Annotated in this window: 50 protein-coding genes, 1 tRNA gene and 1 pseudogene; 32 read left to right on the forward strand and 20 right to left on the reverse strand. The window is 58.3% G+C overall.

Features of this window, described 5'->3' with window-relative positions:
- A partial coding sequence (locus tag F8N85_RS19235; protein ID WP_224795713.1) for a hypothetical protein occupies nt 1-1,730 on the forward strand: 1,730 nt, incomplete at its 5' end.
- Nucleotides 1,731-1,779: 49 nt separating this feature from the next.
- Nucleotides 1,780-7,182: a hypothetical protein gene (locus tag F8N85_RS19240; protein WP_150805121.1), complete on the forward strand. Its 5,403-nt coding sequence runs from the start codon at nt 1,780-1,782 to the stop codon at nt 7,180-7,182.
- Nucleotides 7,183-7,243: 61 nt separating this feature from the next.
- Here F8N85_RS19240 and F8N85_RS19245 read toward each other — a convergent pair whose 3' ends face one another.
- The 6 genes from F8N85_RS19245 to F8N85_RS19270 all read right to left on the reverse strand — a co-directional run bounded on the left by F8N85_RS19245 (nt 7,244) and on the right by F8N85_RS19270 (nt 14,136).
- Complete coding sequence (locus tag F8N85_RS19245) at nt 7,244-8,575, reverse strand: DUF58 domain-containing protein (RefSeq protein WP_150805122.1); 1,332 nt, start codon at nt 8,573-8,575, stop codon at nt 7,244-7,246.
- Between the two features lie 160 nt (nt 8,576-8,735).
- Entirely contained in the window at nt 8,736-9,752 is a 1,017-nt protein-coding gene (locus F8N85_RS19250; protein ID WP_150805123.1) for an AAA family ATPase, read from the reverse strand.
- Nucleotides 9,749-10,912: a DUF4350 domain-containing protein gene (locus F8N85_RS19255; protein ID WP_150805124.1), complete on the reverse strand. Its 1,164-nt coding sequence runs from the start codon at nt 10,910-10,912 to the stop codon at nt 9,749-9,751. The genes F8N85_RS19250 and F8N85_RS19255 overlap by 4 nt, the downstream gene beginning before the upstream one ends.
- Nucleotides 10,909-12,447: a DUF4129 domain-containing protein gene (locus F8N85_RS19260; RefSeq protein WP_150805125.1), complete on the reverse strand. Its 1,539-nt coding sequence runs from the start codon at nt 12,445-12,447 to the stop codon at nt 10,909-10,911. Before F8N85_RS19260 ends, F8N85_RS19255 begins: the two co-directional genes overlap by 4 nt.
- The gene (locus F8N85_RS19265) at nt 12,434-13,414 is read right to left on the reverse strand and encodes a stage II sporulation protein M (protein WP_150805126.1); all 981 of its coding nucleotides are present in this window, start codon (nt 13,412-13,414) and stop codon (nt 12,434-12,436) included. Before F8N85_RS19265 ends, F8N85_RS19260 begins: the two co-directional genes overlap by 14 nt.
- Complete coding sequence (locus F8N85_RS19270) at nt 13,411-14,136, reverse strand: RDD family protein (protein WP_150805127.1); 726 nt, start codon at nt 14,134-14,136, stop codon at nt 13,411-13,413. Before F8N85_RS19270 ends, F8N85_RS19265 begins: the two co-directional genes overlap by 4 nt.
- A gap of 182 nt (nt 14,137-14,318) precedes the next feature.
- Here F8N85_RS19270 and sbcB point away from each other — a divergent pair, with 182 nt between their 5' ends.
- Complete coding sequence (gene sbcB, locus F8N85_RS19275; RefSeq protein WP_150805128.1) at nt 14,319-15,746, forward strand: exodeoxyribonuclease I; 1,428 nt, start codon at nt 14,319-14,321, stop codon at nt 15,744-15,746.
- A gap of 86 nt (nt 15,747-15,832) precedes the next feature.
- Here the strand turns inward: sbcB and mvaT are convergent, their stop codons facing one another.
- The gene (mvaT, locus tag F8N85_RS19280; protein ID WP_150805129.1) at nt 15,833-16,210 is read right to left on the reverse strand and encodes a histone-like nucleoid-structuring protein MvaT; all 378 of its coding nucleotides are present in this window, start codon (nt 16,208-16,210) and stop codon (nt 15,833-15,835) included.
- 350 nt (nt 16,211-16,560) lie between these two features.
- On the opposite strand from mvaT, the gene purU reads away from it, so the two are divergent.
- On the forward strand, nt 16,561-17,409 hold the full coding sequence (gene purU / locus F8N85_RS19290; protein ID WP_150805131.1) for a formyltetrahydrofolate deformylase: 849 nt from the start codon (nt 16,561-16,563) through the stop codon (nt 17,407-17,409).
- 220 nt (nt 17,410-17,629) lie between these two features.
- On the opposite strand, the gene F8N85_RS19295 is transcribed toward purU, so the two are convergent.
- From F8N85_RS19295 to F8N85_RS35820, 5 genes and pseudogenes are all read right to left on the reverse strand, one after another.
- Entirely contained in the window at nt 17,630-18,625 is a 996-nt protein-coding gene (locus tag F8N85_RS19295; RefSeq protein WP_150805132.1) for a lysylphosphatidylglycerol synthase transmembrane domain-containing protein, read from the reverse strand.
- Nucleotides 18,622-19,398 carry a DUF2334 domain-containing protein gene (locus tag F8N85_RS19300; protein ID WP_150805133.1) on the reverse strand — a complete coding sequence of 259 codons (777 nt, stop codon included), beginning with the start codon at nt 19,396-19,398 and terminating at the stop codon, nt 18,622-18,624. The genes F8N85_RS19295 and F8N85_RS19300 overlap by 4 nt, the downstream gene beginning before the upstream one ends.
- Nucleotides 19,391-20,512, reverse strand: a complete 1,122-nt coding sequence (locus F8N85_RS19305) for a glycosyltransferase family 4 protein (RefSeq protein ID WP_150805134.1) — start codon at nt 20,510-20,512, stop codon at nt 19,391-19,393. The genes F8N85_RS19300 and F8N85_RS19305 overlap by 8 nt, the downstream gene beginning before the upstream one ends.
- Before the next feature lie 223 nt (nt 20,513-20,735).
- On the reverse strand, nt 20,736-21,500 hold the full coding sequence (locus tag F8N85_RS35815; RefSeq protein WP_412072505.1) for a methyl-accepting chemotaxis protein: 765 nt from the start codon (nt 21,498-21,500) through the stop codon (nt 20,736-20,738).
- Between the two features lie 93 nt (nt 21,501-21,593).
- Nucleotides 21,594-22,625: pseudogene (locus tag F8N85_RS35820) on the reverse strand (cache domain-containing protein); the annotation flags it as partial.
- 193 nt (nt 22,626-22,818) lie between these two features.
- Here F8N85_RS35820 and F8N85_RS19315 point away from each other — a divergent pair.
- Nucleotides 22,819-24,306: a helicase HerA-like domain-containing protein gene (locus F8N85_RS19315; RefSeq protein WP_150805226.1), complete on the forward strand. Its 1,488-nt coding sequence runs from the start codon at nt 22,819-22,821 to the stop codon at nt 24,304-24,306.
- A gap of 33 nt (nt 24,307-24,339) precedes the next feature.
- Here the strand turns inward: F8N85_RS19315 and F8N85_RS19320 are convergent, their stop codons facing one another.
- Nucleotides 24,340-24,798 carry a DUF721 domain-containing protein gene (locus F8N85_RS19320; RefSeq protein ID WP_150805136.1) on the reverse strand — a complete coding sequence of 153 codons (459 nt, stop codon included), beginning with the start codon at nt 24,796-24,798 and terminating at the stop codon, nt 24,340-24,342.
- Nucleotides 24,799-25,107: 309 nt separating this feature from the next.
- Here F8N85_RS19320 and secA point away from each other — a divergent pair, with 309 nt between their 5' ends.
- From secA to F8N85_RS19340, 4 genes are all read left to right on the forward strand, one after another.
- Complete coding sequence (gene secA / locus F8N85_RS19325; protein ID WP_150805137.1) at nt 25,108-27,843, forward strand: preprotein translocase subunit SecA; 2,736 nt, start codon at nt 25,108-25,110, stop codon at nt 27,841-27,843.
- Between the two features lie 117 nt (nt 27,844-27,960).
- The gene (gene argJ / locus F8N85_RS19330; protein ID WP_150805138.1) at nt 27,961-29,178 is read left to right on the forward strand and encodes a bifunctional glutamate N-acetyltransferase/amino-acid acetyltransferase ArgJ; all 1,218 of its coding nucleotides are present in this window, start codon (nt 27,961-27,963) and stop codon (nt 29,176-29,178) included.
- A gap of 175 nt (nt 29,179-29,353) precedes the next feature.
- The gene (locus F8N85_RS19335) at nt 29,354-29,986 is read left to right on the forward strand and encodes a glutathione S-transferase family protein (RefSeq protein ID WP_150805139.1); all 633 of its coding nucleotides are present in this window, start codon (nt 29,354-29,356) and stop codon (nt 29,984-29,986) included.
- A complete protein-coding gene (locus tag F8N85_RS19340; protein ID WP_150805140.1) occupies nt 29,983-30,927 on the forward strand; it encodes a Nudix family hydrolase in 945 nt (314 codons plus the stop codon). Before F8N85_RS19335 ends, F8N85_RS19340 begins: the two co-directional genes overlap by 4 nt.
- A 146-nt stretch (nt 30,928-31,073) precedes the next feature.
- Here F8N85_RS19340 and F8N85_RS19345 read toward each other — a convergent pair whose 3' ends face one another.
- Genes F8N85_RS19345 through F8N85_RS19355 form a run of 3 tightly spaced genes read right to left on the reverse strand, consistent with a single transcriptional unit; the run spans nt 31,074 to nt 34,657 of the window.
- Complete coding sequence (locus F8N85_RS19345) at nt 31,074-31,655, reverse strand: cob(I)yrinic acid a,c-diamide adenosyltransferase (protein ID WP_150805141.1); 582 nt, start codon at nt 31,653-31,655, stop codon at nt 31,074-31,076.
- Between the two features lie 2 nt (nt 31,656-31,657).
- Nucleotides 31,658-33,694: a sensor histidine kinase gene (locus F8N85_RS19350; RefSeq protein ID WP_150805142.1), complete on the reverse strand. Its 2,037-nt coding sequence runs from the start codon at nt 33,692-33,694 to the stop codon at nt 31,658-31,660.
- Between the two features lie 45 nt (nt 33,695-33,739).
- Nucleotides 33,740-34,657: a putative 2-dehydropantoate 2-reductase gene (locus F8N85_RS19355; RefSeq protein ID WP_150805143.1), complete on the reverse strand. Its 918-nt coding sequence runs from the start codon at nt 34,655-34,657 to the stop codon at nt 33,740-33,742.
- A 146-nt stretch (nt 34,658-34,803) separates the two neighbouring features.
- Between F8N85_RS19355 and F8N85_RS19360 the strand changes: the two genes are divergently transcribed.
- Nucleotides 34,804-35,289 carry a YajQ family cyclic di-GMP-binding protein gene (locus F8N85_RS19360; RefSeq protein WP_150805144.1) on the forward strand — a complete coding sequence of 162 codons (486 nt, stop codon included), beginning with the start codon at nt 34,804-34,806 and terminating at the stop codon, nt 35,287-35,289.
- 151 nt (nt 35,290-35,440) lie between these two features.
- Nucleotides 35,441-36,280: a mechanosensitive ion channel family protein gene (locus F8N85_RS19365; RefSeq protein WP_150805145.1), complete on the forward strand. Its 840-nt coding sequence runs from the start codon at nt 35,441-35,443 to the stop codon at nt 36,278-36,280.
- A gap of 291 nt (nt 36,281-36,571) precedes the next feature.
- Here the strand turns inward: F8N85_RS19365 and F8N85_RS19370 are convergent, their stop codons facing one another.
- Nucleotides 36,572-37,870, reverse strand: a complete 1,299-nt coding sequence (locus F8N85_RS19370; protein ID WP_150805146.1) for an OprD family porin — start codon at nt 37,868-37,870, stop codon at nt 36,572-36,574.
- A 931-nt stretch (nt 37,871-38,801) separates the two neighbouring features.
- Between F8N85_RS19370 and F8N85_RS19375 the strand changes: the two genes are divergently transcribed.
- Both F8N85_RS19375 and F8N85_RS19380 read left to right on the forward strand, forming a co-directional pair.
- Complete coding sequence (locus F8N85_RS19375; RefSeq protein WP_150805147.1) at nt 38,802-39,227, forward strand: HIT domain-containing protein; 426 nt, start codon at nt 38,802-38,804, stop codon at nt 39,225-39,227.
- A gap of 3 nt (nt 39,228-39,230) precedes the next feature.
- Complete coding sequence (locus tag F8N85_RS19380; protein WP_150805148.1) at nt 39,231-39,437, forward strand: SlyX family protein; 207 nt, start codon at nt 39,231-39,233, stop codon at nt 39,435-39,437.
- A 79-nt stretch (nt 39,438-39,516) separates the two neighbouring features.
- Here the strand turns inward: F8N85_RS19380 and F8N85_RS35605 are convergent, their stop codons facing one another.
- Nucleotides 39,517-40,119, reverse strand: coding sequence for a cold-shock protein (locus F8N85_RS35605; RefSeq protein WP_150805149.1), 603 nt, complete (start codon nt 40,117-40,119; stop codon nt 39,517-39,519).
- Nucleotides 40,120-40,566: 447 nt separating this feature from the next.
- Between F8N85_RS35605 and F8N85_RS19390 the strand changes: the two genes are divergently transcribed.
- From F8N85_RS19390 to nadA, 19 genes are all read left to right on the forward strand, one after another.
- Entirely contained in the window at nt 40,567-41,040 is a 474-nt protein-coding gene (locus F8N85_RS19390; protein ID WP_150805150.1) for a Dps family protein, read from the forward strand.
- A gap of 369 nt (nt 41,041-41,409) precedes the next feature.
- The gene (locus F8N85_RS19395; protein ID WP_150805151.1) at nt 41,410-41,763 is read left to right on the forward strand and encodes a ribbon-helix-helix domain-containing protein; all 354 of its coding nucleotides are present in this window, start codon (nt 41,410-41,412) and stop codon (nt 41,761-41,763) included.
- A 153-nt stretch (nt 41,764-41,916) separates the two neighbouring features.
- The gene (locus F8N85_RS19400) at nt 41,917-42,138 is read left to right on the forward strand and encodes an FmdB family zinc ribbon protein (RefSeq protein ID WP_010208103.1); all 222 of its coding nucleotides are present in this window, start codon (nt 41,917-41,919) and stop codon (nt 42,136-42,138) included.
- A gap of 105 nt (nt 42,139-42,243) precedes the next feature.
- On the forward strand, nt 42,244-44,019 hold the full coding sequence (gene aspS, locus F8N85_RS19405) for an aspartate--tRNA ligase (RefSeq protein ID WP_150805152.1): 1,776 nt from the start codon (nt 42,244-42,246) through the stop codon (nt 44,017-44,019).
- Between the two features lie 177 nt (nt 44,020-44,196).
- On the forward strand, nt 44,197-44,943 hold the full coding sequence (locus tag F8N85_RS19410; protein ID WP_150805153.1) for a YebC/PmpR family DNA-binding transcriptional regulator: 747 nt from the start codon (nt 44,197-44,199) through the stop codon (nt 44,941-44,943).
- Nucleotides 44,944-45,108: 165 nt separating this feature from the next.
- Nucleotides 45,109-45,633, forward strand: a complete 525-nt coding sequence (gene ruvC, locus F8N85_RS19415) for a crossover junction endodeoxyribonuclease RuvC (protein ID WP_150805154.1) — start codon at nt 45,109-45,111, stop codon at nt 45,631-45,633.
- A 115-nt stretch (nt 45,634-45,748) separates the two neighbouring features.
- Nucleotides 45,749-46,360 carry a Holliday junction branch migration protein RuvA gene (gene ruvA / locus F8N85_RS19420; RefSeq protein ID WP_150805155.1) on the forward strand — a complete coding sequence of 204 codons (612 nt, stop codon included), beginning with the start codon at nt 45,749-45,751 and terminating at the stop codon, nt 46,358-46,360.
- Nucleotides 46,361-47,419: a Holliday junction branch migration DNA helicase RuvB gene (ruvB, locus tag F8N85_RS19425; protein ID WP_150805156.1), complete on the forward strand. Its 1,059-nt coding sequence runs from the start codon at nt 46,361-46,363 to the stop codon at nt 47,417-47,419.
- Nucleotides 47,420-47,577: 158 nt separating this feature from the next.
- The gene (gene ybgC, locus F8N85_RS19430) at nt 47,578-48,045 is read left to right on the forward strand and encodes a tol-pal system-associated acyl-CoA thioesterase (protein WP_150643020.1); all 468 of its coding nucleotides are present in this window, start codon (nt 47,578-47,580) and stop codon (nt 48,043-48,045) included.
- Nucleotides 48,035-48,730: a protein TolQ gene (tolQ, locus tag F8N85_RS19435; protein WP_150805157.1), complete on the forward strand. Its 696-nt coding sequence runs from the start codon at nt 48,035-48,037 to the stop codon at nt 48,728-48,730. The genes ybgC and tolQ overlap by 11 nt, the downstream gene beginning before the upstream one ends.
- Nucleotides 48,731-48,753: 23 nt before the next feature.
- Nucleotides 48,754-49,206 carry a protein TolR gene (tolR, locus tag F8N85_RS19440; protein ID WP_191636216.1) on the forward strand — a complete coding sequence of 151 codons (453 nt, stop codon included), beginning with the start codon at nt 48,754-48,756 and terminating at the stop codon, nt 49,204-49,206.
- Entirely contained in the window at nt 49,206-50,285 is a 1,080-nt protein-coding gene (gene tolA, locus F8N85_RS19445) for a cell envelope integrity protein TolA (RefSeq protein WP_150805159.1), read from the forward strand. The genes tolR and tolA overlap by 1 nt, the downstream gene beginning before the upstream one ends.
- Nucleotides 50,282-51,583, forward strand: a complete 1,302-nt coding sequence (tolB, locus tag F8N85_RS19450) for a Tol-Pal system beta propeller repeat protein TolB (RefSeq protein ID WP_150805160.1) — start codon at nt 50,282-50,284, stop codon at nt 51,581-51,583. The genes tolA and tolB overlap by 4 nt, the downstream gene beginning before the upstream one ends.
- A gap of 52 nt (nt 51,584-51,635) precedes the next feature.
- Nucleotides 51,636-52,133, forward strand: coding sequence for a peptidoglycan-associated lipoprotein Pal (pal, locus tag F8N85_RS19455; RefSeq protein ID WP_150805161.1), 498 nt, complete (start codon nt 51,636-51,638; stop codon nt 52,131-52,133).
- Between the two features lie 6 nt (nt 52,134-52,139).
- A complete protein-coding gene (gene ybgF / locus F8N85_RS19460) occupies nt 52,140-52,958 on the forward strand; it encodes a tol-pal system protein YbgF (RefSeq protein ID WP_150805162.1) in 819 nt (272 codons plus the stop codon).
- Between the two features lie 165 nt (nt 52,959-53,123).
- Nucleotides 53,124-53,771, forward strand: coding sequence for a 7-carboxy-7-deazaguanine synthase QueE (queE, locus tag F8N85_RS19465; protein ID WP_150805163.1), 648 nt, complete (start codon nt 53,124-53,126; stop codon nt 53,769-53,771).
- Between the two features lies 1 nt (nt 53,772).
- Nucleotides 53,773-54,465 carry a 7-cyano-7-deazaguanine synthase QueC gene (gene queC / locus F8N85_RS19470; protein WP_150805164.1) on the forward strand — a complete coding sequence of 231 codons (693 nt, stop codon included), beginning with the start codon at nt 53,773-53,775 and terminating at the stop codon, nt 54,463-54,465.
- 63 nt (nt 54,466-54,528) lie between these two features.
- A tRNA-Lys gene (locus F8N85_RS19475) sits at nt 54,529-54,604 on the forward strand.
- A 277-nt stretch (nt 54,605-54,881) separates the two neighbouring features.
- Nucleotides 54,882-55,940 (forward strand): quinolinate synthase NadA, encoded by a 1,059-nt coding sequence (gene nadA, locus F8N85_RS19480; protein WP_150805165.1) that lies wholly within the window; start codon nt 54,882-54,884, stop codon nt 55,938-55,940.
- A gap of 824 nt (nt 55,941-56,764) precedes the next feature.
- Here nadA and F8N85_RS19485 read toward each other — a convergent pair.
- Together F8N85_RS19485 and F8N85_RS19490 are read right to left on the reverse strand one after the other, a co-directional pair.
- Nucleotides 56,765-57,253, reverse strand: a complete 489-nt coding sequence (locus F8N85_RS19485; RefSeq protein WP_150805166.1) for an RDD family protein — start codon at nt 57,251-57,253, stop codon at nt 56,765-56,767.
- Between the two features lie 96 nt (nt 57,254-57,349).
- The gene (locus tag F8N85_RS19490; RefSeq protein ID WP_003175786.1) at nt 57,350-57,562 is read right to left on the reverse strand and encodes a cold-shock protein; all 213 of its coding nucleotides are present in this window, start codon (nt 57,560-57,562) and stop codon (nt 57,350-57,352) included.
- Nucleotides 57,563-57,671: the final 109 nt, after the last annotated feature.

Here is a 57,671-nt window from a genome sequence, read left to right on the forward strand (position 1 = left end):
GCACTACCGTTTCTCCCGGTTTTCTTGTTGACGCAATAGTGACGGTGCCGACCGCCTCTAAATGGCGGGCACAGTTTTTTTATGGCCCCACTTTAATCCGAGAGTACCGCGGGACTCCAGTCGCTGGAATGGCGATTGCGTTTAATGTGCCCAGGGATTTGATCCGGCCAGGAGCAGATTTCTACTTCAGGCTCGACTATGCCAAGCGCGTGGCATTTTGGGATACTTGGAGTGATTGGGCGTATTCAGGTGATTTGAAGATGGCCGGCGGTGTTAAGCCAGTCCCACCAGTTGTTAGCGCGCCGCAAGACGGGAGCAAGCATCCCATAGGGAATGTGGAAATTAGGGGGACCTGTTCGCTAGGAGCGACGGCTGTTGATGTATTGAACTGGGACAATAGTAAGTTGGCCGATGCCACGGTGAACGGGACCATCTGGACTTACAATCGTGTCTGGGACGCTGGCACCAAGCACGTCAAGGCCAGGCAATGGGTGAATGGTACGCCTTCGGACCCAGGCAATCAGCACGAATTCGTAGTAGGAGCGTTCGCCAAGCCGCCCAAACCATTGATTCTTTCGCCGGAGCAGGGAGACAAGTACCCAGTAGGTCCATTGATGGTTATCGGTTCCTGTTTGTCGGGAGCAACGGTTGAGGTGCTGAATTGGGACAATAGTAAGCTGGGCGATGCTACCGTGACCGGCACCATTTGGACTTACAGTCGTGTCTGGGACGCTGGCACCAAGCACGTCAAGGCCAGGCAATGGGTGAATGGTACGCCTTCGGACCCAGGCAATCAGCACGAATTCGTAGTAGGAGCGTTCGCCAAGCCGCCCAAACCATTGATTCTTTCGCCGGAGCAGGGAGACAAGTACCCAGTAGGTCCATTGATGGTTATCGGTTCCTGTTTGTCGGGAGCAACGGTTGAGGTGCTGAATTGGGACAATAGTAAGCTGGGCGATGCTACCGTGACCGGCACCATTTGGACTTACAGTCGTGTCTGGGACGCTGGCACCAAGCACGTCAAGGCCAGGCAATGGGTGAATGGTACGCCTTCGGACCCAGGCAATCAGCACGAATTCGTAGTAGGAGCGTTCGCCAAGCCGCCCAAACCATTGATTCTTTCGCCGGAGCAGGGAGACAAGTACCCAGTAGGTCCATTGATGGTTATCGGTTCCTGTTTGTCGGGAGCAACGGTTGAGGTGCTGAATTGGGACAATAGTAAGCTGGGCGATGCTACCGTGACCGGCACCATTTGGACTTACAGTCGTGTCTGGGACGCTGGCACCAAGCACGTCAAGGCCAGGCAATGGGTGAATGGTACGCCTTCGGACCCAGGCAATCAGCACGAATTCGTAGTAGGAGCGTTCGCCAAGCCGCCCAAACCATTGATTCTTTCGCCGGAGCAGGGAGACAAGTACCCAGTAGGTCCATTGATGGTTATCGGTTCCTGTTTGTCGGGAGCAACGGTTGAGGTGCTGAATTGGGACAATAGTAAGCTGGGCGATGCTACCGTGACCGGCACCATTTGGACTTACAGTCGTGTCTGGGACGCTGGCACCAAGCACGTCAAGGCCAGGCAATGGGTGAATGGTACGCCTTCGGACCCAGGCAATCAGCACGAATTCGTAGTAGGAGCGTTCGAAAAGTTGGATAAAGTCGCAGTGATAGTGAATGCCGTTCGTCGAGACTGTCAGTTTTTACAGGTGGTTTTGCTTCTGGGTTGCCAGTAGAAATTGCCTACTGAAACTGCAGTAGGGTTAGGAAAGGAGCGTTGAAATCATGGCTGACGACGAAGTAATTACGAATGTGGATGAAGATCCCCCGCAACTCTTGTGGATTGCGCCCCTTATCTTTAGTCCGGGAGCTGGCACTACCGTTTCTCCCGGTTTTCTTGTTGACGCAATAGTGACGGTGCCGACCGCCTCTAAATGGCGGGCACAGTTTTTTTATGGCCCCACTTTAATCCGAGAGTACCGCGGGACTCCAGTCGCTGGAATGGCGATTGCGTTTAATGTGCCCAGGGATTTGATCCGGCCAGGAGCAGATTTCTACTTCAGGCTCGACTATGCCAAGCGCGTGGCATTTTGGGATACTTGGAGTGATTGGGCGTATTCAGGTGATTTGAAGATGGCCGGCGGTGTTAAGCCAGTCCCACCAGTTGTTAGCGCGCCGCAAGACGGGAGCAAGCATCCCATAGGGAATGTGGAAATTAGGGGGACCTGTTCGCTAGGAGCGACGGCTGTTGATGTATTGAACTGGGACAATAGTAAGTTGGCCGATGCCACGGTGAACGGGACCATCTGGACTTACAATCGTGTCTGGGACGCTGGCACCAAGCACGTCAAGGCCAGGCAAACGGTGAGAGGTGTGGCTTCTGACCCAAGCGCCCAGTGCGAGTTTTTCATTGTTGAGATGACCCAACCGCCTGTGCCGGAAATCAATGAACCGCAACAGGGTAGTATTCACCCCGTAGGTAATGTGAGGATCAGAGGGACCTGTTTGAAGGGCGCGATTGTAGATGTGCTGAACTGGGACGATAGCGTGCTTGCCGTTGCTACGGTGAACGGGACCATCTGGACCCTTGATTACATTTGGCAGACCGGCTTTAAGCACGTCAAGGCCAGGCAAACCTTGAACCATTGGCGTTCCGACCCAAGTCCCGAACGCGAGTTCATCGTGGGGATACCAGGCAAACCGCCCGCGCCGGAGATTACCGAGCCAGCACCAGGAAGCAAGCATCCCGTAGGAAATGTGAAGATTAAAGGCACGTGTCTGGCGAGATCGACTGTAGAAGTGCTGAGCTGGGATGGTACTAAGTTGGCCGACGCTGTGGTGGGTGGCACTACCTGGGAGCTTGATTACACTTGGGATACCGGCGTTAAGCACGTCAAGGCTCGACAAACCGAATACGGCAAGGTTTCCGATCCAAGCAGAGAAGTCGAGTTCACCGTAGGGACTCCCGCCAACCCGCCAGCGCCCAAAATTACCGAGCCGCAACCAGGCAGCACGCACCCCACTGGTAGATTGACGATTGAGGGGACGTGTTTGGCAAGGGCGACTGTTGAGGTGCTCTACCCCAACGATAGTAAGTTGGGCGATGCCGTGATCCACGGCACCAACTGGTTTTTTGATTCCACTTGGGACGCTGGCGTTAAGGGTATCAAGGCAAGGCAAACTGAGTACGGCAGGGTGTCCGAGCCCAGTATTACGTGTTCGTTCAAAGTGAAACCGTCCAAACCGACGATTCTAAAGCCCGATACCGCAGAGACGGGTCTACGGCCGGAATTTTCCGGTGGCTGCATGGCGGGCGCAGCAGTCGAATTGCGGTATGTCGGCGGCGCCTCCCTGGGGGCGGTCACGGTGACTGGAACGACTTGGCGTTTCACGCCAACAGCCGACTTGTCACTGGGCGGGAAATCGGTCGAAGTGGTGCAAACGGTAAACGGGGTGCCGTCCTTACCCAGCGTTGCGCGGCCGTTCACGGTGGTGCTTCCGAGTCCGACTATCTCTAGCCCGACGGATAACCAGGTGATAGACATCGGTTCGGTTTTCACGGGATCTAATGGGTACTTCGGGCCCGGGGCGAAGGTGAGCCTGCAAAAGTCGGGGGTCGGCACTGAATGGGCTACAGCTACAGCGAATGCCGATGGGGGCTGGACCTCAACGGCGCTGACCTTGGGGCCCGGCGCTTACCAAGTGGCTGCACGGAATGTGGTGAGTGGCCAGAATTCTGCTTATTCTCTGCACCAAGGTTTCAAAATACGACCGTCCAAACCGACGATTCTAAAGCCCGATACCGCAGAGACGGGTCTACGGCCGGAATTTTCCGGTGGCTGCATGACGGGCGCAGCAGTCGAATTGCGGTATGTCGGCGGCGCCTCCCTGGGGGCGGTCACGGTGACTGGAACGACTTGGCGTTTCACGCCAACAGCCGACTTGTCACTGGGCGGGAAATCGGTCGAAGTGGTGCAAACGGTAAACGGGGTGCCGTCCTTACCCAGCGTTGCGCGGCCGTTCACGGTGGTGCTTCCGAGTCCGACTATCTCTAGCCCGACGGATAACGAGGTGATAGACATCGGTTCGGTTTTCACGGGATCTAATGGGTACTTCGGGCCCGGGGCGAAGGTGAGCCTGCAAAAGTCGGGGGCCGGCACTGAATGGGCTACAGCTACAGCGAATGCCAATGGGGGCTGGACCTCAACGGCGCTGACCTTGGGGCCCGGCGCTTACCAAGTGGCTGCACGGAATGTGGTGAGTGGCCAGAATTCTGCTTATTCTCTGCACCAAGGTTTCAAAATACGACCGCCGAAACTGGTGATCACCCAACCCGGCTCGCCGATAGAATCGGGGCAGACAATTAGCGGTACCGGGTTTTATGCGGGGGCGACGTTGATCCTGCGCAGGGACGGCACGGTGGTGCCAGGCACTTTCACGAACAGTGGGGCTAACTGGACATTTACGGCCACTGGTATGTGGCCGGGCGACTGGACGATCACGACCGAACAAACCTACAACGGCGTGACCTCAGACCGAAGCGATCCGCGCACATTCAAAGTACGGCCCTACAAGCTGGTGATCACTGCGCCTGCGCCGGGTTCGACGACAGCGCAGAATCAGACGATCAGCGGTAATCGTTCTATGCACTACGACACGACGCTGAAGATGCTGGATGGTGCAGGTAAGGAGGTCCCTGGTAGTTTCTCGACGCCTGAGATTTATAGCTGGGTATTTACACCCACCCCGATCCTGGTGCCGGGAGAACGGACGTTCAAGGTGGTGCAGACCGCGGGTGGTGAGGCTTCCTTACCCAGTGAACCGCTCACGTTTAAAGTAAAACCGCCGAAACTGGTGATCATCCTACCGACCAGTCCAACCGAACCGAAACAGCCGCTGACCATTACTGGGGTTGCTTCGGGTGCGGTCACGTTGAAGATGTTCACGGGGGCGGGCGCCGAGGTACTTGGCAGTTTTACCGGCAGCGGGGCCACCCGCACATTCACCCCGACCCAGAACTGGGTACCTGGAGATAATACGGTCAAGGTGGTGCAGACCGTAAATAGTGTGCCTTCCGATGCCAGCGATCTACTCACCTTCAAAGCGAAGCCCAGCGTCCCGAATATCACTTATCCCGAATATGAAGGAAAAACATCAGGACAACTCCCAAGGCTTGAAGGCGGGGGCTATTCCGGTTCCAGGCTTGAGGTGCGATATCTGGACGATACTCCGGTGGCCGAGGATGTCCCGGTGGATGACGGTAGCTGGTCTCACCCAGCCAACCATCCATGGGACCTGGGACGGCACACGCTGAAGGTGAGGCAAACGTTCAACGGGCAAGCTTCGGATTGGTCAAAGCCGCACGCCTTTGACGTTAACCCGGATAGACCCTCGTTCACGGAGCCAGAGAAGGGCACTGAAACTTCATCGCTTCCGATTATCAGCGGCAAGAGTTTGCCCTATGCGGATGTCACCGTACGGCTCAAGGGCGGTAGGGTGTTATTCACCAAAACAGCGGATGCGGATGGAGAGTGGTCAGACAAAGTAGCCCAGCCCCTGGACTCCGGGTCGCAGTTAATTGAGGCACAACAGGCGTTCAACGGACATGTTTCCGACTGGAGTGAAGTCCATACATTTGACGTAAAAAAAGAGGCTGTACACCAGCCACCAGGCATCATCGCTCCTCGGGAGGGTGGCAGCATGGGGGCTAACAGCATACTCTTTCGCGGGACCGGTCTTAACGACTTACAGGTCAAGTTGAAGGTCACTAAAGGAGTCGTAGATACGGGTGCGGACGAAGTTTCAGTGAAAAATCGTCAGTGGAGTTCTCATAAAAGAATCAAGTTGGAAGCGGGCTCCTATACATGGCAAGTTCAACACCACTCCGACAGTGGCGAGTCTGACTGGACGCGCCCTCGTATCATTGACATTACCGCTGCTGCATTCGAGTTTGCCGAAGCCGGCCCGGTGATTGGCCGGCCGGTGGTGGACTCCGGCGAGAGCGTACTGTTGCGAGTTCAGGCCGTGTCCACCGAAACCGGGGACGGGATTGAGGGGCTTCACGTTGACTGGAGTGTGGATGGGCAAGCAGTCATGGCGACTACTGTCACCGGTCCGGGCGGTTGGACCAGCTTCAGGTACATACCGGAGACCGCGGGTGAGCACCTGGTCATTGCCGGTTTAACAGAAGAGAACGAAGGCGTCGTAGTCGAGGAACCGTTTGAGGTGACCGCATTGCAGCGCAATGCCTGGGCGCGGGAGTTCGAGCTTTGGCTGGATGGAGATTTGGTTGATCTGGCGAAGATGGAGCTTTTGCTTCTGGAGGGACCACCGCATTTGTTGAAGTTGATTCCTAAAAAGGGAAGTCCGTTGATCGGGCTTACTCATGTCAGCCTGGAAGACCTGCATGGGGTGGCTGAGCTGGGACTTGAGGTCGATCCGCCGTTAGGGACGAATATACCGTTGAAGGAGAACGAGTTGACGACGGTATGGACGATCAAGGCCAGTACCAAGGGTGGGTTTTTCGGGTTGAAACTTAGCAGCCCTAAACTGCCGGACTGGCAGTTACCGGGGCGGGTGCTTGCCAAAAATCTTGCCGAGGAAGTGGACGTCCGATTCGATACCTTCCCGATGGTCTTCGGGGGCGGTACTGCGTATCCCTGTCATGGAACGACGCATACCGTCACCGTGCGACCAAAACCTCACAGTCTTTTGCTTGGCATGGACGTGAAGCTGGAATGGAGCGGTGAAGCCGCAGCAGACCTCGGCGTAGTTGTGACACCAGAACCGGAGGACATTCAACAGCTGGTACCGGGCGGGGTGACGTGGACGCTGAATTGCGTCAATAGCATTAAAAACGGGAGCTTTTCATTGCGGTTGAATGTCCCGGAGTGGGGCTTCAGGTCTTTGGAGTTGCCAATGTCTTTGGGGCATAACAAGGTAAAAATAACTGAAAGGTTTGGACCTGAGAAGATGGGGGGCTCAGCGTCTTATTGGAGGAAAGGAGTGCGTGTGGCTTCCACGTTCACCGGGCAGGTAGCGCATAATGTTCCGGTGACTGTAAAAGTTTCCGGGAGAGATCCATTCGTAAGCTCTACTGGGTGGGATGGTTGGATATTCGTCAATTATTACGATGGTCAAACTGCGTCTTTCAAGATTCACAACCTGTATGACGGAAGTTATCTCTGATAATCGGTATTGTTCTTAACGTAGTCAGCGCCCTTTCTCATTCGAGAAAGGGCGTTTTTCGCTAAATTACCCCCGCTTTTTTCCAGTCTAGATACCGCGTCACCAGTTCAGCCCCCAGTTCACTGGGCCGCGCATCCAGCACCGGAACGCTGTGAGCGGTCAACCGCTCATGAAGCTCGGCGCGGGCATTCAAGTAATCGACCGTGCCGCAGTAGGCCAGCGCTTCGGACAAGGTTTGAACCGGCGCTTGTCGCACACTGTCGAGTACTTCCTCGCGCAGGCTGGCGACCAGTACCCGGTGCTGGCGGCCGATGCGTTTGACGGCGGTCAGCAATTCTTCGTCATCTTCATCCCGCAGGTTGGTCACCAGTACCACCAACGCCCGGCGTTTCTGACGGGCCAGCAGCTGGTTGGCGACGGCCTGGTAGTCGGCGGGGCGTTGGCTGCTGTCGAGGTCGTAGACGGTATTGAGCAGCACGTTGAGTTGGCCCTGGCCTTTGACCGGGGCGAGGTAACGCGATTGTTCGCCGGCAAAAGTGCTCAGGCCTACGGCGTCGCCTTGGCGCAGGGCGACGTAGCTGAGCAGCAGGCAGGCATTGAGGGCATGGTCGAAATGCGCCAGCTCGCCGTCCTGGCTGCGCATGCGCCGGCCGCAGTCGAGCAGGAAGATGATTTGCTGGTCGCGTTCGTCTTGGTACTCGCGGGCAATCGGGGTGCGCTGGCGGGCGGTGGCTTTCCAGTCGATCTGGCGCAGGCTGTCGCCTTCGCGAAATTCGCGCAGTTGGTGGAATTCCAGGCCCAGGCCACGACGTTGACGCTGGCGGACGCCGAGCTGGCTGAGCCAGTTGTCCACGGCCAGTAACTGCGCGCCATACAAACGGGCGAAGTCCGGGTAGACCCGGGTGCTGTCGATCGCGGTCAGATAGCGTCGGTCGGACCACAGGCCCAAGGGGCTGGGCAGGCTGATTTCGCAGCGTTCGAAGCTGAAATGACCGCGCTTGAGCGGGCGCAGGCGGTAACCGATCAGGCTCCGTTGGCCCGGGTGCAGCTCGACTGATTGCGGCAGGTTCTCGAAATTCAGGCCCTGCGGCACGTGGTCGAACAGTTGCACCTTCAACGGTTGTCGGTAGTCGTGCTGGATTTCGAGGCTTACTTCGCCCCAGCGACCCAGTGCCAGGCTGCCGGGCATCTGCCGTTGCAGGCGTGGAGAGGGCAGGCGTTTGAGTCTAAGGGCGTCGAGCAGCGCCAGGAGCAGGAGGGCGAGTAGCAGTGCCCAAGCGATGGACAGGATGTTTTGGGCCACATTGATCCCAAGCGCTCTGAGTGACCCCAGCACGATGCTCAGGATCAGCAGGATACCGAGCCAGGTCAGCAGCAGGCGGGAGGGTTTCATGGGTGTGGGGATCCCACGCAGGGTTTCAGACCGTGTGTGGGCCGGTAAAGATCGCAGCCTGCGGCAGCTCCTACACCGACCGTGTGCAACCGCAAATCCCGTAGGAGCTGCCGAAGGCTGCGATCTTTTTGAGAGCACCGCCGATTCGTCATGAACGTATTCACAACCGTGGCGCCGGCACTTGATCGAGCAGTTGTTTAAGTACTTGATCCACCTCCAGCCCTTCGATATCCAGCTCCGGCGCGATCCGCACACGGTGGCGCAGCACCGCCAGGGCACAGCCCTTGATGTCATCCGGAATCACAAACTCACCGCCGCGCAACAAGGCCCTGGCGCGTGCGCCGCGTACCAGGGCAATCGAGGCGCGAGGGCCGGCGCCGAGGGTCAGGCCGGGCCAGCTGCGGGTGGTGCGGGCGATACGCACGGCGTAGTCGAGCACCTGTTCGTCCAGCGGCAGGTCGCTGGCGATCCGTTGCAGGGCCAGCACATCCTTGGCTTGCAGCACGGTGCGCAATGGTTGCACGTCGAGCATGTCGGCCCTGGTCGAACGACTGACCTGACGGACCATGTCCAGTTCCTGCTCGGCGTCGGGGTAGTCCATGCGTACTTTGAGCATGAAACGGTCGAGCTCGGCCTCCGGTAGCGGGTAGGTGCCTTCCTGTTCGATGGGGTTTTGCGTGGCGAGCACCATGAATGGCTGGCCGATCGGCAGCGCCCGGCCTTCGAGGGTGACCTGGCGTTCCTGCATGGCTTCGAGCAGCGCTGCCTGGGTTTTTGCCGGCGCGCGGTTGATCTCGTCGGCCAGCAGCAGGTTGGTGAACAACGGACCTTTACGCAGCTTGAACTGCTCGGTTTGCATGTCGTACACCGCGTGGCCGGTGACGTCGCTGGGCATCAAATCCGGAGTGAACTGGATGCGCGCGAAGTCACCGCCAAAGCAGCGTGCCAGGGCGCGGACCAACAAGGTCTTGCCCAGCCCCGGCACACCTTCAAGCAGCACATGGCCACCGGCAATCAAGGCGGTGAGCACGTCATCGATCACTGCATCCTGGCCGATCACGGCCTTGCGCAGTTCATGGCGCACCGCCTGGGCCAATTGGCTGGCCCGCTGACGCTGCTGGGCGGCCTGGTTGCTGACGGGCTCGATCTGGCCCGCATCCGTCGGTTGTTCGCTCATAAGGCATTCCTGAGAGTTTGCAGCTGGGCCACCTGACGGCTGAAGTCAGCGCTGGATAGCCGTTGTTTTGGCGGTGGGCTGAGAGCCTGACTGATGGCGCGGGTGGGTTGCCCGCTCAGGCGCGCGAGCACCTGCCATTGTTCGGCAACGCCGAGTCGTTCAAAACCCGGGTGGCGGTGTCGGGCGCGGCGCAGGATATCGTGTTGCAACGTCTGTAACAGGCGGCCTTGACCGCTGCGCCGCAGCAGGAAATCGGCGCTGGCGCGCAGGTGTTCCTGAAGTTGTCGGCGGGCCTTGGGCGCTGGCGCTTGCAGCGGGCCGTGACGCATCGCAACGTGCCAGATCCCCAGGCCGGCCAGGGCTGCGAGCGCGACCAGAGCTTGTGGGAAATAGCGCAGCAGCAAGGTCAGCAAGTCGTCGTGGTCAATGTTGAAGAGCAGGGTCACGCGGGTGTCCGAACTCAGGTACCAGAGCAGCCAGGCATTATCGTAGCGACCGATGTTCGGGTTTTTCCAGAGCTCGGCGTCGGTGACCACGGTGATCGAGCCGAGGCCATAGTTAAGCTGCATCATGTGGGTGGCCAAGGCACTGTTGGCCCAGGCCTGGGCGAGGTTGTTCGGGTCTTCGAGATGAAACTCGGTGTCGAAACTGACGTAGGCCGGCGCGTCTTCGTCTTCGAGATAAAGCTTGGTCAGCTTGGAGTAGGGGGCTTTAGTGGCTTTGGCCGACGGCTGTTTAAGGTCTTTGCTCAGGTATTGGCGCAGTTGCAGGCGGTCGAGCAGCAGATCGCCACTGCGGCCCGTCTCTTGATCCCACAGCGCTTCGGCAACCAACAGCAAGCGCCCGCCGGCCCTGGCCCAGTTCAGCAACTGATCGGCCTGGCGCGGGCTCATGTTCGCCCGTTCGCCCAGCAACAGCAGGCTTTGTTGATGCGGCTCCAGGGTCGGCAGGATTTCCAGGTTGTTGGCGTGGGCGACCTGCAGACCTTGCTGGCGCAGAAAGAGCTCGGCGGCCAGGTACGGATTGGCCACCGCCTCGGGAGAGGGGCCGTGATCGATCACTTCCTGATAAGGCCTGGCGTTCAGGTAGAGATAGGCACCGAGTGCTATCAGCACACCGCTGATGAGCAAACCGACAAGCCACAGCAGGCGCCGATTCATCGTGGCGCCCCCGAGTCGAACAGCTCGCGCCAGGCATCACAGAGTTCCTGGTGCAAATGCACAGGGGGCAATCGATGACCGTAGGCCAGGTTCTGCCAATGCAGGGTGAGGTTTTTGCTGAAGGCTTGCAGGGCCGGATGTTGCAGCTGCTGGATGCGCTCCAGCACCTGGCCTTCGGTGTCGGCGGCTTTCAGCGGCAGGTCAAAATCATGCAGCAGGCGGCTGAGCAATGCCCGATAGAGCAAGCCAAGCGCTTCACGAGGTTGCGTCGGCCAGAGGCGTTCGGCGCTGGCGGCGACATCGGCGGGCAGGGTGTCGAGGCTGACGTCCAGGCCGAACAGTTGCTCAGGGGCCGGGCGAGCCATCCGGCTGCGCGGCACCGGGTGGCGACCGACAAAGGCCTGTAACCACTCGCGGTAATGCCAGAGCAGCAGGGCAATGCCACCTGTGATGCACGCCCACAGCAGCATTTCGATGACCTTGGCCAAGGAGCCGAAACTATGGCTGTCGAACATCCCCAACAGTGTTTTCAGCCATTGCGGCGCTTGTACGTTGCGGGTCTGATCTGGCGGGTCTTCGCCGAAGCGATATCGAGTAACGGTTTGCGGATTCTGGAACGGCGGTTTTTCAAGTATGGCTTCGATGCTATCCCTGGACGCCTGGCTGGTCAGCGATTGGTCGAGCAAGCGCGGGCTCTGCGGCCCATTGGGCGATTCAACTGCCCAGGCCGGCGGCGCGATGGGGATCAGCATCAGCCCGATCAGCATCAAGGTCACGGCGACGCTGCTCAAGCGTTGACGCAGGCGGCGGAAGATCAGTTCGATGTCCCAGGCTTCGAGCACGGTGCGCCGGTTGAGGTACAGACTGAAGCCGCAGGCGACATACACCGGTTCCCAGACAATCAGTACCAACACGTAGAGGGCGTTGATCAGGTGTTCCAGCCACAGCCAGTCCTGCGTGGCCGCGACGATCAATGCCTGCCAGCTCCAGTCCAGCTCGACCTGTTGCGGCAGAAGCAGATAGAACAGCACCATCAGCCCGATCCACCAGGCCAGCTCCAGGTGAACGCCGATTACCGTCAGCCAGCGCGCCGCGCCGCCGTTGCGTTGTTGCAGCACCAGCAACCGTTGCTGGCGCGCCTGCCCGCTCAGACCCTCCAGTTGCACCACGGGCATGATGAAACTGCGACTCAGGCTCAGGCGACGCCAGGTCAGGCTGGCCAGCAATTGCGGTTTGAGCAGGCGCGGCCACTGGCCCAGCGCCTGCTTCAACGTTGGGGTTTCACCAAACAGGGCTTTGGAAAGGATATACAGCGGCAGACGATCGAACGCCGGTTTCAACCACCAGAACAGCAGCAAGGCGAGGTTGGGCGAGTCCCATAGCAGCAGGCTGAGGAGTGCGAAGACCGGCAGGGTGATGAGCGCCCAACTGGTCATCAGCAGGCGTCGATGTTGCTGGCTCAGCAGTACGCCCAGGTCCATGGCTTCCCAGCGGGTGCGCGGGCGGATGACCACACTGGCATCACTCAGGCGCATGGGGCGTACGTCCGGCAAACAACAGGTAAGCCGCCATCAGCAGCCAGAGGACTGCACCCACCAGGTACTTGATCAGTGGCGTGGGTTCGGTCATGGACGACCAATAGGCTTCTATAAAGGCCGCAATCAGCAGAAACAGCATCACCCCGCAGATCAACTGCACACTCTTGCGCGCCGCCAGCCGCAAGGCATCACCGCGTGGCAGGCGTCCCGGCGCGATCAATGCCCAGCCCAATTGCAGGCCGGCGGCCCCTGCCAGGGCAATGGCGCTGAGTTCGAAGGCACCATGGCCGATGACGAACGACCAGAAGTTTTCTCCATAGCCGATGTGCGTCAGGTGGCCGGCGACGGCGCCGATCATCAGGCCATTGAAGAACAGGAAAAACACGCTGCCCAGGCCAAACAGCAAACCGCTGGCGAAGGTCTGAAAGGCAATGCCGATGTTATGCATGATGTAATAACCGAACATCACCCAGTCTTCACTGGAGGCCCGGTCGGCGGTTCGCCCGAGATGGTTGGCGGCGGGGTCGTACATGCTTTGCAGCTTGGCCAGCTGTTCGCTGGAGACCAGGCTGTAGATCAGCTCCGGGAACAGAAAAACCAGAATGCCGATGCCGAACAGACTGCCAAAGAACAACAGGCCGGCCACCAGTACGAAAGGCCATTGCTCACGGACCAATCGTGGGAAGCCGGCAAGGATGAAACTCAGGGTATCGGCGCCCAACTGGCCGCGATGCCGGTAAAGTTGTTGATGGCCTCGCAGTGCAAGCTGTTGCAGCGGGTCGATGAGGAAACTGCTGTAGCCGCGCTCCTGGGCCAGGGCCAAGTGCTGGCAAAGGCGCCGGTAGTCCTTGGGGAAATCGCTGCAGTCAGCGGCCTTCGCATTGCCACCTTCCAGCTGTTCCAGGCGTCGGGCAAATTGATCCCACTCGGCTTGATGGCGGCTTTCGAACAGGCTTTGCTTCATGGCGGCCCCAGCAAGCCGCGGGCGATGCCGTTGAGTTCGGCAACGGCGCGTGGCGCAGAGACTTGCAGCGGCTGGGCGAGGATGGCTGCCAGTTCGTGCACTCGCTCATCGGAGAGCTCGCCCTGGCGTTCGGCAAAACTCAACACCGCGCGCTGTTCATTCAGATTGAGGATAAAGGGCGGCCGCAGCGGTTGCGCGAGGGGCAGGTGCGGGCGCGCTATCGGCTGTTCGCGGTAGATCACCAGCGTGCCGGCCGCCAGGTCGCCAAGACGCTTGAAGGCAGGATGTTGCAGGCAGCTGAGGGCGCCGAGGAAGTAACCGAACGGCAGCATATCGACAAAACGCAGCAGGTTACGGGTCAACGAGGCGCTCCAGCCGATGGGCGTGCCGTCGTCATGGACAACCCGCAACCCCATCAGTTGTTTGCCCGGCGAGCGACCCTGGTTGAGCACTTCGAACAGCACCATGTACCACCAACTGATCAGGAACAGCAGGATCGAGCCCAGGCCGATGCCGAGTTCGCCGAGAAACCCCAGGAAAACAAACAGCAGGGCAAGGATCAGCCCGCGAATGCCCAGGTCGATGGCGAAGGCCAGCGCACGGGGCATCAGCCCGGCCGGACGCAGTGGCAGGTCGATACCTTCTGGCGTCTCGACCTGGTACCGGGTATCCAGCGGCGGGTGCAGCGGTGCGTTGCGTGGCAGTGCTGAAGTCTGGGGCATGGGCAACGTGGTGGGTGGCCTGGTTGTGGGTCAATACTGAGCCGATGCTAGCAGTGACCGAGGGACAAACGACATAACTATGTAACAAACAATGCCGCGAGTAAGGATTCAATGCACACAGCGCTGGTCGGGCCAACCTGTGAGCGCCTAGACTTTGTCGGTCTTTAGATCAGGAATAGCCCGTGACCTCCATCTTCTGGTACGACTATGAAACCACCGGTATCAACCCACGCTGCGACCGTGCGTTGCAAGTGGCTGGGATCCGCACCGATGCCAGGCTCAATGAGATAGGCGAGCCGGTCAATCTCTACTGCCAGCCGAGCGACGATATCCTGCCGCACCCGGTGGCCAGCATGATTACCGGCATTACCCCGAGTCGCCTGGCCGAGCAAGGCCTGAGTGAAGCCGAGTTCATGACCCGGGTTCACGCACAGCTGGCGGCACCCGGTACGTGCGGTGCGGGCTACAACACCCTGCGCTTCGATGACGAAGTGACCCGCTATAGCCTGTACCGGAATTTTTTCGACCCTTATGCCCGCGAGTGGCAGGGCGGTAACAGTCGCTGGGATCTGATCGATGTGGTTCGCACCGCGTATGCGTTGCGCCCGCAAGGCATTGTCTGGCCCGAAGAAGACGGCCGCGTCACGCTCAAGCTCGAACGCCTGACCGCCGCCAACGGCATCGACCATGGCCAGGCCCACGATGCCTTGTCCGATGTGCGGGCGACTATTGCGCTGGCGCGGTTGATCCGTGAGAAACAGCCGAAGTTATATGACTGGCTGTTCCAGTTGCGCAGCAAGCAAAAGGTCATGGAGCAGATAACGCTGCTGCAGCCGATGGTGCATATCTCGGGGCGCTTTTCTGCTGCCCGGCACTATGTGGGCGTGGTTCTGCCGCTGGCCTGGCATCCACGTAACCGTAATGCCCTGATCGTTTGCGATCTGCACCTCGATCCCCAGGGGTTGCTGGATCAGGACGCCGACACTTTGCGTCAACGGCTGTATGCTCGCCATGACGATCTGCTTCCCGGCGAGTTGCCCGTTCCGCTCAAGTTGATCCATATCAACCGTTGTCCGGTGGTGGCACCGTTGTCTGTTTTACGCGCCGAAGATCAGCAGCGCCTGCAATTGGACATGGCCGGGTATCAGGCTAGAGCGCTGCGGCTAACTGCCGCACATGAAGTTTGGCGAGATAAAATCCAGGCGATGTATTCCAGCGAGGACTTTGTCCCCTGCCTGGACCCTGAGCAACAGTTATACGCTGGCTTTATGGGTGATCGCGATCGCCGGTTATGTGAGCAAGTCAGGACCGCCGACCCTGCTCAATTAGCGCAAGAGCAATGGCCGTTCGATGATGAGCGCCTGCCCGAATTATTATTCCGCTACCGTGCTCGCAACTTTCCAGACACCTTGAATGAGCAGGAGCAAGAACGCTGGCGTTTATTCTGTCAGCAACGTTTGAGCGATCCTGAATACGGGGCTCCGAATACGCTGGAGACTTTTAATCAAGCCACGGTGCAAGGCCTGGCCACGGCGACAGAGGGGCAACGTCAGGTACTCGAGGAGTGGAACAATTATGCTCAGGCGTTACGCAAACGTTTGAGCCTGTGAGTTCATTCACTGAATGTCAGGCATAAAAAAACGCCAGCGGGCTGGCGTTTTTTGATCGTCACAAAGTGCTCTGCGACGGCTGTCGCTTAGCCCAGCAGGGTAGCCCAGCCTTCAACCACATCACCGCCCCACTTGGCTTTCCACTCTTTCAGAGTCTTGTGGTTGCCACCTTTGGTTTCAATGACTTCGCCATTGTGCGGGTTTTTGTATTGTTTAACCTTGCGAGCACGTTTGGTGCCGGTAGTTTTCACGGCGCCACGTGGGGTTTTGCTGGTTTTGGATTCTGGATCCAGCAGTGCAATGATGTCGCGCAGGGATTTGGAGTACTCGCCCATCAGGGTGCGCAGTTTGCCTTCGAATTCCAGCTCGGTTTGCAGTTTGTCGTCTTGGGACAGATTCTTCAAACGGGCTTGCAGCTCTTTGATAGCTTCTTCGGTGGCGCGGTATTCGTTGATCAAGGACATGTGGACTACCTTATGTTGGGCACTGGATGACACGGTTACAGTGTCGCAATAATAGTCAGACAGTTTCAGCAAGTAAACATTAAAGCGGACTTTTATTTTATTTAAGTAGAGGGGTTCACAAGAATTCCGAGTGTCAGTTAAATAAAGTGATGGATTCACTCCAGATATTCACATTAGAAACCTTGCGCAATTTGTGGGAAAGACACTCATGGGTTTTCGCGTAACGAAAGACGCTGAAGGTCGACACGCAAGGTCTGACCAGGCGTGTGATCAATGCATCAGGGATACTGCAGTTTTGCCGCACAATGGCTAGAATGACCGCCTTTGCGAAGTTCTGGAGTCTCCCCCTCATGCGCACTTTTCGGCTGGTGATTGCTTGCCCGGACCGCGTCGGCATCGTTGCTAAAGTCAGTAACTTTCTGGCGTCCCATAACGGCTGGATCACCGAAGCGAGCCATCACTCGGACAATCAAAGTGGTTGGTTCTTCATGCGTCACGAAATTCGTGCCGATTCGCTGCCCTTCGGGCTTGAAGCTTTTCGCGAGGCCTTTGCGCCGATTGCCGAAGCCTTCTCCATGGTCTGGCGCATTACTGACACCGAGCAGAAGAAGCGCGTGGTGCTGATGGCCAGCCGTGAGTCCCATTGCCTGGCTGACTTGCTGCACCGCTGGCACAGCGACGAACTGGACTGCGAAATCTCCTGCGTGATCTCCAACCACAACGACCTGCGCAGCATGGTCGAGTGGCACGGCATCCCGTATTACCACGTGCCGGTGAATCCACAGGATAAAGAGCCGGCTTTTGCCGAGGTTTCGCGTTTGGTCAAGCAGCATGATGCCGAAGTCGTGGTACTTGCCCGTTACATGCAGATACTGCCGCCCGAGTTGTGCCGGGAATATGCGCATAAAGTCATCAATATCCATCACAGCTTCCTGCCGTCGTTCGTCGGTGCCAAGCCCTACCATCAGGCTTCGATGCGCGGCGTAAAACTGATTGGCGCAACCTGCCACTACGTGACCGAAGAGCTGGATGCCGGGCCGATCATCGAACAGGACGTGGTGCGGGTCAGCCATAGCGACAGCATCGAAGACATGGTGCGTTTCGGTCGTGACGTCGAGAAGATGGTGCTGGCTCGTGGTCTGCGCTACCACCTGGAAGACCGGGTGCTGGTGCATGGCAATAAGACCGTGGTGTTCTGACGATCTGCCGATAGGCTGCGATCTATTAGCGATTTGAGTACCGTCGAAGATCAAGATCAAAAGATCGCAGCCTGCGGCAACTCCTACACGGAATTAGCGTATGCCAGCGCCATTGCGGACGTACGTAGTCGGCGTAGGAGCTGCCGATAGGCTGCGATCTTTTAGCGATTTCAATACCGTCGAAGCCAATTGCAGGAAAAACCGCCTGCCGAGCCTGACCCTAAGCCTGTTTGAGTTTGATCAACTTGTGCAGCAAGGGTCGTCCGACCATCAGCAGAAACACCGGTCCACCTGCCAGCAGGTAGAAGTAGTAGGTCACGGCCCGCCAGATCAGAATCGCTGCCGCCGCAGTCGATTTACCCACCATGGGCGCCAGCAACGCTGCCGAGGTGAGTTCCGTCGCGCCTGCGCCGCCGGGGAGCAGGCTCAATTGTCCGGCGCTCAGCGAGAGCATCTGGATCAGAAAACTCCACGCCCACTGCAGGTCTGCGCCTAGCCCTTGTAAAACCATGTACAGCACGCTGTAGCGTAAAAGCCAATGCAGACAGGTCAGGGCGAATACCTGGGCCAGGGTTTGCCACGGCAGTTTGAGCGTGACACTGAAGGCCGCCAAAAACTGCAGCAGTTTGCGCGCCCAGCGAAGGCGGGTCAGGGCTTTGACGTTCAGGCGATTGAGCATGCGGCCGCAGAGGAGGATCAATGAGCGGTGGAAACGCGCCAGGATCAGGCAGCTGCAGAGGCCGGCAAACAGTGAGAGGGCACTCAGGCCGAGCATCCACTCCATGCGCTGACTGAGGTTCTGGAACAGTGCGTAAAACAGAATCCCGATGACCGCACAGAGAAAGAACAGCAGATCACTCAATTGGTCCATGGCAAACACCGCACTGCCATGGGCCGGACGCACGCCGTTGCGCGCCAGCAGGGCCATCAGGGTCAGGGGGCCGCCACTGCCACCAGGAGTCGCGCAGTAGGCGAACTCGGTAGACATCACCACTCCGAGGCTTTTCAGGCGTCCGATCCGACCGCGGTGCTCCCCCAGCAACAGGCGCAGTCGAAATGAGTTGAGCACCCAGCACAGTACGATCATGCCCAGCATTGTCAGCAGCAGTGGAAGCGGGAAGCGCTGCATGCGCAGCCACATGTCACTACCACCGAGCAGCAGCGGAATCAGTACTGCCGCCAATAAGGCTACGACCAGCCAGATGACCCTGATCATGGTTTGCCCCGGTTTAGCCGGGCCTGAGTCGTCAGCCAGTTGGCCTTGGTCATTGGCACGCGACCCTCGGCCAGCAAACGCTTGAGCGTCTGCAGCCAGTAGTTGCGAGAAGATCCATGGCGCAAGTCCACCGGATGCACGCCGAGGCGAATCACCGGTGCGTGTCGCCATCGCTGTTCGCGTTGCTCGCTGAGTACCTTCGACAGGCCACGGCGCCAGGCACTGCGCGAACTCCAGACCAGCCCGGGCGCATCGACCGGCGTGAAGTCCGGCAGGCGATAGAGATGCTGCGGGTCACTGGTATAGGCGAGTGGTAACTGACACAACGCCTGGCGCGTGCCCTGGCTCATCAGCCAGGCTGGGGCGACAAAGCCCCGCAGCGGCCAGTGGTAGCGCTGGAACAGTTCGATTCCGGCGTGCAGGCGCGCCAGGGCGGCATTTTGCGACAAGCCGTAGAACTCGCCCTCATGGGTGTAGATCCGCCGCATGAACCAATCCCGGGGACTCTGCGGGGCCGGACTGTCATCGCAATGAAAATAGCCGTGCAGCGCCAGTTCGTCACCCCGGGCCAGGCGGCTGCCCAGCAGGCGACGAAACCCCGGATGGGCGTCCAGCGCATTCTGCTTGTGGAAGTCGGGCACCACCAGCCAAGTCATTGGCACGTTGCCCAGTGCATCGACTGCTTCGACGAACGGCTGATAATCCGCCCAGGTGTGCGGCGCGACATCATGCAGCACCAGTATGACGCTGGGCGTGCTCACGGGCTCAACCATGGGCCAGTATCGGCGGCGGGCTACCGAGCACGGCGCGATAGTGCCCCAACAGGCTACTGACCACCGCGTCCCAGGCGTAATGCTCTTCGACATGCTGTCGGGCCTGCTGACCGAGGCGGGCGCTGCCCTGAGCGAACAGGTCACGCACGGCATTGGCCATCGCCTGCGGGCTGTCCGGAGTACAGAGCAGGCCGCAATCCCGGGGAATGATTTCCTTGAACGCCCCGGCCGCCACGGCGACCACTGGAATTGCGCTGGCCATGGCTTCAAGGATCACCAGGCCGAAGGTTTCCTGATCGCCGGCATGGATCAGCGCATCAGAACTGGCCATCAACCGCGCGACCTGTTGAGCCGGGCAGAATTGGTCGATCACTGTGACGTTGTCCGGTACAACGGCGGGCATCGATGAGCCGACCAGCAGCAGGTGATAGCGCTCCCCGAGGAGTTTCATGCAATTGAGTAGAACCTGCAGGTTCTTTTCCTTGGAACCGCGTCCGGCAAAAATCAGCAGGCGGGTGTCGTCGTTAATTCCCAGTTCAGCGCGCAAAGTGGGGTCGCGGGCGCTGGGGTTGAAGGTTTGCAGGTCGACGCCCAAGGGCTGCACATAAACGTTCTTCACCCCCAGTCCGGTCAGCTTGTCAGCCATGATCTGGCTGGGTGCCAATACCCGATCGAAATTGCCATAGAGCTTGCGGATATAGGCTTCGACATTCGGCGTGCACCAGTTGCCCATGCGGTTACTCACCAGCAGGGGCAGATCGGAGTGATAAAAGCCGATCACCGGCACGTCCAGTTGACGGCGAGCGTCGAGGGCGGCCCAAGCGGTGAGGTATGGATCACCGACTTCGATCAAGTCGGGTTCCAAGGCGCGCAGGACATTGCGCCAGGGGGCCAGACGCCAGGGAAAGCGGTAACCGTTGCCAAAGGGCACGGCGGGAGCGGGAACTGTGTAAATACCGTCCTGCTCGCTCAGACCCGCCCCGGGGATCAGCAAGCTGTGACGGATTCCTGGCTGACGTCCCAGGCGACGGTGTTTGGCATCCAGATAAGTGCGCACGCCACCGCTGGCAGGGGCGTAGAACATGGTTATGTCAGCGATATGCACGATGAGCATCCCTCCTATCCGATGTTCTCCATAGGGTTGACCTTAATGAAGGATAGATGTTCGGTTGAGGATTTGCGGGGGAGGTGTGTGCCAGATAAATGCTGGGGTGCCTGATAAGAAGCCTTCGCGGGCAAGCCCGCTCCCACTGGGTATGAGCTGAATCACAGACTTGTGACCGACGCATAACCCTGTGGGAGCGGGCTTGCCCGCGAAGAGGCCGGATGGGCCGGCGCTAGATACGGAAACTGCCCACCAGTTGCTTCAACCGCGCCGCCTGTTGCTCAAGGTCCGCGCAAGCCCTCAAGGTCGACTGCAGGTTTTCCACGCCTTCCTGGTTGAGGGTATTGATCTCGGTGATGTCGACGTTAAGCGACTCGACCACCGCAGTCTGTTCCTCGGTGGCGGTGGCCACCGACTGGTTCATCCCGTCGATCTCGCCGATGCGCTGGGTCACGCTGTTAAGACGTTCACCGGCGAGGTTGGCGATTTCCACGCTGTCCTGGCTATGGCGTTGGCTTTCGCTCATGGTCCCGACCGACTCGCGTGCCCCGACCTGCAGCTCTTCGATCATGGTCTGCACCTGTTGCGCCGACTCTTGGGTGCGATGCGCCAGGTTGCGCACTTCATCGGCCACCACCGCAAAACCACGACCGGCTTCACCGGCGCGAGCGGCTTCGATGGCGGCGTTGAGCGCCAGCAGGTTGGTCTGTTGCGAGATGCTGGTGATCACTTCGAGAATCTGCCCGATGTTCACCGTCTTGCTGTTGAGCGATTCGATGTTGGTGCTCGAAGCACTGAGCATGGTGGACAGCTGATTCATCGCTTTGATGCTTCTGTCGACCACTTGCTGGCCGTCTTCGGCCAGGCTGCGGGCGTCGCTGGAGTGCTGCGAGGCAAGGGCGGCGTTCTGGGCGATTTCCTGGGCGGCGGCGCCCAGTTGATTGATCGCCGCGGCGACGCTGCTGGTGCGCGAAGCCTGCTGGTCGGAATTGAACATCGACGAGTTGGAAGCGCTGACCACGCGCAAGGCCACTTCGTTGACTTGGCCGGTGGCCGACGCAACTTCGCGAATCGAGGTGTGAATCCGCTCGACGAAGCGGTTGAAGGCGGTGCCGAGAATGCCGAACTCGTCCTGGTTCTGGATCGTCAGGCGCCGGGTCAGATCACCCTCGCCGTCGGCAATGTCCTGCATAGCGCGAGTCATGACATGCAGGGGTTGCAGCAGGATCCGGATCAGCATGCCGAGCAGGGCGATGATGATCGCCACGGCAATCACGGTGGCGACGATCGCCGAGGCGCGGAACTCGCTGAGCCCCGAGAAAGCCTGGTCCTTGTCCACGGACAGACCGATGTACCAGTTGACCGAAGACAGGCTCTTGATGGGCGTGAAGGTAACGATTCGGCTTTTACCATCGAACTGGATTTCGCTGAGTTCGTTGCTGATTCGTGGCGTGTCCTGCGGGTAGACGTCCTTGAGTGTCTTCATTACCAGCGTTTTGTCTGGGTGTACCAGGATCTTGCCTTCAGCGCTGACCAGAAAGGCATAGCCCATGCCGTCGAAATCCAGCGCATTGATGCTGTCGGCAATCACTTGCAAGCTCAGATCGCCGCCGACCACGCCGATGTTCTGGCCGTCCTTGTGCACGCTGTTGACGATGGAAATCACCAACTGTCCGGAAGCCAGGTCGATGTAGGGTTCGGTCAGTGCCGAGCCGTTGCTGCCTTCGGCGCTTTTGTACCAGGGACGGGCACGGGGATCATAGCCATCTGGCATTTTGCTGTTCGGGCGAATGATGAAACTGCCATCTTTGTTCCCCAGATAGGCCCCCATGAAACTGGAAGTCACCGCTTTCTGTTCGAGCAGGTTGGCGACGTTGTTCATATCCGGGTTGAGGGCAACGGTCTGCGAAAGGTTTTCGATCAGCAAGCTGCGTCCGGCGAGCCAGGTCTGAATATTCTTCGCGGTAACGCTGCCCATTTCCTGCAGATAGTTATCCAGATCCCGACGGATAGCATTGCGCTGGAGATAGTCGTTGTAGAGCGTGAACAGCGCAAAGGCCGCTATCACGATCAAAGATGCGGCAAGCAAGATTTTATGGCTGAAGCGCAGATTTTTGTTCATGACGTGTAGTGTCCGCTAAGGTCTTAATGTCCAGGGCGCGCAGTTTAAAAACGCGCAAATTGGGCAAAGGTGAAAGTAAGCTGATATTTCCACCTCTCCTTAGGGAATTATCTGACTTCGTTTTCAGTCTTTTCTGGTCTCTCGCTTTGCTATATCGACCATGCAGGCCTAAAGATTAACCATGGGTGACAAAATGCCTGACACATCGCAACTCGTTATCGGTGCTGACCTTCAGGGCCAGCCGATTACCCAGGCCATGCGCCTGGCGAACCGCCACGGCTTGGTGGCAGGTGCTACCGGGACGGGGAAAACCGTGACCCTGCAACGGCTGGCCGAAGCCTTCAGCGATGCTGGCGTGGCGGTGTTCGCCGCCGATATCAAAGGCGATTTGTGCGGTCTGGGGGCTGCCGGCAATCCTCAAGGCAAAGTGGCTGAACGGATTGCCGGGATGCCCTGGCTCAATCACCGGCCACAGGCCTATCCGGTCACCCTGTGGGACATTCAAGGGCAGTCCGGCCATCCATTGCGTACCACGCTGAGCGAAATGGGACCCTTGCTGCTCGGCAGTTTGCTGGAGCTGACTGACAGTCAGCAGTCGGCTCTTTACGCGGCTTTCAAAGTGGCCGACCGCGAAGGTCTGTTGCTGCTGGACTTGAAAGACCTCAAGGCACTGCTCAATCACCTCAGGGACAATCCCGAGTTGCTCGGCGACGATACGGCGCTGATGACGACCGGCTCCAGCCAGGCACTGATGCGGCGCCTCGCGACGCTGGAGCAGCAGGGCGCCGAAGCCTTGTTCGGTGAGCCGGCGTTGCAACTCGAAGACCTTCTGCAGCCTGCCGGTGACGGCCGCGGGCGGATTCATCTGCTCGACGCCAGCCGTCTGGTGCATGAGGCGCCGAAGGTTTACGCGACCTTCCTGCTGTGGTTGCTGGCGGAGTTGTTCGAGCAACTGCCGGAACGCGGCGATGCGGAAAAACCGCTGCTGGCGCTGTTCTTCGATGAGGCGCATTTGTTGTTCGCCGACACGCCCAAAGCCCTGCAGGAACGATTGGAGCAGGTCGTACGCTTGATCCGGTCCAAAGGGGTCGGCGTGTATTTCGTCACCCAATCCCCGGGCGATCTGCCGGACGATGTGCTGGCTCAGTTGGGTTTGCGCATTCAGCACGGGTTGCGGGCGTTCACTGCCAAAGAGCAGAAATCCCTGCGGGCGGTGGCCGAGGGCTTCCGTCCGAACCCGGCGTTTGATGCGTTGGCGGTGCTGACGGAGTTGGGCATTGGTGAGTCCCTGGTCGGCACCTTGCAGGACAAGGGCACACCGGCCATGGTCCAGCGGGTGCTGGTGGCACCGCCCCAATCGCGAATCGGGCCATTGAGTGCTGCCGAACGTGCGGCTCTGATCGCCAGCTCGCCGTTGGTCGGGCGTTATGACAAGCCGCTCGATCGTGAATCGGCCTATGAAGTGCTGATGAGCCGCAAAGGATTGGCCCCGGAGCCCGAAACCGCGCCGATTAAACCGGTGGCCGAAGAGCCGAGCTTCACTGACAAGGCCGGGGAGTTTCTCGGTACCGCGGCCGGGCAGGCGTTGAAGTCAGCCATGCGCCAGGCGGCCAATCAGCTCGGGCGGCAGTTGGTCCGTGGGTTGATGGGCTCGTTGTTGGGCGGCAGCAAGCGCCGTTAGGTGTGTACCCCTGTAGGAGCAGCCGGGCTGCTCCTACAGGGGTCGCGGTTTGGCGTGACTCGCCAGACGCTCCAGCGCGGCGCGCAGGTTGGGGTCGGTAATGCCGTCGGCGGTGGCCTGAATGGTCTGCGCGGCGATGGTCGACAGGTCCATGGTGTGGCCGACTGCGCCTTGTTGCACAGTGGGAGGTTGAACCTTGAACAGAATCCGCGTCAGGCTGGAAAACTCGTCGAACATCTGCAATTGGCGTTGCAGACGTTTTTGCTGATAGCGCAGCCGGGTCGCCCAGTGGCCGTCGGTGACGATCAGCAGTAAACTGCCTTCACGCCAGGACGCCACGTGACAATGTTCACGGGCGGCAGGCTGCAGTTGGCTTTCAAGCAAACGCTGTAAATGCGCCAGACGTTGAGCGTGGCTGAAGATGGCTTTTAAAGGCTTGGCTTCGCGAAGTAACACGGCGGGTGCTTTGGCCGTAAGAGGGCGAAATGCCATGATCAGACACCTGAAGTAACAGAGCCGCCATGGTAGCAGAAAGCGCTGGTGGCGCTTGCCTCCCCATTGCTTCGCGGGCGGTTTATCCATTAAATCAACGAGTAACTTCTCGCCCGAATGGGTTGAAGTTCAGCAAAAAGCCCTTATTTTAAGAGAGCCCCGTCACAGCGCTGTGCCAGCATCGTGGAATAACGCCACTTTCCTCTCCATCGTTTCCGGGTAGAATGCTCGTTCGCATGCGGCCATGAGGGCTGCACGGGCGACTCACGGGGCCGCCCTCCATCCCTATGTGTGGAAGAACCTGCCGATATGTTTGCGCCTTTGTTAAAGAAACTTTTTGGAAGCAAGAACGAGCGCGAAGTCAAACGCATGCTCAAGACGGTACAGATCGTCAATGCCTTCGAAGAGCAAATGGTGGCTCTTTCGGACGAGCAGTTGCGCGCCAAGACCGACGAGTTCAAGGCCCGCATAGCTAAAGGTGAGACCCTCGACAAGCTGCTCCCTGAAGCCTTTGCGGTGGCCCGAGAAGCCGGTAAGCGTGTCATGGGCATGCGCCACTTCGACGTGCAACTGATCGGCGGCATGACCTTGCATGAAGGCATGATCGCTGAAATGCGTACCGGTGAAGGCAAGACCCTGGTGGCGACACTGGCTGTTTACCTGAACGCGCTGTCCGACAAGGGTGTTCACGTTGTAACAGTGAACGACTACCTGGCTCGTCGTGACGCCAACTGGATGCGTCCGCTCTACGAATTCCTCGGCATGTCGGTTGGCGTGGTCACGCCATTCCAGCCGCCGGAAGAGAAGCGTGCGGCCTACGCTGCCGACATTACCTACGGCCCCAACAACGAATTCGGTTTCGATTACCTGCGCGACAACATGGCTTTCAGCATGGAAGAAAAATTCCAGCGTGAGCTCAATTTTTCCGTAATCGATGAAGTCGACTCGATCCTGATCGACGAAGCCCGTACCCCGCTGATCATTTCCGGTCAGGCCGAAGACAGCTCCAAGCTTTATATCGAGATCAACAAACTGATCCCGCAGCTTGAACTGCACGTTGAAGAAGTGGAAGGCGAAGTCACCAAGGCTGGCCACTACACCGTTGACGAGAAAACCCGTCAGGTCGAGCTGAACGAAGCCGGTCACCAGTTCATCGAAGATATGCTGACCCGCGTTGGCCTGCTGGCTGAAGGTGAGAGCCTGTACTCGGCGCACAACCTCGGTCTGCTGACCCACGTTTATGCCGGTTTGCGCGCTCACAAACTGTTCAATCGCAACGTCGAATATATCGTTCAGGACGGTCAGGTGGTTCTGGTCGACGAACATACCGGTCGCACCATGCCGGGTCGTCGCCTGTCCGAAGGCCTGCACCAGGCCATCGAAGCCAAGGAAGGTCTGAACATTCAGGCCGAAAGCCAGACCCTGGCCTCGACCACCTTCCAGAACTACTTCCGTCTGTACAACAAGCTGTCCGGCATGACCGGCACGGCCGACACCGAAGCGTTCGAATTCCACCAGATCTACGGTCTGGCGGTGATGGTCATTCCACCGAACAAGCCGCTGGCACGTAAAGACTACAACGACCTGGTGTTCCTGACGGCGGAAGAGAAGTACGCCGCCATCATCACGGACATCAAGGAATGCATGACTCAGGGCCGTCCGGTGCTGGTGGGTACCGCGACCATCGAAACCTCCGAGCACATGTCCAGTCTGCTGCAGAAGGAAGGCATCGAACACAAGGTTCTGAACGCCAAGTTCCACGAAAAAGAAGCCGAGATCATCGCCCAGGCCGGTCGCCCGGGTGCGCTGACCATCGCCACCAACATGGCCGGTCGTGGTACCGACATTCTGTTGGGCGGTAACTGGGAAGTTGAAGTGGCCTCCCTGGAAAGCCCGACCCCTGAGCAGATCGCCCAGATCAAGGCCGACTGGCAGAAACGTCACCAGCAAGTGCTCGAATCGGGCGGCTTGCAGGTGATCGCCTCCGAGCGTCACGAATCGCGTCGTATCGACAACCAGCTGCGCGGTCGTGCCGGTCGTCAGGGTGACGCTGGTTCCAGCCGTTTCTACCTGTCGCTGGAAGACAGCCTGATGCGCATCTTCGCCTCGGACCGGGTGAAGAACTTCATGAAAGCCCTGGGCATGCAGTCCGGCGAAGCGATCGAGCACCGCATGGTGACCAACGCCATCGAGAAGGCCCAGCGCAAGGTCGAAGGCCGCAACTTCGACATTCGTAAGCAGCTGCTCGAGTTCGACGACGTCAACAACGAACAACGTAAAGTGATCTATCACATGCGTAACACGTTGCTCGCCGCGGACAACATCGGTGAAACCATCGCCGACTTCCGTCAGGACGTACTCAACGCCACCGTCAGCGCGCACATTCCTCCACAGTCGCTGCCCGAGCAGTGGGACGTGGCCGGTCTGGAAGCCGCTCTGCTGAGCGACTTCGGGGTGAAGCTGCCGATCCAGCAATGGCTCGACGAAGACGATCATCTCTACGAAGAAACCCTTCGCGAGAAGCTGATGACCGAGCTGCTGGCCGCCTACAACGAAAAAGAAGAGCAAGCGAGTGCCGAAGCACTGCGCAGCTTCGAGAAACAAATCGTTCTGCGCGTGCTCGATGACCTGTGGAAAGACCACCTGTCGACCATGGATCACTTGCGTCACGGCATCCATTTGCGCGGTTATGCGCAGAAAAATCCGAAGCAGGAATACAAGCGCGAGTCCTTCACCCTGTTCTCCGAACTGCTGGATTCGATCAAACGCGATTCGATCCGTGTGTTGTCTCACGTTCAGGTTCGCCGCGAAGACCCGATCGAAGAGGAAGCCCGCCTGCGTCAGGAAGCCGAAGCACTGGCTCAACGCATGCAGTTCCAGCACGATGAGGCTCCAGGCCTGGAGCAACCGGAAATTCTGGGTGAAGAGGTCGATGTGGCCCTCGCCACCGCTCCGGTACGCAACGAACAGAAGTTGGGTCGCAACGAACTGTGCTATTGCGGTTCGGGCAAGAAATTCAAGCACTGTCACGGGCAAATCAACTAATACCCGTTTCAGTAGCTGATATATCCGCGCCGCGACCGGCCTAGCCGTCGCGGCGTTTTACCATTGAAAACACCGTCCATCGAGGGCGGCGCAGACATCTTACTTAGGAGCGCATTCATGGCTGTTGGTCTTGGTCCTTTGCCAACGTTGCACCCGGTTGCCGGTTTTGAACTCGGTATCGCCTCGGCTGGCATCAAGCGCCCGGGGCGCAAGGATGTCGTGGTCATGCGCTGTGCCGAAGGCTCCACGGTCGCGGGCGTGTTCACCCTGAACGCGTTCTGCGCCGCTCCGGTGATCCTCGCCAAACAACGCGTGCAGGGTCCGGTGCGTTACCTGTTGACCAATACCGGCAATGCCAACGCCGGTACCGGTGAGCCGGGCCTGGCCGCCGCCGAGCGTACCTGCGCCAAGCTGGCCGAGTTGACCGGTGTCGACGCCAGCCTGGTGCTGCCGTACTCCACGGGCGTGATTGGCGAGCCGTTGCCGGTCGAGAAAATCGAAGGTGCCTTGCAGGCGGCCCTCGATGATTTGTCCGTGGACAACTGGGCCGCTGCCGCCACCGGGATCATGACCACCGACACTCTGCCCAAGGGTGCGAGCCGACAGTTCCAGCACGACGGCGTGACCGTCACTGTCACGGGCATCAGCAAAGGCGCGGGGATGATCCGCCCGAACATGGCGACCATGCTTGGCTACATTGCCACCGACGCCAAAGTCTCTCGCGAAGTGTTGCAGAACCTGCTGCTGGATGGCGCCAACAAGTCGTTCAACCGCATCACCATCGACGGCGACACCTCGACCAACGATTGCTGCATGCTGATCGCCACTGGTCAGGCGGCGCTGCCGGAAATCACCGAAGCGAGCGGTCCACTGTTCGTAGCGCTGAAACAAGCGGTGTTCGAAGTCTGCATGGAAGTAGCCCAGGCTATCGTCCGTGATGGCGAAGGCGCGACCAAATTCGTCACCGTCGAAGTCAATGGCGGCGGCAACCATCAGGAATGCCTGGACGTCGGGTACACCGTGGCCCACTCGCCACTGATCAAGACCGCGCTGTTCGCTTCCGACCCGAACTGGGGTCGCATTCTCGCCGCCGTCGGCCGTGCCGGCGTGCCGAACCTGGATGTGAGCAAGATCGACGTATTCCTCGGCGAGGTGTGCATCGCCAGCCGTGGTGCGCGTGCGGCGACCTACACCGAAGCCCAGGGCGCAGCGGTGATGCAGCGGGAAGAAATCACCATTCGCATCGAACTGGGCCGCGGTGATTGCAGTGAAACCATCTGGACCACCGACCTGTCCCACGAGTACGTGAAGATCAACGCCGAGTACCGTACGTAAGCAAGCTCGAGACCGAGTCGCTGCAATCGCGAGCAAGCTCGCTCCCACACTGGTCCTGCCATACACAAATACTGTGTTCGCTGGAGATCTACTGTGGGAGCGAGCTTGCTCGCGATGACGGACCTCCAGACGCTATAAATGCTAGCCTGTTCCCCTTACGAAAAGGCGCCAAACCATGAGCTTCCACCTGATCATCGGCGACAAACTCTATTCCTCCTGGTCCCTGCGCGGCGCACTGGCGCTGGAGTTGGCAGGAGCAAGCTACACCGAAGAGCTGATCAAACTGAATCAGCCTGACACCCTCCAGTTGATCCTCAAGCATTCGGCGACAGGCAAGGTGCCGTTGCTGAAAACCGAGCACGGCACCATCGCCGACTCGCTGGCGATCGCTGAGTACCTGGTTGAACGTTTCCCCGAGGCCGATATGTGGCCGCGCGACATCGCCGCTCGTGCCCAGGCCCGTTCCGCTTGCGCGCAGATGCACAGCGGTTTTTTCGCGATGCGCGGCAACATGCCGTTCGACCTGAGCCACGATGCCCCCTTGTCACCGATGCCGCCTGCCGTGCAGGCTGATATCGAACGCATGCTGGCACTGTGGGCGGAGTGCCGTGCCGCGGCGACTGAGCAGGGGCCTTTTCTGTTCGGCCGGGTCAGTCTGGCAGACGCCTTTTTCGCACCGATTGCGGTGCGTCTGCGAACCTATCAGGTTGCGTTGCCAGAGGCCGACGCGGCGTATGTCGAAACAATTTACCAATGGCCAGCCTTCAAGGCCTGGCAGAAGGCCGGTTTAGAGGAAGTAGTGCGGTGAAACGAGTCCATGTGGCAGCAGCCGTTATCCGCGGCGCAGACGGCAAAATCCTGATCGCCCGACGTGCCGATACTCAGCATCAGGGCGGTCTCTGGGAGTTTCCCGGCGGCAAGGTCGAGGCCGATGAGGCGGTGGAAACGGCGCTGGCCCGTGAGCTGCAGGAGGAGTTGGGCATTGTGCCCGGCACCGCGCGGCCATTGATCAAGATTCAGCATGACTACCCGGACAAGCAGGTGTTGCTGGACGTCTGGGAGGTGGCGGACTTTACCGGTGAGCCTCACGGTGCCGAAGGCCAACCCCTGGCCTGGGTTACGCCGCGGGAACTGGGGGGCTACGAGTTCCCGGCCGCCAACCGGCCGATCGTCGCGGCGGCGCGTTTGCCGGGTGAATACTTGATCACCCCTGAGGGACTGGAGACACCGGCCTTGTTACGGGGTATTCAGAAAGCCATTGCCGGTGGCATCAAGCTGATTCAACTGCGTGCGCCGAATGGCTACGACCCGAAATACCGCGATCTGGCAGTGGATGCGGCGGGCTTGTGTGCGGGCAAGGCACAATTGATGCTCAAGGGGCCGTTTGAGTGGCTGGGAGACTTCCCGTCCGCCGGTTGGCACGTGACTGCCGCGCAATTGCGCAAGTACGCCAGCGCCGGTCGGCCACTGCCTGCATCGCGCTGGCTTGCCGCTTCCTGCCACAACGCCGAGGAATTGGCCCTGGCCGAAGAAATGGGCGTGGATTTCGTCACCCTGTCGCCGGTTCAACACACCCAGACTCATCCGGATGCGCAGCCGTTGGGTTGGGATCAGGCGAGTCAGTTGATCAGCGGCTTCAACAGGCCGGTGTTTCTGCTTGGCGGAGTCGGCCCGGCCGAACGCCAGCGTGCCTGGGAAAGCGGTGCGCAGGGTGTTGCGGGGATTCGGGCGTTCTGGCCTGAGGCTTGATTCTGGGGTGCAGCTACTGGCCCCATCGCGAGCAAGCTCGCTCCCACAGTGATCGAAGTCGGCCGAAAAGTTGTGTGGCTGACGCGGTCAATGTGGGAGCGAGCTTGCTCGCGATAGCGGACTGTCTGGCAATAAAAATCTTTCTATTAAACCTCAGGCTTCGCCGCCGCCTCCCAAAGAATCTCCGCCACGCCCTGACGCTTGGCAATCAAACGCGCAGCAACAAACAGCAAGTCTGACAGCCGATTGATATAGGCCAGGCCAACCCCGGCCAACGGCTCGACGGCATTCAACTGCTGGCAACGCCGCTCAGCACTGCGGGCCAGGCTGCGGCACACATGAGCCTGGGCGATCAGTGCCGAGCCGCCGGGCAGAATGAAATTCTTCAATGGCCCAAGTTCTTCATTCCACAAATCGATAGCCGCCTCCAGGCGTTCGATTTCAGTCGCGTCGAGCGCCTGATACACCGGCATCGCCAACTCGCCACCCAGGTCGAACAAGCGATGCTGGCAGGGTGTCAGGACTTCGATCACTTCAGTCAATCCTGGGCACTGGCGGCTATGCTCGGCCAACCCGGCCAGCAACACGCCCAATTGGCTGTTCAGGGAATCGACTTCGCCCATGGCTTCGACCCGGGGGTGATCCTTGGGCACCCGACGTCCGTCGCCCAGGGAGGTGGAGCCTTTGTCGCCGGTGCGTGTGTAAATCTTCGACAAGCGAAATCCCATGCTTACCTCTCCATTCGACTGAGTTCATAAGAGGCGAGCTGGTTGCCCGCCAATGGCAGACGCAAGGTGAAACAGGTGCCCTGGCCCGGGGTCGATTGCACTTCCATCTGACCCTTGTGGTTATTGGTGATGATGAAATAAGAAACCGACAGGCCCAGCCCGGTACCCTGGCCGATTTCCTTGGTGGTGAAGAAGGGTTCGAAGGTCCGTTTGCGCACGCTTTCGCTCATGCCGACACCATTGTCCTCGACCTGGATTTCCGCCCACGGCGGATTCAAGCGGGTGCGCAAAATGATTCGCCCCGGCTCACCGTCGTCTTCACGCTGATGAATGGCCTGGGCGGCGTTTTTCAGCAAGTTGAGCAACACTTGTTCCAGTTCGTTGGCGGTGCCCGGAACCGGGCCCAGCTGCGGGTCGAACTGGCGTGTGATGGCCTGGCCCTTGAAGTCGAAGCCGATGGCCAGGTCGAAGTCGTTGCTGGCAATCTCCACCGCCTGATCGATCAGCGCCGGCAGGTCGCAAGGCGCCATCTGGCGGTTGCTGCGGCGGCTGAAACTGAGCATGTGGGTAACGATCTTCGCTGCCCGCGCACCAGCCTGCTGAATGCCATCGAGCAACTGTGGCACTTCACGGCTCTGCAGGTAGTTGTTGACGGTGTCCAGTTCGACGCCGATCTGCTCGGCGTATTCGAGGTTTTTCGGCAGGTCGGGGGAAAGTCGACGGCGAATGTTCTGCACGTTGTGCAGGATTGCCCCCAACGGGTTGTTGATCTCGTGGGCCATGCCGGCGGCAAGGCCGCCGACCGAGAGCATTTTTTCCGATTGCACCATCATTTCTTCCAGGGACAGGCGTTGGGTGATGTCATCGATACGGATTACCACGCCACGTCCGGCACCGCCCATCAATGGGTAGAAGGTCAGTGCGTAATGCCTGGCTTCATCGTCCTTGACCCAGGTGACTCGCTCGATCTTGGCCACCGTGTGCTGCTCGACGGTCTCCTTGAGTTGCGGCAGAAACTGTTTGAGCGGTTCGAAGGCGAGGAAGATTGGCTGGTTCAGGGCTTCGTCCAGGCGGGTTCCGGACAGGGCGCTGGCCTCCTGATTCCACTGGGTCACATAGAGCTGTTCATCCAGCGCGATCAGCGCCGAGGGCATCGAGTCGATGATGCTGTTGAGGTAGTTCTGGAATCCGGTGAGTTTTTTCTCGATCTTGCTCCGTACCTGGACTTCCAGCTCCAGCTTGCGATTGGTGTGGCGGGTTTCTTCGGCAAGGCCTTGGGCCTGGTCATACGCCGCCTGGGAATCGTCCCGCGCACGCTTGAGCTGCTGCTCACGGGCTTCGATTCGCGAGAGCATGGTGTTGAACGCTTCGGCGAGGCTGCCGATTTCGTCATGATTACCGCGAGAGGCGCGCAAAGCGTAGTTCTCCTCGCGGGTTACTTGTCGGGACAGCACTTCGAGTTGGTGGATTGGCTGAGTAATCAGGCGTTTGATCTGCTGGGCGATCACCAGCCACAGCAGCACACTGAAGATCAGAATCCCCAGGCTGGCGGTCAAGGTGCCGGTGTAGAAAGCCACCGGCAGTTCGCTGCTGGCCACCAGCAGCAAATGCCCCGGCGGCTGCCCGGGACGCGGCAGGGTGATCAGCTGGTTGCTGCGAAATTCGGTTATCTGCCAGGCTTCGATATGTCGATAGCGCTTGGGCAGTTCGAGGGGCTCGCCTCCTTGCAACTGCGCCAGGCGCATGCCTTTGCTGTCATACACCGCCGCGGCGCGCAACGGCGAATAGCTGTTGAGTTCCTTGAGCAACTTTTCGGCGCTTTGTGGCGAATCCAGGGCTTGAGCCGCCAGGCTCGGATTGGAAACCAGTCGGCCGATGGTCTGCAAGGCCTGGGGCGCCATGCTCTCCTGGGAGATCCAGTAGGCGGCGCTGATAAACGTCAGGTTGGCGACCAGTAACACGGTGGTCAGCAGAACCAGCAGGGCGGCGAGCAGTTTCTGGCCGACCGGCAGGTTTTCAAGGCGCTGGCGCAATGGCATTGGGGTCGTCGCTAAAGAGGAACAAGTGGCCAGCGTAGCCGCTGCTCAGTCGCTGGGCAATCCGCGTGTGCGCAGGTGCTCGATCAGGCGTTGCTGCAGTTGATTGAGGTGGGGCAGGTTCAGTTGATGTCGGGACGCAACCGCACAGGCATGACCGAGCAGGTAGCTGATTTCGGTTCTGCGACCACTGGTGACGTCCTGATGCATCGACGAATAGTTGGCAGCGGTCGCCTGAATCACCCGTTCGACTTCGTGTTGCAGATCCAGCGCCGCTGCCGGCTGCCCGCAGCGCTCCAGCAGTTCTGTCAGCTCGGCGCAGAGGGTTGCGACCTCGCAGTGATGCTGTTGCAGGCCCCCATTGCGGCAATCGTGGAGTACGGTGAGCGGATTGATCGCGCAATTGAGCGCGAGTTTTCGCCACAGCCGCGTCACAATATCCGCGCTCCACTCGTGAGCGATGCCGCTCTGCTGCAGATCATCCAGCCAGGTTGGCGGGGTAGGGTGGCTGGCATCACCGAGCCAGGTATACCCATGACCGGCAAACACCACGCGCCAATCGCCATCGCGAAACGCCCCTTCGGTGCTGGACGCGAAGATGCAGCGCGCCTGCGGGACGCGCGCCGCGACGGCGTCCTGACTGCCCAGGCCGTTCTGCAACAGAATCACTTCGGCGTCGGGCGTCAGGCGTGATGCCAGTTGGGCGACAGCTTTTTCGGCATCGTAGGCCTTGCAGGCGACGAGCAAGCGGGTAATGGGCCCGGCGCTGTCGACGGTTTCGCCGGGGATCTCATGCAGCCGGGCCTGGCCTTGCTCCACCAGTGTGAGCCCGCCGGCTGCCCGGTAGGCCTGCAAACGTGCCTGATCGCGCAGTATCAGCCTGACGGGCAAGCCTGCCCGAGCCAGGCGGGTCGCCCACAAGGTGCCGAGGCTGCCTGCGCCAAGAACGTGCCAGGTAGTCGACATCAGCTTTTTGCTTTGATTGGCAGGTGCATGTGAGGCTCGCAGTGAAGGAGTGGAAAGACCCGTTATAATAAGCCCGCATTTTAACCGCAAGCCTGGCGTGCTCCATCTCTATTGAGCGGCGCCCTTTTAACATTGGAGAAATAAACATGCCGTCGTTCGACGTGGTATCCGAACTGGACAAGCACGAAGTCACCAACGCGGTCGAGAATGCCGTCAAGGAGCTCGACCGTCGTTATGACCTGAAAGGCAAAGGCAGCTTCGAGTTCAAGGAGAAGGACCTGGCCGTCAACCTGACCGCTGAAGCCGACTTTCAGCTCGAAGCGATGATTGAAATCCTCAAGCTCGCACTGGTCAAACGCAAGATCGACGTGCAGTGCCTTGAGCTCAAGGACGCTTATGCTTCCGGCAAATTGATGAAGCAGGAAGCCACCCTCAAGGAAGGTATTGATAAAGAGATGGCGAAGAAAATCGTCGCTCATGTCAAGGACGCCAAGCTCAAGGTGCAGGCGGCCATTCAGGGTGAACAGGTAAGGATCACCGGCAAGAAGCGTGATGACTTGCAAGACGCGATTGCCGCACTGCGCGCAAAAGACTTCGGCCTGCCGCTGCAGTTCAACAATTTCCGCGACTAGCCACACAGGCCACCCGTCGACGTTCTGGGAACCTATTGGCGTTATCGGCGTCCGAGGCCCGTTGAATGGCAGAATCGATTGAACTCGACTAATTTCAATCGTTCTGTCGGTCGGTATTGCGAGCCGGGCACCCGGTAATCAGGAGAGATAGATGGATTTGAATGCTGAAGTGGACAACCTGGTCAAGGCGTCCCAAGCCTGGATTCCAATGATCATGGAATACGGCAGCCGTGTGCTGCTGGCGGTCATCACCCTCGCCATCGGTTGGTGGCTGATCAATAGCCTGACCCATAAAGTTGGCCGATTGCTGGCTATGCGCAATGCCGATCAGGCCTTGCAGGGTTTTATCAGCAGCCTGGCGAACATCATTCTCAAGGTGCTGCTGATCGTCAGCGTGGCCTCGATGATCGGCGTCGAAACCACTTCGTTCGTCGCGGCGATCGGTGCGGCCGGCCTGGCCATTGGCCTGGCATTGCAAGGCAGCCTGGCGAACTTCGCCGGCGGCGTGCTGATTCTGCTGTTCCGTCCATTTCGCATTGGCGACTGGATCGAAGCACAGGGTGTCAGCGGTACGGTCGACAGCATTCAGATCTTCCATACCGTGCTGCGTACCGGCGACAACAAGACGGTCATCGTACCCAACGGCAACCTGTCGAACGGCATCATCACCAACTACAACCGTCAGGCGACCCGCAAGGTGGTGTTTGATGTAGGCGTCGACTACGAGGCCGATCTGCAAAAGGCTCGAGCAGTCCTGCTTGAGCTGGCCAAGGATGAGCGCGTGCTGGCCGATCCGGCACCGGAGGCGGTGATTTCGACTCTCGGTGACAGTTCGATTACGGTTTCCTTGCGAGTCTGGGTAAAGACCGCGGATTACTGGAATGTGATGTTCATGTTCAATGAAATGTCCCGTGACCGATTGAAAGCCGCGGGTATCGATATTCCGTTTCCACAGCGAGTGATTCGGGTGGTTCAGGAAGCGACTGTGTAACGAGGTTGTTTTTCTTAGTTGGCTGTTCAGTCAACTATCGGCAGTGAACTCAAGGGGCACAAAGCCCCTTGATTTTTTTATCCCTCCTCAACGTGTTCTTCGCTAAATTATTCGGCTAACACCTGGCATAAAGTGCGCGCCGTGAGGGGGTAAACAAGTCGTTTTAGTTAGCTTGCTACGCAGTTTTGCCGCGACTGTAATCCCGTGGCCATAAAAAAACCGCCCACCTGAATCAGGTGAGCGGTTTTTAGTTAGAGCAAAGCTCTACGACGTAATCGAATTATCGCAGAATTACAAGATGCTCAGCGGGTATTCAACGATGATACGTACGTCGTTGTTGTCTGCGGTGTAGTCGGCGTTGTAGGCATCGTTTGCACGATAGATTGCGCTACGCAGACGGAACGACAGATCCTTGGCTGGACCTTCTTGCAGAACGTATTTGGTTTCGAAGTTGAACTCGTGTTCCTTACCTTCGGTACCGGAAGTCGTTTCGATGTTGTCGCCGTATACGTAACGAGCCATGAAGCTCAGGCCAGGAACGCCGTAGGTTTTCATGTTCAGGTCGTAGCGACCCTGCCAGGAGCGTTCGTCGATACCCACGAAGTCGGAGATCTGGATGGAGTTGGCTACGAAGATCGTGCCGTTACCGTCCACGCCGTACAGGTAGCTGGTGTCACCGGTAGATTGCTGGTGAGCAACGGTGAATTTGTGCGCGCCGATGCTGTAGGCAGCGGCCAAGCTCCACAGTTTGTTGTCGACTTCGCCGTACAGCGCCTGGCCCTGATCTTTGGACTTGTAGGCGTTGAGGTCGAAGTTCAGCGACTGCTCGTCGTTGATCGGGAAGGTGTAGTTGGCGTTGATGTACTGCTTCTTGAAGTAGTCATCAACGTCGGATGCAGCGATACCGGCAACGAAGTTATCGGTGAACTGGTAGGTTGCGCCAGCGATGTTGGCGCTGGTCAGGCCTGGGGTGTGCTTGCCGTTGATGCTGTCTTTGCCCATGCCGGTTTGCGAGCTCAGAGCGGTGAAACGACCAGCGCTGAGTTCCAGGCCTTTGATTTCCTTGACGGTGAGCAAGGTGCCTTCAGCGACTTCTGGCAGCAGACGGCTGTCATCGGTAGCGAATACCGGGCTGGCAACGAATTGACGACCGTATTTCAGCACAGTGTCGGAAAGACGGATTTTAGCAGCTGCGCCAGCCTTGGATTGGGTGTCCTCAGGGTTGCCTTCGCTGTCGGAGGCGAACAGACCATTACCACGACGACCCGAACCGCCATCCAGCTTGGCGGTGCCGCCTACGAATGCGTCGAGACCAAAACCAACAATACCTTGGGTGAAGCCGGACTCGTAAGTAACCAGTTCGCTGATGCCGGTGTCTTGACGATAGCCACTTTTGAAACCGCCACCTGGCTTGGCAACGTTGCCGGCGCCATTGCGGAAGTCACGGTTCATGTACTCGATACGAGTCTTGGCTACCAGGCTGCTGTCTTCAACAAAGCCTTTGGATTCGTCCTGGGAGGACGCGATTGCGAACTGCGAGGTGCCTGCTGAAACAGCCAGTGCGATCATGCTCCACTTCATCACGCGCATCGTGATTTGCTCCTTTGGTTTTTAGAAGAGTACTGCCGTCCCGCCTGTTTTATTATCCGGGCGGCTCTTTCTTTTTGTGTCGGCGCAAACTTATATCACGCTGACAATGTTGGCGATACTTACGTATCTATCCTTTCAGCTTCTTTACGACCGTGTCGCAAAATGCTCGGTCCATGTCGCAAATTCACAGCCCCAGTGCAAACCGGACTGACAACTTCAGCGCTGTTTTCGAAGGCTGGAGCATAGGTAAATGTGTTCTATGTCCAAGCAGTGAAATCCCCATGGGCGACCTTGCCACTATTCTTATTTGTCCAGCGGTATCCACTTCCAGTGGAGTCCTGCGCGACAGTGTGGGTGTGAATGCAACAAGCGTGCACAAACCCGTTTTTTCCTGCCTTTTTTTTCTCTAGCCGCTTTCGTCGCTGCCAAAACCTCATAAAACCGGGGTTTTAAGGTCGTTTTGTTTGGGCTTGACGCCATGATTTTCCTCGTGTTGCCTCTGGAAAATCCTCGGTGACAACCAAAAACGTTACCGGTTCACACTTTCAGTGAGTAATCGGCGGATGGTTGCCGCACTCAGAGTAGACGTACTGTACGGTTTTGGTGCAAAACTTTTGCACTGCTGTGCGAAATGCAGACAGGGTGGGTGCTCGGGTAACAGCTTGACCCTGCATGAGCGGGGCGTTTGCGCAGGGAAAGGCCGATCTCGAGGGCTGAATGATGTGGTCCGGCGAGAAATGCCCCATGTTGGGGCGCTCGGGTGCCGGTATCGGCTGTCCTGCGGGTTGGCCCTTCCAACAAAACCCCACGGATGGCCGTTGTTCACCGTGAAGCGACTGACATTCGCAGGTATGCTGGTGTTCTGTCGCCTGGCGGGCGGTCATCGAACTGGCGCCAGGCTCAAATCCGATGAGCTGAGGGAGTGCGCACGGTGTTCGCTTTAGATCCACGACTTCAACAAGACACACTACCGATTGGGGATTTCTCCTTGTGCCGGTTGCTGTTGTCCAACGATTCGAATTATCCCTGGTTCATCCTGGTACCGCGTCGCGAGGACATCAGTGAGTTGTTTCAGTTAGATGTGGCTGATCAACAACAGCTGTGGCAGGAAACCACGGCCCTGGCAGAAATGCTCAAAGACTCGTTCGATGCGGACAAGTTGAATGTGGCGACCCTGGGTAACGTCGTCAGCCAACTGCACATGCATGTCATCGTGCGCAAACGTGAAGATGCGGCATGGCCGGCGCCGGTCTGGGGAAAACATCCGGCAAAGCCATACAGTGCGGAGCAGGTGGCGGTTATTCGTGAGCGACTGCGGCTGGTGTTGACCGAAGGTTTTACCTTCCTGGAGGGCTGAATCATGAGTCTGGAAGAGCGAGTTACTGATCTTGAAAGCCGTCAGGCCTTTCAAGATGACACCATTCAAGCATTGAACGATGTGCTGGTGGCGCAACAGCGGGTCGTCGAGCGTCTGCAACTGCAGATGGCGGCGCTGCTCAAACGTCAGGAAGAAATGGTCGGTCAGTTCGAGTCCTTCGAGGAAGAGGCTCCACCGCCGCATTATTGAGTGCTGTCGAATCACTCATTATTCAGGCAATAAAAAACCGCGAGCAGCCTGGCTGCATCGCGGTTTTTTTATGACGCAATCAGCGACGCGGTAAAGCCGCGATCACATCTTCGGCTTGCAGGCCTTTATCCCGGTTCATGACGGAGAACTCCACACGCTGGCCTTCGACCAGAACGCGGTGTCCTTCACCCCGGATAGCACGGAAGTGCACGAAAATATCATCACCGGAATCGCGGGAAATAAAACCGAAGCCTTTAGAGGTATTGAACCACTTGACGGTACCGGTATCGCGATTGGTCATGTCGTAGCTAGGTGCAGCGGCAGCTGGCGAAGAGGTGTAGAAGCTGATGGCCAGGTGCAGGAGGACGGCGATCAGGGCAGTCACAAGACTGACCAGAATGGCCGGTTGGCCGCCAATGACAGGCAATGGAGCGAGCAGGGTAAGGATTTGCAGGACCACGGCCAGTACCAGCAGAGCGCTGACCAGGTTTTGCAGCTGGTGACGCGGCCCTTTGTTCCAGTAGGGAATAACCGGAGCGAGGGTCAGGTTGAGCAGGCCGAAAAACGCCAGGTACAGCGCATCGGGTTGTTGCAGGTAAGGTACCGCTTCGGATCGCAGGCTAGGGATAAAGGACAGCAGCAGGGCTGCTGCGCCCGTTAGCAGATGGACGATTTTCAACATTTTGATTAACTCACGTTAAGACAGATCACCAGGAAGAGCTGATTGCGCACGGTTCGCTTCTGGACAATATGAGGCGCTGGACACGAACGCGGTATCAGCCTATGCGCCGCGCCCGGAAAAATAGACGACAACGACACACCCTCTATTTAACAGCAAAGCCCAGACCTTCTCAAATCAAGCGCTACCGCAAGCTGTGCCGGTTTATCGTCGGGCAGGTTGATCTGGCGTTCATTGCTCCTGTGAAGGCGCGTTTTAGACCGTTTTCCGGGTTTCGGACGGAGCGCAGTTTTTTTAGTTCGGTCGTGCCCGGTAATGCACCGCCAGGGGTTGATTGCAGGGCGGATCTGTCGCAGGCCCTAATGGGATACCAGGCTGCAGGGTGTCGGTACTCTTGCTAGAGTGGTCCTGCACCTGCTGGGTTAATTTCACCTGTTCAAGGAGATAGACATGGCAATTGATATCGGTATCAGCGAAGAAGATCGCAAGTCGATTGTGGACGGACTTTCACGTCTACTATCGGATACGTATGTGCTTTATCTGAAAACCCATAACTTTCATTGGAATGTCACGGGTCCCATGTTTCGCACGCTGCACTTGATGTTCGAGGAGCAGTACAATGAATTGGCACTGGCAGTTGATTTGATTGCCGAGCGAATTCGCGCTCTCGGTTTTCCGGCGCCGGGGGCTTATTCAATTTATGCGCGACTTTCTTCTATCAAGGAAGAAGAGGGTGTGCCCAGCGCTGAAGATATGATCAGGCAACTTGTCCAGGGGCAAGAAGCGGTAACGCGAACGGCGCGCGGCATTTTTCCGCTGCTTGATAAAGTCAGCGATGAGCCGACGGCGGATCTGTTGACTCAACGGATGCAAGTCCATGAGAAAACCGCCTGGATGTTGCGGTCGCTGCTGGACGATAAATGACCCTGAGGCACGGATTGCGGCGTGCGTCGCTCATTCGTGCCTGCTTTCTCCCGATGGTCGCCAGCGCAGCGGCTCTGGCTTATTGGTGAGTGGCTCCAGTGCTTGCGAACTGACGATTTCCCTGCGTTCAACTCCGCGTATGACCCGATCACTAGTCTCTGTTCTCCGGTAGTAGGAAACTGGTTTGGAAATTGACTGTGTAGGGTATTTGTATGTAGGTCGACAATATAAGTCGCTCTGATATTGTTGGTTTGTCCTACATGCATGGTCATAAAATCATCTGGATATAAATATCTGGTTAAGCTTTTATAAGGAAACAGATTGTTTCCGGTTTTCTGAAGAAAGGCATGACAAAGGAGTGTCGATGATATGGCTCGAGGTATAGGTCGGGGAGTGAGAGAGATTGCTCAGTTTCAAAATGTAAAAGTGGATCCTTTTGTTCGGGAGTTCAATATGGGGCTGGCGCAACCACTTGCCAGATCAATCCGATTGAATGGTTTTTCCACCTGTTTGCGGCTTGAGCAGATCTATTGGGATATCCTTGCGGAAATAGCCCAGATCAATTGTTGCTCGGTCAGTGCGCTGCTTTCCTATGTCGATCGAGAGGTGCACCTGCGCCATGGTGGGGTCAAGAATTTCAGCGGGTTGGTCAGGGTCGTGTGCGTTGTGCATAGCTTGAAAAAAGGCAGCTGTCTCGCGGGCGCGCCATCCAGTGTTGGCTGAAGTATGCCCGCGCGCGCGCCGGCTCATGAGGATCCCCGCCGGTTGGTGCAGTCTTACGGCTGCACAGGCTCGATTTACCAGATATAATCTCGCGCTTTGCTGCGCAGCCTATGCCCGCGCGCGCGTAATAATCTGATTGCCGAGACAATCCCCATGCCGATGTACGATTATCAATGTGCTTCCTGTGGTCATCAGTTGGAAGCCATTCAAAAGATCAGCGCTGCGCCGCTGGTCGACTGCCCTGCCTGCCAGGCACCAGAGCTCAAGAAGATGTTGTCCATGCCGGGCTTCCGCCTCAGTGGTAGCGGCTGGTACGAGACCGACTTCAAAACCGGCTCGAAGAAGAATCTGGCTGGCGGCGACAAAGCTGACTAAGTGAACGACACGCGCGAGCTCTTGCACCATCAGGTACCTGACTCAGGTGCAGGGGTGCGGCAAGACCTCCACCGAATTTCGAATTAAGAGAAGCGAACCACCATCATGATGCGCAGCCATTATTGCGGCCAACTGAACGAAAGCCTGGAAGGTCAGGAAATTACCCTTTGCGGATGGGTCCACCGTCGTCGTGACCACGGCGGGGTGATTTTCCTCGATATCCGTGATCGTGATGGTCTGGCTCAGGTGGTGTTCGACCCGGACCGCGCTGAAACCTTCGCCGCCGCCGATCGCGTGCGCAGCGAATACGTGGTCAAGGTCACCGGCAAGGTACGCCTGCGTCCGGCTGGTGCCGGCAACGCCAACATGGCTTCGGGCATGATCGAAGTGCTGGGCTACGAACTGGAAGTCTTGAACGAAGCGGAAACTCCTCCGTTCCCGCTCAACGAGTTCTCCGACGTCGGCGAAGAAACCCGCCTGCGTTATCGCTTCATCGACCTGCGTCGCCCGGAAATGCTCGAGAAGCTGCGTCTGCGTTCGCGCATGACCACCAGTATCCGTCGTTACCTGGACGAGAATGGCTTCCTCGATGTCGAGACGCCAATCCTGACCCGGGCCACCCCTGAAGGTGCTCGCGACTATCTGGTGCCGAGCCGTACTCACGCCGGTTCCTTCTTCGCCTTGCCGCAATCGCCGCAGCTGTTCAAGCAACTGCTGATGGTGGCCGGCTTCGATCGCTACTACCAGATCGCCAAGTGCTTCCGCGACGAAGACCTGCGTGCCGACCGTCAGCCTGAATTCACTCAGATCGACATCGAGACCAGCTTCCTCGATGAGTCCGAGATCATTGGCATCACCGAAGGCATGATCCGTAACCTGTTCAAGGAAGTGCTGGATCTGGAATTCGGTGAGTTCCCGCACATGACCTACGAAGAGGCCATGCGTCGTTACGGTTCCGACAAGCCGGACCTGCGTAACCCGCTGGAGCTGGTTGACGTTGCCGATCAACTGAAAGAAGTCGACTTCAAGGTGTTCAGCGGCCCTGCCAACGACCCGAAATGCCGCATTGCCGCCTTGCGCGTTCCAGGCGCGGCGAGCATGCCGCGCAAGCAGATTGACGACTACACCAAGTTTGTCGGCATCTACGGTGCCAAGGGCCTGGCGTACATCAAGGTCAATGAGCGCGCCAAAGGCGTTGAAGGTCTGCAATCGCCGATCGTCAAGAACATCCCTGAAGCCAACCTCAATGTGATCCTTGATCGCGTTGGCGCGGTTGACGGCGACATCGTGTTCTTCGGTGCCGACAAAGCCAAGATCGTCAGCGAAGCCTTGGGCGCGCTGCGGATCAAGGTCGGTAACGATCTGAACTTGCTGACCTGCGAGTGGGCACCGATGTGGGTTGTCGACTTTCCGATGTTCGAAGAGAACGACGACGGCAGCTTCACCGCCTTGCACCACCCGTTCACCGCGCCGAAGTGCACACCGCAAGAGCTGGAAGCCAACCCGGCGACCGCGTTGTCCCGTGCCTACGACATGGTGCTGAACGGTACCGAGCTGGGTGGCGGTTCGATCCGTATCCACCGCAAGGAAATGCAACAGTCGGTGTTCCGTCTGCTGGGCATCAGCGAGTCGGAACAGGAAGAGAAGTTCGGCTTCCTGCTCGACGCCCTGAAATACGGCGCGCCGCCCCACGGTGGTCTGGCCTTCGGCCTTGACCGTCTGGTGATGCTGATGACTGGCGCCCAGTCGATCCGTGAAGTGATCGCATTCCCGAAAACCCAGAGTGCTGCCTGTGTCATGACTCAGGCTCCGGGTCACGTGGATGCCAAGGCATTGCGCGAACTGCACATCCGTCTGCGCGAACAGCCAAAGGCTGAATAAGGCTGACCCAAGGCGCATCCCTGGATGCGCCTTCTCTCTATAGATAGAGCAGATGCACCTTCTTTATAGAGAGGACGGATGCGTCTTCTCTACTTATAGAGAGCGTCGAGATTTTTTCTTGCTGGCCAGCGCATACCGCGCGGCGGGCAATGTTTCAAAGAGAATCTGGAGCAAGTTATGGCAGGTCATTCCAAGTGGGCGAACATCAAGCACCGCAAAGAACGTCAGGACGCCAAGAAGGGCAAGATTTTTACCAAGTGGATTCGTGAGCTGACCGTTGCTGCCCGGCAGGGCGGTGCTGATCCGGGTTCCAACCCGCGTCTGCGCCTGGCGCTGGACAAGGCGCTTGGTGCGAACATGAGCCGCGATATCATCGATCGCGCGGTTGCCCGTGGTGCCGGTGCGGCCGACACCGACGACATGGTCGAGCTGACCTACGAAGGCTATGGCCCTGGCGGCGTGGCGGTCATGGTCGAATGCATGACCGACAACCGTAACCGCACCGCGGCGGCTGTGCGCCATGCGTTCAGTAAATGCGGCGGCAACCTCGGTACCGACGGTTCGGTGGCTTATCTGTTCGAGCGCAAGGGGCAGATCTCCTTCGCGCCAGGCGTCGACGAAGACTCGCTCATTGAAGCGTCCATGGAAGCCGACGCCGATGACATCGTGACCAACGAAGACGGCTCCATCGATGTCTTTACTTCGTTCGCCGGCTTTTATGCCGTGCGCAACGCGCTGGAAGCAGCGGGTTTCAATGCGATGGACGCGGAAATCGTCATGTTGCCGACCACCAGTGCCGAACTGGACCTGGAAGGCGCCGAGAAGGTGCTCAAGCTGATCGACATGCTGGAAGACCTGGACGACGTGCAGAATGTCTACTCCAACGCGGATATTCCGGAGTCGGTGGCAGAGCAGCTCGGCTGATCGATCTGTAAAAGATCTGCACCCCGAAACCTTCGGCGTACGCGGTACATGTAGGAGCTGCCGAAGGCTGCGATCTTTTGATCTTGAAGATCGTCCGATCGCAGCCAGAACCTTCGGCAGCGCCTACAGTTTCCCTCAAACATCCGCACTCTTGCCGCAGGCGTTATGACTCTTATTCTTGGTATCGATCCCGGTTCGCGTATTACCGGTTATGGCGTGGTTCGCGATACCGGTCGAGGTTGCGTGTACATCGCCTCGGGTTGTATTCGCACCGGCAGCGGCGAACTGCATGAGCGCCTGCAAATCGTCTATCGCGGAGTGCGTGAGGTCATTCAGACCTACGGCCCGGTGACTATGGGCATCGAGAAGGTCTTCATGGCGCGCAACGCCGACTCAGCCCTCAAGCTCGGCCAGGCCCGCGGTGCAGCCATTGTTGCCGGTGCCGAGGAAAGCCTGGAAATCGCTGAATACACCGCGACACAGGTCAAGCAGGCAGTGACCGGGACCGGCGCGGCGAATAAAGAGCAGGTGCAAATGATGGTCATGCATATGCTGAAACTGACCAGCAAGCCGCAAATCGATGCCTCGGATGCCCTGGCCATTGCCATTTGTCATGCTCATACCCGTTCCAGCCTGTTGCCCCATGGTCTGGGCACGGCACGCAGTCGTGGCGGGCGCCTGCGTCTCTGATAGCATCAGCAGTCATTTTTATCGAATGAGGGTTCTGCGCCTGTGTTGTCGGCGTATCGCCCTTGCTCTGTCGGTCGTCAGCCATTGATCTGGCCAACGCTTAAGGATCTGAAACGTGATTGGACGCTTGCGCGGCACTTTGGCTGAAAAACAGCCGCCGCATCTGATTCTTGATGTAAATGGTCTGGGATATGAGCTGGAAGTGCCCATGACCACCCTCTATCGACTGCCGTCGGTCGGTGAGCCGATTACCTTGCACACCCATTTGGTCGTACGCGAGGATGCGCAGTTACTCTATGGCTTCATTGGCAAGCGCGAGCGGGATTTTTTTCGTGAGCTGATCCGCCTCAACGGGGTTGGGCCGAAACTGGCGCTGGCGTTGATGTCCAGTCTGGAGGTCGATGAGTTGGTGCGCTGTGTTTCGGCACAGGACACCTCGGCGTTGACCAAGGTCCCGGGGGTCGGCAAGAAGACTGCCGAACGGCTGTTGGTGGAGCTCAAGGACCGCTTCAAAGCCTGGGAAGTGGTGCCGAGCATGTTCGCCCTGGTGCCGAACCAGGCTGATGCGCCGGCGACCCTGGTGGCCAGCGCCGAAAGCGATGCCGTCAGCGCACTGATCTCCCTGGGCTACAAGCCGCAGGAAGCCAGTAAAGCGGTGTCCGCCATCAAGGAAAAAGGCTTGAGCAGTGAAGACATGATTCGCCGCGCCCTGAAGGGAATGATTTAAGTGATTGAAGCTGATCGTCTGATCGCCGCCACGGGTAGTCGTGACCGCGAGGAAGTCCAGGACCGCGCGATTCGCCCGCTGAGCCTGGCCGAATACATTGGTCAGCCGACCGTGCGCGAGCAAATGGAGTTGTTCATCCAGGCTGCCCGTGGGCGCAACGAGTCGCTCGACCATACGTTGATCTTCGGTCCGCCGGGGCTGGGTAAAACCACCCTGGCCAACATCATTGCCCAGGAAATGGGGGTGTCGATCAAAAGCACTTCGGGGCCGGTGCTGGAGCGTCCGGGTGATCTGGCAGCGCTGCTGACCAACCTTGAACCCCACGATGTGCTGTTCATCGATGAAATCCACCGTCTTTCGCCCATCGTCGAAGAAGTGCTGTACCCGGCGATGGAGGATTTCCAGCTTGATATCATGATCGGTGAAGGTCCGGCTGCGCGTTCGATCAAACTCGATCTGCCGCCGTTTACCCTGGTCGGGGCGACCACTCGCGCCGGGATGCTGACCAATCCGTTGCGCGACCGTTTCGGCATTGTTCAGCGCCTGGAGTTCTACAGCACTGCCGATCTGGCGACCATCGTCAGCCGTTCGGCGGGCATTCTCGGTTTGCCGCTCGATCCCGATGGCGCTTTCGAAATTGCTCGGCGAGCCCGCGGCACCCCGCGGATTGCCAACCGATTGCTGCGCCGGGTGCGGGACTTTGCCGAAGTGCGGGCCAATGGCCATATCACCAAGCCGATTGCTGACCGGGCGCTGAACCTGCTGGACATCGATGAACGTGGCTTCGACCACCAGGATCGACGCCTGCTGCTGACCATGATCGAGAAGTTCGATGGCGGACCGGTGGGCGTGGACAGCCTGGCAGCGGCGATCAGTGAAGAGCGGCATACCATTGAGGATGTGCTCGAGCCCTATCTGATTCAGCAAGGCTATATCATGCGCACGCCGCGAGGAAGGGTAGTGACCCGGCATGCGTATCTGCACTTCGGTCTTAACATCCCGTCACGATTGGGGGATATGCCTGTGGTAGACGAGTTTCTCGATACCGTGGACGATTAAATGGCCTCTGCGCACTGATTTATTCAGGGTTTGTGCTGTCATAGGGTCTGTTCACAGGCCTTGGGGGCCAGCATTACCGTTCTTTCGCGAGAAATGTGTTCGAGAATGAAAAACAGTTGCCTGGGCGGATTGGCAACCTGAGGAGTAACCACTAGAGTATGCGCGCGCAAAACGGGCTTGAGTCGTTCGCACATCGTTGTCGCGTTTATTACGAGGACACCGATGCCGGCGGCATCGTGTATTACGTCAATTACCTTAAGTTTATGGAACGGGCTCGAACCGAGCGGCTACGGGAGCTGGGCTTTGCCCAATCCACGCTTGCGGGGGAGGACCTGTTGTTCGTCGTGCATTCCAGCGAAGCGCGTTACCACGCGCCGGCGCGACTGGATGACGAGCTTCTGGTGAGCGCTGAAGTAATCGAATTGAACCGTGCCAGCCTGCGTTTCAAGCAGCAGGTCAGGCGGGCTACGGATAATGCACTGCTCTGTGAAGGGCAGTTTTTGGTGGCCTGTGTGCGCGCCGATAGTTTGAAACCCCGGGCCATTCCCGAAGCTCTACGTGCGGCCTTTGCCCGCGTGAGCGGCGCGGGTACACACTCAGAGCAGGAGATAAAGCGTGGAAGCTAACGTCGTCGACCATACCTCCATGTGGAGCTTGGTCAGCAATGCCAGCGTCGTTGTGCAGTTGGTAATGCTGATCCTGGTGGCTGCATCGGTCACTTCATGGGTCATGATTTTTCAGCGCAGCAACCTGCTGCGCGCCGGTCGAGGTGCCCTGGAGAGCTTTGAAGAGCGCTTCTGGTCAGGTATCGACCTGTCGAAACTCTATCGCCAGGCCGGTAGCAACCCGGACCCGGACTCGGGCGTGGAGCAGATTTTCCGCGCTGGTTTCAAGGAATTCTCCCGTCTGCGCCAGCAGTCTGGTGTTGATCCGGAAGCGGTCATGGAAGGCGTGGCGCGTGCCATGCGCGTGGCTATTTCCCGCGAAGAAGAAAAGCTCGAGCAGAGCCTGCCATTCCTCGCTACCGTCGGTTCCGTCAGCCCGTACATCGGCCTGTTCGGTACCGTCTGGGGCATCATGAACTCCTTCCGTGGCTTGGCAATGGCCCAGCAAGCGACCCTGGCCACCGTGGCTCCAGGTATCGCCGAGGCGCTGATCGCCACCGCCATTGGCCTGTTCGCGGCAATCCCCGCAGTAATCGCCTACAACCGTTTTGCCGCTCGTGGCGAAACCTTGATCAGCCGTTACTACACCTTCGCCGACGAGTTCCAGGCGATCCTGCACCGCAAAGTGCACACCAGCGAAGAATAAGCAGGTAATCCTCAATGGCTTTAATCGCTCGAGCTCGACGCAAGCGCAAGCCGGTCGCCGAGATGAACGTGGTGCCCTACATCGACGTGATGTTGGTACTGCTGGTCATCTTCATGGTGACCGCACCGATGCTCAATCAGGGCGTGAAGGTTGATCTGCCCAAGGTTTCCAGCGAAGCCTTGCCGCAAGACAACAACACTCAGGTCCTGACCATTTCGATCAAGGCTGACAAGACCTATTACTGGAACCTTGGCAGCGAAGTCGATACCGAGAAACAGCAGGACAAGGCCATGACCTTGCCGCAGATGACGGACGCCGTGACCAAAATCATCAGCGCCGGCACCGGTAACGGCAAGCGCACCCAAGTCTTCATTCGCGGTGACAAGACCGTCGATTACGGCTCCGTCATGGGTGCCATGGGCGGATTGCAGAAAGCCGGGGTCGGTAATGTTGGCTTGATTACCGAGGCGCCCTGATGCAGCGAATGCGAGAGCCGTCCGCCTCGGAAAGCTACTTCTGGCCTAGTGTCTGGGCAATTGCCCTGCATATCCTGGTGTTTGGCATGCTGTTCGTCAGTTTTGCCTTCACTCCGGAACTGCCACCGGCCAAGCCGATCGTCCAGGCGACCTTGTACCAGCTGAAATCGAAAAGTCAGGCGACGACCCAGACCAATCAGAAGATTGCCGGTGAGGCGAAGAAATCCGCCGCGCGCCAGACCGAAGTCGAACAGATGGAACAGAAGAAGGTCGAGCAGGAAGCGGTAAAGGCTGCGGAACAAAAGAAAGAAGAGTCGGCTCAAAAGGCCGAGGAAGCGAAAAAGTCCGAAGAAGCCAAGAAGGCCGACGAGGCGAAGAAGGCTGATGAAGCCAAGAAAGCCGACGATGCCAAGAAGACTGCGGAAGCAAAAAAGGCTGAAGAGAAACAATTGGCTGATATAGCCAAGAAGAAATCTGAAGAAGAAGCCAAGAAAGCCGCTGAAGAAGAGGCCAAGAAAAAGGCCGCTGAAGAAGCCAAGAAAAAGGTTGTCGAAGACGCGAAGAAGAAAGCCGCGGACGACGCCAAGAAAAAAGCTGAAGCAGACGAGGCGAAGAAGAAAGTCGCCGAGGATGCGAAGAAGAAAGCTGCTGCCGATGCTGCGAAGAAAAAATCGCAGGAAGCGGCACGTAAATCCACCGAGGATAAAAAGGCTCAGGCCCTGGCAGATTTGCTTTCCGATACACCGCAGCGTCAGCAAGCCTTGGCGGATGAGCAGGGCGATGAAGTTGCCGGCAGTTACGATGACTTGATTCGTGCTCGTGCAGCGGAAGGCTGGGCTCGCCCACCTTCGGCACGCAAAGGTATGACAGTCGTGCTGCAAATCGGCATGTTGCCCGACGGTACGTTGACTTCGGTCAGTGTTTCCAGGTCCAGTGGCGATGGTCCGTTCGACGCTTCGGCTGTAGCGGCGGTCAAGAATATTGGACGTTTGACAGAAATGCAGGGAATGAAGCCGAGCGATTTCGCTCCCTATCGTTCATTCAAGATGACATTCACACCTGAGGATCTAGCCTTGTGAGAAACCTTCTTCGAGGAATGCTTGTCGTTATCTGCTGCCTGGCAGGGATAGCGGCGGCGGATGAAAAAAATATTCTGGTCACCAGCGGCAGTGACCGGGCAACCCCGATCGCGGTAGTGCCGTTCGGATACCAGGGCGGCAGCGTCCTGCCGGACGACATGGCGGAAATCATTGGTAACGATCTGCGCAACTCGGGTTACTACTCGCCGATTCCGAAGCAGAACATGATCAGCCTGCCGACCCAGGCCAGCGAAGTCATTTATCGCGACTGGAAGGCCCTGGGCGCCCAGTACATCATGGTCGGCAGCATTGTTCCCGCGGGCGGTCGCCTGCAGGTGCAGTACGCACTGTTCAACGTCGCCACCGAGCAGCAAGTGCTGACCGGCAGCGTGTCGGGCAGCGTCGATCAGCTGCGCGACATGTCTCACTACATTGCTGACCAGTCGTTCGAGAAGCTCACCGGCATCAAAGGTGCTTTCTCGACGCGCATGCTGTACGTGACGGCCGAGCGTTTTTCGGTAAACAACACGCGTTACACCCTGCAGCGTTCGGACTATGACGGCGCGCGGGCAGTGACCTTGTTGCAGTCGCGCGAACCGATCCTGTCGCCGCGTTTCGCCCCCGATGGCAAGCGCATCGCCTATGTATCGTTCGAACAGAAGCGCCCACGTATCTTTGTCCAGCACATCGATACCGGTCGCCGCGAGCAGATCACCAACTTTGAAGGCCTGAATGGCGCGCCAGCCTGGTCGCCGGATGGCTCGCGACTGGCTTTTGTCCTGTCCAAAGATGGCAACCCGGATATCTATGTCATGAATCTGGGTTCGAAGCAGATCAGCCGCGTGACCAAAGGCCCTGGTATCAACACCGAGCCGTTCTGGGGTAAAGATGGTTCGACCATCTACTTCACCTCCGACCGTGGCGGCAAACCGCAGATCTACAAAACCAGCGCAGGTGGCGGCGGGGCGGAGCGTGTGACCTTTGTCGGTAACTACAACGCCAACCCTAAACTGTCGGCAGACGAAAAGACCCTGGTGATGATCCATCGTCAGGACGGTTTCACTAATTTCAAGGTTGCGGCCCAGGATTTGCAGCGCGGAAGCGTAAAAATCCTCACTGATAGCACTCTGGACGAGTCGCCTACTGTTGCGCCCAACGGCACCATGGTAATCTACGCCACCCGCCAGCAGGGCCGGGGAGTCTTGATGCTCGTGTCCATTAATGGACGCGTAAGGCTCCCGCTTCCTACCGCTCAAGGCGAAGTCAGAGAACCTTCCTGGTCCCCTTACCTGAACTGACGCGGCGCTACACGTTGTACTTAACACATTGGGGTTCATTAGGAGTTTCACGATGGAAATGCTGAAGTTTGGTAAGTTTGCTGCGCTGGCCCTGGCCATGGCTGTAGCTGTAGGTTGCTCGTCCAAAGGCGGCGACAATGCCGGTGAAGGCGCTGTCGATCCAAACGCTGGTTACGGCGCTAACACTGGCGCTGTTGATGGCTCCCTGAGCGAAGAAGCTGCTCTGCGCGCAATCACCACCTTCTACTTCGAATACGACAGCTCGGACCTGAAGCCAGAAGCCATGCGCGCTCTGGATGTTCACGCCAAAGACCTGAAAGCAAACGGCGCTCGCGTTGTTCTGGAAGGCAACACCGACGAACGTGGTACTCGTGAGTACAACATGGCACTGGGCGAGCGTCGTGCGAAAGCCGTTCAGCGTTACCTGGTACTGCAAGGTGTTTCCCCAGCTCAGCTGGAACTGGTTTCCTACGGCGAAGAGCGTGCAGTTGCTACTGGCAACGACGAGCAGTCCTGGTCCCAGAACCGTCGCGTCGAACTGCGTAAGTAATTCGTCATGCGAACGTGCCGTCGTGCTGTAACTGTTTTGGCCCTCAGCCTCCTGCCGCTTGCGGCGGGGGCTGCGGTTCCTGTGGTCGAGGACAACTCCGGCAATAGCGGGAGCAATTATCCGCCTGCGGGTTACGGTACGAACGGCGCCTATGCCGGGGGAGGGGTTTCGGCCCCTGTCTCGGCACAGGGCGAGCTGTTCAACCAATTGCAACAAATGCAGGAACAAATCGCACGCCAACAAGGTGTGATCGAAGTTCTGCAAAACGATGTAGCGCGCATCAAGCAAGAAAGCCTGGAGCGATACCAGGAACTTGATCGACGCATTGGAACGGGCGGTGCTCCTGCCGCGGCTCCTGTAAATTCTCCTGCCGGTGGTGATCTCAATGCCCCCGGTGTAGCTCCGGCGCCTGCCACCCAGGCCCCGCAGACCGGTACTGAACCGGCTGATCCGGCGAAGGAAAAGCTTTATTACGACGCAGCCTTCGACCTGATCAAGGCCAAGGATTTCGACAAGGCCAGCCAGGCCTTCGCCGCATTCCTGCGCAAATACCCGAACAGCCAGTACGCGGGCAATGCTCAGTACTGGTTGGGTGAGGTGAATCTGGCCAAGGGTGACCTGCAAGGTGCCGGCCAGGCTTTTGCCCGCGTCAGCCAGCTGTATCCCAAGCATGCAAAAGTGCCGGACTCGCTGTACAAGCTCGCTGATGTAGAGCGCCGCTTGGGTCATACTGACAAGGTCAAGGGCATTCTGCAGCAGGTAGTCGCCCAGTATCCGGGGACTTCCGCCGCTCAACTGGCCCAGCGCGACTTGCAACGCATGTAAGCCTGGTGACCGGTTTTGAAGAAACCCGCGCTTGTCGCGGGTTTTTTCGTTAGAATTCATGCCCTTTTTATGAAACACGCTTTTTGGGATTCGCGCTGTCGCGGGGTTCCTTGAAGTGCCTGACGGAGGCGGACAGCCTGTTTAGCTGTTACGCCCGTGGCGACTATGCAAGACACATTGAGAATCACCGAAGTTTTTTACTCGTTGCAGGGTGAAACGCGGACTGCCGGGCTGCCCACTGTCTTTGTGCGCCTGACCGGTTGCCCGTTGCGTTGCCAATACTGCGACAGCGCCTACGCGTTCACTGGCGGCACCATTCGCCCAATCGACGACATCCTCGAGCAAGTGGCCGGTTTCCGTCCGCGTTATGTCTGTGTCACTGGTGGCGAGCCGCTGGCACAACCCAATGCCATTCCATTGCTCGAGCAGTTGTGCGACGCCGGTTACCAAGTGTCGCTTGAGACCAGCGGTGCTCTGGACATCTCGGCGGTCGATCCACGGGTCAGCCGCGTCGTTGACCTGAAAACCCCGGGTTCGAAAGAAGCGCACCGTAACCGCTACGAGAACATTGAGCTGCTCACGCCCAATGACCAGGTGAAGTTTGTCATCTGCTCGCGGGAAGACTACGACTGGGCCGTGTCCAAGCTGATTCAGTACGGTCTGGATCAGCGTGCCGGCGAAGTTCTGTTTTCCCCAAGTCACCATGATCTCAATGCTCGTGATCTGGCTGATTGGGTGGTGGCGGACAACTTGCCAGTGCGCCTGCAATTGCAGCTGCATAAATATCTTTGGAATGACGAGCCGGGGCGCTGAAATGACTGAACAACTGAACACTACAGAAAAACGTGCGGTCATCCTCCTGTCCGGCGGCCTGGACTCGGCGACTGTCGTGGCCATGGCTCGGGCTGAAGGCTATAGCTGCTACACCATGAGTTTCGATTACGGTCAGCGCCACCGGGCCGAGCTGGATGCTGCCGCGCGGATCGCGCGGGATCTGGGTGTCGTCGAGCACAAGGTGATTGGCCTGAATCTGAACGGCATTGGCGGCTCGGCCCTGACCGACAGCTCTATCGATGTGCCAGAGGCTCCAGGTGAAGGCATTCCGGTGACTTACGTGCCGGCGCGCAATACCGTGTTCCTCTCATTGGCGCTGGGCTGGGCAGAAGTGCTCGGTGCCCGGGACATCTTCATCGGCGTGAACGCGGTGGATTACTCCGGTTACCCGGACTGCCGTCCCGAGTTCGTCGAGGCTTTCGAACGCATGGCCAACCTGGCGACCAAGGCGGGGGTAGAGGGGCAGGGTTTCCGTATCCTGGCGCCGCTGCAAAACCTCAGCAAGGCCGAGATCGTCAAGGCGGGCGTGCGCCTGGGCGTCGACTATGGGCTGACGGTTTCCTGCTATCAGGCCGATGATAAAGGGCGTGCCTGCGGCAAATGCGATAGCTGCCGCCTGCGTGCAGAGGGCTTCTCGGCAGCCGGAATTAGCGACCCAACAGCCTATTTCTGATTTATTTCAGATTAGGTGTTGAATTATCCTTAGAAATCAGTATTATACGCACCACCACACAGCGGGTCGTTAGCTCAGTTGGTAGAGCAGTTGGCTTTTAACCAATTGGTCGTAGGTTCGAATCCCACACGACCCACCATTTTAGATGTAGATGTTTGAAAATCCGGAAGGCCCACGAAAGTGAGGATTTCCGGGTTTTTTTTTGCCCTGGATTTTAGCTCCACCCAATCCAGGTGCTTCACTGCGTTACGCAAGTCAGAATCAGCTTTTGCATCCACCGGATATTCTGTAGCCTTGCGCAGCTTCAACGCTGTCCGTGCCTGATGAATACTCACTCTCCCGGCGGTACCCTGAAGGGTCCGGAGCCGGGTGTATACTCGACTTTCGCGCGAAAGCGCTTGCAGGTCTTGCGAAACATGACGCAGATTTCCGAACGCCTTCTGGTTCAAGCCCACCTCGACGCCAAGCAGCCCAAGCCGCTGACCGCCGAGGAAGAGGCCTATTACCGTACCGCCATCGCCGCCGAGCTCAAGGCTCAGGACGCGGTGCTGGTTGCCCACTTCTATTGTGATCCGGTCATTCAGGCCCTGGCCGAAGAAACCGGTGGCTGTGTCTCCGACTCGCTGGAGATGGCCCGCTTCGGCAATGCTCACCCGGCCAAGACCGTGGTGGTCGCCGGTGTGAAATTCATGGGCGAGACCGCCAAAATCCTCAACCCTGAAAAACGTGTGCTAATGCCGACCCTGGAAGCGACCTGCTCGCTGGACCTGGGTTGCCCGGTGGACGAATTCTCGGCGTTCTGCGATCAGCATCCCGAGCGCACGGTGGTGGTGTATGCCAACACTTCTGCCGCGGTCAAGGCCCGCGCTGACTGGGTGGTGACTTCCAGCTGTGCGCTGGAGATCGTCGAAAGCCTGATGGATAACGGCGAAACGATCATTTGGGCGCCGGACAAGCATCTGGGCACTTATATCCAGCGTAAAACCGGTGCCGACATGTTGCTCTGGGACGGTGCCTGCATCGTCCATGAGGAGTTCAAGTCCAAGCAGCTCGAAGACATGAAGGCGCTGTATCCGGACGCGGCGATTCTGGTTCACCCCGAGTCGCCGACTGCGGTCATTGACCTGGCCGATGCGGTGGGTTCTACCAGCCAGCTGATCGCTGCTGCGCAAAGCTTGCCGAACAAGACGTTTATCGTGGCCACCGATCGCGGTATTTTCTACAAGATGCAGCAGCTGTGTCCGGACAAGGTCTTCATCGAGGCGCCAACCGCCGGTAACGGTGCGACGTGTCGTAGTTGCGCGCATTGCCCGTGGATGGCGATGAATACCCTGGAACGTACGCTGAAGAGCTTGCGAGAGGGTACCAATGAGATCTTCGTCGACCCGGCGTTGATTCCCCAGGCTATTCGTCCGCTCAAGCGCATGCTCGATTTTACTCAGGCGGCTCGCATGAAACTGGCGGGTAATGCCTGATCTGCGGGCAGGTTGCGCACCCAGGCGACCTGCCTCTCGCGCACCACGCCGCGCCAATGTGGGCGCGAGCTTGTTTGCGAAGGCGGCCTGGTAGCCGGCCTGGCTCTTGATGGTCGGTGTACATATCCGTTTCTGCGGTAACGGCCACTTAGGGTTTCGCCCTTACGGCGAGGCCCTTTTGGCAAACGCCCCAAAAGGACCCAAAAGGTCTCGCCCCGAGCGTTCGGCCCCTCGCCAAGGCTCGGCGTTCCCTCGCTCCGGTGTCCATCATGGGGCGCCGCAATGCGGCGGAGTCAGCTGCGCTGACGGCGCTACGCGCCACCCCCCTGATGAACACCTCCACTCGGCCTGCCGAAGGGGCGGGTAGATCAACAGCCAGATCAAAAGCCAAGCCAAGCCAAGCCGAGCTGCCCAGCTAAAGCGAACAAGCGAAGCAAAAATCGTCCGTGACAGTTCTTCAATGCCGCTGATAAGCGTTGCTCTCACAGGCTAGGACCCGGCCCCTTTCCCAGTAGAGCCGAGTGGAGGGGTCATCCAAGGGGATGGCGCGAAGCGCCCCTCGGCGCAGCCGAGTTCCGCCGCATTGCGGCGCCCCCTGGAGGGCGCCGGAGCGAGGGTATGCCGAGCCTAGGCGAGGGACCGGATGGAGGGGCAAGCGTTTTTTGGTTACTTTTTTTGGCGTTTGAAAAAAAGTGACACGCCGTAAGGGCGAAACCGCCAGCAGCCGTTACCGCAGCAACGGATATGTACTCCGACAAAGGAAGCCGCCGTTACCGCAGCCCCGGATATACCCCCAAAAATCCCGACCTGCGGCAACTCTTTGGCTATTTCGTCTTCTTCGGAATCCGCACCAGTTGGGTGTTTGAGTAGATGTCATGCCAGCTACGTTTCTGTTTGTCGAACAACGACCAGATGAATCCCAGGCCTGCACAAAGCAGTGAGGCGATGGCCACGACGAAGCGCAGCAGCGCCTGCCACAGGCTGATCGCCGTACCGTCGGGGTTCTGCACCCGGATGCACCAGACTTGCATGCCAAGGGTCTGGCCCGACCAGGTCCAGAACTTGGCGAAGAACCCGAATAGCACGAACAGCAGGACCGTTGAAAGCAGCGGATCACCGTCCAGTGCGCCGGTGTCGGTCAGAGCGCGCATTCTTTCTTCGCCGATAATCGCCATCTGCACCATCTTGTAGATACCCCCGGTGACGATCAGCAGTGCGGTGCACAGCAGGAAGTCGTAGAACATCGCTGCCAGGCGACGGCCCAGGCCGGCGGCGGGGAAGTCGCCCTGGGGGCTTAGCAGGTGTTTCGACATGATGGGACTCTCGGCAGAAAAGAAGCCATTTTACGGAATAACGCGCACAAAAAAGCCCCTGATGTCAGCATCAGGGGCTTTTTGTTGCAGCCAGGATCAGGCTTCTGCTTGTACTTCGTCAGCCTGCATGCCTTTTTGGCCTTGCACGGCAACGAAAGTCACCTTTTGGCCTTCTTTCAGGCTCTTGAAGCCGTTGCCCTGAATAGCGCGGAAATGGACGAACAGATCCGGACCGCTCTCTGGAGTGATAAAACCAAAACCTTTTTCGTCGTTAAACCACTTGACGGTACCGCTCTGACGTTGGGACATTGCTTATTTCCTTTGACACTAAAATTAATGACAGCCTCCTTCGTGTGAAAGAGTACTGGGGCTGGTTGCAGGAAAGTAAGAGACGTAGAACGGGTTGTAGCAAACTTAT

The sequence above is a fragment of the Pseudomonas fluorescens genome, assembly GCF_902497875.1.
In the GTDB taxonomy this organism is placed as follows: domain Bacteria; phylum Pseudomonadota; class Gammaproteobacteria; order Pseudomonadales; family Pseudomonadaceae; genus Aquipseudomonas; species Aquipseudomonas fluorescens_BR.

Bases quoted from the DNA above. Each gene is read 5' to 3' on its own strand.
- F8N85_RS19240 (WP_150805121.1), top strand. From the start codon at position 1,780: ATGGCTGACGACGAAGTAATTACGAATGTGGATGAAGATCCCCCGCAA.
- F8N85_RS19245 (WP_150805122.1), bottom strand. From the start codon at position 8,575: ATGAAACCCTCCCGCCTGCTGCTGACCTGGCTCGGTATCCTGCTGATC.
- F8N85_RS19250 (WP_150805123.1), bottom strand. From the start codon at position 9,752: ATGAGCGAACAACCGACGGATGCGGGCCAGATCGAGCCCGTCAGCAAC.
- F8N85_RS19255 (WP_150805124.1), bottom strand. From the start codon at position 10,912: ATGAATCGGCGCCTGCTGTGGCTTGTCGGTTTGCTCATCAGCGGTGTG.
- F8N85_RS19260 (WP_150805125.1), bottom strand. From the start codon at position 12,447: ATGCGCCTGAGTGATGCCAGTGTGGTCATCCGCCCGCGCACCCGCTGG.
- F8N85_RS19265 (WP_150805126.1), bottom strand. From the start codon at position 13,414: ATGAAGCAAAGCCTGTTCGAAAGCCGCCATCAAGCCGAGTGGGATCAA.
- F8N85_RS19270 (WP_150805127.1), bottom strand. From the start codon at position 14,136: ATGCCCCAGACTTCAGCACTGCCACGCAACGCACCGCTGCACCCGCCG.
- mvaT (WP_150805129.1), bottom strand. From the start codon at position 16,210: ATGTCCTTGATCAACGAATACCGCGCCACCGAAGAAGCTATCAAAGAG.
- purU (WP_150805131.1), top strand. From the start codon at position 16,561: ATGCGCACTTTTCGGCTGGTGATTGCTTGCCCGGACCGCGTCGGCATC.
- F8N85_RS19295 (WP_150805132.1), bottom strand. From the start codon at position 18,625: ATGATCAGGGTCATCTGGCTGGTCGTAGCCTTATTGGCGGCAGTACTG.
- F8N85_RS19300 (WP_150805133.1), bottom strand. From the start codon at position 19,398: ATGGTTGAGCCCGTGAGCACGCCCAGCGTCATACTGGTGCTGCATGAT.
- F8N85_RS19305 (WP_150805134.1), bottom strand. From the start codon at position 20,512: ATGCTCATCGTGCATATCGCTGACATAACCATGTTCTACGCCCCTGCC.
- F8N85_RS35815 (WP_412072505.1), bottom strand. From the start codon at position 21,500: ATGTTCAATTCCGACCAGCAGGCTTCGCGCACCAGCAGCGTCGCCGCG.
- F8N85_RS19315 (WP_150805226.1), top strand. From the start codon at position 22,819: ATGCCTGACACATCGCAACTCGTTATCGGTGCTGACCTTCAGGGCCAG.
- F8N85_RS19320 (WP_150805136.1), bottom strand. From the start codon at position 24,798: ATGGCATTTCGCCCTCTTACGGCCAAAGCACCCGCCGTGTTACTTCGC.
- secA (WP_150805137.1), top strand. From the start codon at position 25,108: ATGTTTGCGCCTTTGTTAAAGAAACTTTTTGGAAGCAAGAACGAGCGC.
- argJ (WP_150805138.1), top strand. From the start codon at position 27,961: ATGGCTGTTGGTCTTGGTCCTTTGCCAACGTTGCACCCGGTTGCCGGT.
- F8N85_RS19335 (WP_150805139.1), top strand. From the start codon at position 29,354: ATGAGCTTCCACCTGATCATCGGCGACAAACTCTATTCCTCCTGGTCC.
- F8N85_RS19345 (WP_150805141.1), bottom strand. From the start codon at position 31,655: ATGGGATTTCGCTTGTCGAAGATTTACACACGCACCGGCGACAAAGGC.
- F8N85_RS19350 (WP_150805142.1), bottom strand. From the start codon at position 33,694: ATGCCATTGCGCCAGCGCCTTGAAAACCTGCCGGTCGGCCAGAAACTG.
- F8N85_RS19355 (WP_150805143.1), bottom strand. From the start codon at position 34,657: ATGTCGACTACCTGGCACGTTCTTGGCGCAGGCAGCCTCGGCACCTTG.
- F8N85_RS19360 (WP_150805144.1), top strand. From the start codon at position 34,804: ATGCCGTCGTTCGACGTGGTATCCGAACTGGACAAGCACGAAGTCACC.
- F8N85_RS19365 (WP_150805145.1), top strand. From the start codon at position 35,441: ATGGATTTGAATGCTGAAGTGGACAACCTGGTCAAGGCGTCCCAAGCC.
- F8N85_RS19370 (WP_150805146.1), bottom strand. From the start codon at position 37,870: ATGCGCGTGATGAAGTGGAGCATGATCGCACTGGCTGTTTCAGCAGGC.
- F8N85_RS19380 (WP_150805148.1), top strand. From the start codon at position 39,231: ATGAGTCTGGAAGAGCGAGTTACTGATCTTGAAAGCCGTCAGGCCTTT.
- F8N85_RS35605 (WP_150805149.1), bottom strand. From the start codon at position 40,119: ATGTTGAAAATCGTCCATCTGCTAACGGGCGCAGCAGCCCTGCTGCTG.
- F8N85_RS19390 (WP_150805150.1), top strand. From the start codon at position 40,567: ATGGCAATTGATATCGGTATCAGCGAAGAAGATCGCAAGTCGATTGTG.
- F8N85_RS19395 (WP_150805151.1), top strand. From the start codon at position 41,410: ATGGCTCGAGGTATAGGTCGGGGAGTGAGAGAGATTGCTCAGTTTCAA.
- F8N85_RS19400 (WP_010208103.1), top strand. From the start codon at position 41,917: ATGCCGATGTACGATTATCAATGTGCTTCCTGTGGTCATCAGTTGGAA.
- aspS (WP_150805152.1), top strand. From the start codon at position 42,244: ATGATGCGCAGCCATTATTGCGGCCAACTGAACGAAAGCCTGGAAGGT.
- F8N85_RS19410 (WP_150805153.1), top strand. From the start codon at position 44,197: ATGGCAGGTCATTCCAAGTGGGCGAACATCAAGCACCGCAAAGAACGT.
- ruvC (WP_150805154.1), top strand. From the start codon at position 45,109: ATGACTCTTATTCTTGGTATCGATCCCGGTTCGCGTATTACCGGTTAT.
- ybgC (WP_150643020.1), top strand. From the start codon at position 47,578: ATGCGCGCGCAAAACGGGCTTGAGTCGTTCGCACATCGTTGTCGCGTT.
- tolA (WP_150805159.1), top strand. From the start codon at position 49,206: ATGCAGCGAATGCGAGAGCCGTCCGCCTCGGAAAGCTACTTCTGGCCT.
- pal (WP_150805161.1), top strand. From the start codon at position 51,636: ATGGAAATGCTGAAGTTTGGTAAGTTTGCTGCGCTGGCCCTGGCCATG.
- ybgF (WP_150805162.1), top strand. From the start codon at position 52,140: ATGCGAACGTGCCGTCGTGCTGTAACTGTTTTGGCCCTCAGCCTCCTG.
- queE (WP_150805163.1), top strand. From the start codon at position 53,124: ATGCAAGACACATTGAGAATCACCGAAGTTTTTTACTCGTTGCAGGGT.
- queC (WP_150805164.1), top strand. From the start codon at position 53,773: ATGACTGAACAACTGAACACTACAGAAAAACGTGCGGTCATCCTCCTG.
- nadA (WP_150805165.1), top strand. From the start codon at position 54,882: ATGACGCAGATTTCCGAACGCCTTCTGGTTCAAGCCCACCTCGACGCC.
- F8N85_RS19485 (WP_150805166.1), bottom strand. From the start codon at position 57,253: ATGTCGAAACACCTGCTAAGCCCCCAGGGCGACTTCCCCGCCGCCGGC.
- F8N85_RS19490 (WP_003175786.1), bottom strand. From the start codon at position 57,562: ATGTCCCAACGTCAGAGCGGTACCGTCAAGTGGTTTAACGACGAAAAA.